Source organism: Burkholderia sp. JP2-270 (assembly GCF_003233675.1).
Lineage (GTDB): Bacteria > Pseudomonadota > Gammaproteobacteria > Burkholderiales > Burkholderiaceae > Burkholderia > Burkholderia pyrrocinia_C.
The window spans coordinates 807,389-865,059 of sequence record NZ_CP029826.1; the positions used below are offsets into that span (position 1 = coordinate 807,389).

Consider the following 57,671-nt stretch of genomic DNA (forward strand, 5'->3'; position numbering starts at 1 on the left):
GCGGCGCAACCGCGCGCCGCGTCCCGCGCTGCAGGCGATCGACTCCGATGCCGGTAAACCGGCGTCGGCGCACGACGGGATGCACAAGGCCGCGCGAAGGCTGCAACTCGGTTCCGGCATCCTGCTGTGGCTCTATATTTCCATTCATATGGTCAATCACGCGCTCGGCATCTGGTCGATCGATATCGCTGAGCACGCGCTGCACCTGGCAATCGGGCTGTGGCAAAGCGCGCCCGGCACGATCCTGCTGTATGGCGCGGCCGGCCTGCATTTCGCGCTGGCGATCCGCACCATCTACGGCCGCCGACACTGGGCGCTGCCGCCCGCCGAATGGCTTCGTCTGTGGGCGGGACTCAGCCTGCCCATGCTGTTGATACGCCACGTCGTCGGGACACGGGTTGCGACATCGTTCTACGGCTTCGAACCGAACTACGAACGTGTCATCGTATCGCTCCTGACGAGCGGCACGCAGGGCTTGCAGATCGCGCTGCTCGCACCGGGTTGGGTGCACGGCAGTCTCGGGCTGTGGTTTCATTTGCGCCGCCATGCATTTTTTCGGCATGCGAAGTTCGTGCTGCTGGCGATGCTCGTCCTGCTGCCGGTGCTGTCGGCGGCGGGATTCGTGCAGATGACGCGTGCGATCGTGCCGGGAAGTCTCGCCGTGCCGGCGCCCGACGCGGCGCTGGTTGCGCACCGCGCCGCGCTCGACGGCTGGCGACATCTCCTCGTTGCCGGGTATCTGTCGTTGATTGCGGGTGCGTTCGTCGGCGGTCAGTTGCGAAACAGGCTCTTCAGCGGCGATTCGCACGATCCATCCCGCGAGCAGCGGCGAACGGACGCATGAACGCCGCACGCCGGCTCGCGGTTCGCGTTCCGCGCACGTCGATTGCGTCCCGCACGGGTGCGCCGGCCGGGCAAAGACTGCTGACAGGAATTGACAGGGGCTTCGGCGATACTGTGTGCTTTCGCAATCATCGATCTGCGGCGCACGTCGGATCTCCTCACAATGACCACCACTCAAGCTCCAGTCCCGCTGAAGGAATCGCTGGGAGAGCGGCAGTTCCACACGCTGTCCGACGTGCTGCATTCGATCGAGCCCGCCTTCGACCGGGCCGCATTTCTTGCGACGGCGCTCGACGGCCTTGACGGCTTGACGCTGATGGAGCGCGTCAGGCGCGCCAGTGTGGCGATCGACACGGGGGCGCGGTCGCTGCCCGGCGGATACGATGCCGTGCTGGCGTTGTTGCAGGAGGCGGCACCTCGATTGGGCCGGGGTTTCGTCTCGCTGATCGCCCCCGATTATGTCGGGCAGTACGGTCGGCACGCATTCGACCGCTCGATGGACGCGCTGAAATATTTCACGCCGTTCGGCTCGTCGGAATTCGCGGTGCGCGAATTCCTGCGCATCGACAGCGCTCGCGCGCTCGCAGTGATGGAAACCTGGTCGTACGACGCGGACGACGCAGTGCGCCGCCTGGCAAGCGAGGGAAGCCGCCCGCGCCTGCCATGGTCGTTCCGGCTGCGCGAGATCGAGGCCGACCCGGCGCTGGCCGCGCGGATACTCGACAATCTTCGCGCCGACTCGAGCGCTTATGTACGCCGCTCGGTCGCGAATCACCTGAACGATGTGGCGAAGACGCATCCTGCATGGGTGCTCGATCGAGCCGAAAGATGGGGCGGCGACCATCCGCATACGCGCTGGATCGTTCGTCATGCGCTTCGCACCCTCGTGAAGCAGTGCGATGCGCGAGCGCTCGCGATACTGGGTGCCGAAAGCGCGCCTCTCGTGGAAGCCGGTCCGTTTGGCGTGACGCCTGCGCAGGTGGTGCTCGGCGAGTCGATCACGCTCGCCTGCGAGCTGCATTCGACGGCCGGCACGGCGCAGCGGCTCGTCGTCGATTATCGTATCGCCTACGTGAAGCAAAATGGCGATGCGTCGCCGAAGGTGTTCAAGCTGAAGGTACTGATGCTCGAACCCGGCCAGCGCATCACGCTGCGGCACAGTCGGCCGATCCGCGATTTCACTACACGCCGGCATTATGCGGGCCGGCATGAGGTCGAGCTGATCGTCAACGGCCGGGTCGTGGCGCGATCCTTCTTCGAACTCGCCGTGTGAGCGGCCGTTGGCCGGTGCGAAGGAGGGAGTACGAAACGACGGACGTGGTGTCGGCCGCCGGCCTTCGGAGATCGTGACCGGTGGCCAGCCGCGGGCCACAAGCGGTCATTCGACATCGCTGCCCGGATCGTTACAATCCGCTGCATACACCGCACCCACTGGCGCAAAGCCACCCGACAGGGAGTCCTCAATGACCGGAATATCCATCAGGTCCGCAAACATCGACGACGCACAGGCAATCGCCGATTTCCACGTCAAGGTCTGGCGGCACACCTATCGGGATCTCGCACCGGCGCAAGCGCATGCCGTGCTCGACGAGCGCTATCGCGGCAGGAAATGGCAGGAAAAGCTGGCGTCGAACGACGGCGACCAGCTCGTGCTGATTGCGGAGACCGACGGCAGGATCGTCGGAATCGGCGCGGCCGGCGCGCCGTCGGAACCGATATTCGACGGCCGTGGCGAGATCAAATTCCTGTATGTCGATCCCGAATTCAAGCGTCGCGGCATCGGCCGCAAGCTGCTTGCCCAACTCGCAACGCATTTGAGAAGGCTGCGGTATCGGGGTGCCGCGTTGAGTGTCGTCAACGGAAACGCATCCGCGATTGCCTTTTACGAGGCGCTGAATGCGCGGTTTGCCGGCGAGTACGTCGATGCGGGGCCGATCTGGCGGTCGCACAACATCGTCATGGTGTGGGACGACCTGGCGAATCTCATTTCCTGATCAAAGCCCGGCTGTAACGACGCGCATCACGCGAGGCACGCTCGCAGCCACGACGTGAACGCGGTCACGAGCGGCGTCCCGGTCAGCTCATGACGCGTGACGAGATAGTACGCATGACGTGACGGCACCGTTGCGTTGAACGGCCGCACGAGCGTGCCGTCGATCAGGTCGTCGCGCACCGACAGGCTGTCGCCGAGTGCGACGCCTTGCCCGTGCACCGCGGCTTCGACGCCGATGTGCGCGTTGCCGATTTCGAGGATGCGGATGCCCGGCAGCTTGTCGGCGTTCGCTTCCGCCAGCCAGCGCATCCACGAGCCCGCATGCTCGCAGAACAGCGTGCGTCCGGCGAGATCCTGCACCTTGCGGATCGCATCGGGCCCGTTCATCAACGCCGGGCTCACGACCGGGAACAGCGCCGGATGATCGAGCAGCTCGACGTGCCGGTTGCGCCAGGTGCCTTCCCCGTAGCGGATGCAGACGTCGACGTCCGTCGAATAGATCTCGCGCTCGTCGTTCGACGGAATCACCTTCAGGTGGATACCCGGATAGCGCTCGAGAAAATCGCCGATGTGCCGGGCGAGCCAGCGCGACGTCAGCGACAGCGGCGTCGACACGACGAGGTCGCCGACGGCGGCCGGCGAATCGAGCCTGACGGTGGCGTTCGCGATCAGGTCGAACGCGGCGCCGACCGGTTCCAGCAGCGCCTCGCCTTCTGGCGTGAGCTTCACGCGTGCCTTTGATCGGACGAATAGCGCGACGCCGAGCGTGCTTTCGAGAATACGGATCTGGTGGCTGACCGCGCTCGCGGTCACGTGCAGTTCGTCGGCGGCGGCCGACACGCTGCCGCGCCGGGCGGCGGCCTCGAATGCGCGAAGCGGGTTCAGCGGGGGCAGGCGGTTGCGCATCGGCGGGCGCGTCGAAGGCGACGGTGCTGAGAAAAACTTCATTTAAGCGGAGCCAATTTCTCGCTACAACAAAAAAAATTGAATGCCTACAGTGGGGGCAATCCAACCGAGTCGAGGTCGACCGCAATGAGCCTTACCGAACCGATCGAACGCCTGTGGGGCGGCCGCTTCCAGTCGGAGCCGTCCGACGCGCTGCAGAACCTGTCCCGCTCCGATCCGAGTTTCTACCGTCTCGTGCCGTACGATCTGGCGGGCTCCCGTGCGCATGCGCGCGAGTTGAACCGCGCCGGCATCGTGAATGACGACGACCTCGCGCAGCTGCTGGCTGCGATGGACGGCATCGCGCGCGACTACGCGGCCGGCGCGATCGCGCCGTCGCTTGCCGACGAAGACGTGCATACGTTCCTCGAGCGCGTGCTCACGCAGCGGCTGCCGGCGCTCGGCGGCAAGCTGCGCGCCGGGCGTTCGCGCAACGACCAGGCGGCGAACGACCTGCGCCTGTACCTGCGCGACAAGGCGCGCCAGCTCGTGCGCGGCGTGCTCGACCTGCAGCAGGCGCTGGTCGGCCAGGCGAGCCGGCACGTCGACACGGTGACCGCGGGCTTCACCCATCTGCAGCCCGCGCAGCCGATCGTGTTCGGCCATCAGTTGCTGGCGCATGCGCAGTCGCTGTATCGCGACGCCGACCGCCTGGTCGACTGGGACCGCCGCACCGCGCGTTCGCCGCTCGGCGCGGCCGCGCTGGCGGGCTCGGCGATCTGCGTGCGGCCCGAGCTGTCCGCGCAGGAGCTCGGCTACGACGCGCCGTGCGAGAACTCGATCGACGCCGTGGCCGCACGCGATCACGTCGCCGAATTCGCGTTCGTCGCGAGCATGCTGGCCGTGAACCTGTCCCGCCTGTCGGAAGAAGTGATCCTGTGGACGTCGCGACAGTTCCGCTGGGTGGAACTCGACGACGGTTATGCGACGGGCAGCTCGATCATGCCGCAGAAGAAGAACCCGGACATCGCGGAACTGACGCGCGGCAAGGCCGGGCGCCTGATCGGCAACCTGACCGGCCTGCTCGCGACGCTGAAGTCGCTGCCGCTCGCGTACAACCGCGATCTCGCGGAAGACAAGATCGCCGCGTTCGATTCGATCGACACGCTCGAACTCGTGCTGCCGGCGATGGCGGGGATGATCCGCACGATGCGCGTGAACGTCGACGAGATGCGCCGCCAGGCGCCGCTCGGCTTCACGCTCGCGACCGAGGTCGCGGACTGGCTCGCGCTGACGGGCGTGCCGTTCAGCGAAGCGCACGAGATCACCGGCGCGCTCGTGCGGGCGTGCGAACGCGACGGCATCGAGCTCGCGGACGCAAGCGCGGAACAGCTGCAGGCCGTCGACCCGCGCCTCGCGCCGGCGGTGCGCGCGCATCTGACGCTCGACGCGGCCGTCGCCGCGCGCGGCGGCGCGGGCGGCACGTCGCCCGCGCGCGTGCGCGAGCAGATCGGCCGCCTGAGCGGTGCGATCGAACGCCAGGCCGCCTGGGCGGCCGACTACCGGGGGCCGTCATGCTGAGCGCATCCGATTCGAGCCGTCTCGACGGCGCACCCGGGCCGGCCGGCGCCGCGGCGGACGATACCGCAGGCCTCGTGCGCGTGCGCCGGCGCTACTGGGGCCGTTATGTCGCGTCGATCGCGATCGTTGCCGCGCTCGCCTACGTGGCCGCCGCGTTCGCGCGCGGACAGATCGAGTGGCGCGTCGTCGGCCAGTTCCTGACCGCACGCTCGATCCTGACGGGGCTCGGCAACACGATCGTGATGACCGTTCTCGCGATGACGCTCGGCGTCGTGCTGGGCGTGGTCACCGCGGTGATGCGGCTGTCGTCGAACCCGGTGCTCGGCGCGATCGCGCAGGGCTACATCTGGCTGTTCCGCGGCACGCCGGTGATCCTGCAACTGCTGCTGTGGTTCAACCTCGCGCTGGTGTTCCCGACGCTCGGCATTCCGGGCATCGCCGAATTCCGGACCGTCGACGTGATGACGCCGTTCCTCGCGGCGGTGCTCGGGCTCGGCATCAACCAGGGCGCGTATACGTCGGAAGTCGTGCGCGCGGGGCTGCTGTCGGTCGACACCGGCCAGTACGAGGCCGCGAAATCGATCGGCATGCCGCGCCTGCACGCGCTGCGCCGGATCATCCTGCCGCAGGCGATGCGCGTGATCGTGCCGCCGATCGGAAACGAGCTGATCGGCATGGTCAAGCTGACGTCGCTCGCGAGCGTCGTGCAATACGCGGAGATGCTGCACAACGCGCAGAACATCTACTACGCGAACGCCCGCGTGATCGAGTTGCTGATCGTCGCGGGCATCTGGTATCTCGCGGTCGTCACCGTGCTGTCGCTCGCGCAGGCGCGCGTCGAACGGCGCTTCGCGCGCGGCGCGGGTCGCGCGGCGGGCCGCACATGAACGACACGACCCTCAACCATCGGGAGAACGTCATGACGAACGCGGTCGTTCGCGCGATCGACGTGCGCAAGTCGTACGGCGATTTCCAGGCGCTGCACGGCATCACGCTCGACGTCGCGCAGGGCGAAGTGCTGTGCATCATCGGGCCGTCGGGCTCGGGCAAGAGCACGTTCCTGCGCTGTATCAACCAGCTCGAGACGATCAGCGCGGGCGCGCTGTGGGTCAACGGCGAACTGGCCGGCTACCGGCGCGCCGGCAACCGGCTCCACGAGCTGTCGGAGCGCCAGGTCGCGCGCCAGCGGCTGGCGACGAGCATGGTGTTCCAGCGCTTCAACCTGTTCCCGCACAAGACCGCGCTCGAGAACGTGACCGAGGGCCCCGTGCAGGTGCTCAAGCGCCGCCGCGGGCAAGCGGAGGAGGAAGCGCGTGCGCTGCTCGCGCGCGTCGGGCTCGCGCACAAATGCGACGCGTTTCCGGTCGAGCTGTCCGGCGGCCAGCAGCAGCGCGTCGCGATCGCGCGGGCGCTCGCGATGCATCCGCAACTGATCCTGTTCGACGAGCCGACGTCGGCGCTCGATCCCGAGCTCGTCGGCGAAGTGCTGGCCGTGATGCGCGATCTCGCGAAGAGCGGGATGACGATGATCGTCGTCACGCACGAGCTCGGCTTCGCGCGCGAGGTGGCCGACCGCGTCGTGTTCATGGACGGCGGCCGGATCGTCGAGAGCGGGCCGCCCGACCAGGTGCTGTCCGCGCCGACGCACGCGCGTACGCGCGATTTCATCTCGGCCGTGATTGCATGAGCGGGCCGGGCGCCCCGTACCGAAGCGCCCGAACGATTCCACCGTCAACGATACAAGCCCACCACGACAAGGCGATACTCCCCATGAAAGCATCCGTCCTGACCCGCACGCTGGCCGCCGTCGCATTCGGCGCGCTCGCGCTGCATGCCTCCTTCGCAGTCGCGCAGGCCGCGAGCGCGAAGCGCACGCTGAACGTCGCGATCGTGCCGAACTATCCGCCGTTCGAATACAAGGATCCGGCGACCGACAAGCTCGCGGGCTTCGACGTCGATCTCGGCGAAGCGCTCGCCGCGAAGATGGGCGCGAAGCTGAACTGGGTCGAGACGAGCTTCGACCAGATGATGAGCGCGGTCGCGACGCAGCGCGTCGACATGATCCTGTCCGGCATGACCGACCTGCCGACGCGCCGCGACGCGGTGACGTTCGTCGACTACATCGAGACGGGGCCGCAGTTCTACACGCTGAAAGCGCGCGCCAGCGAGTTCGCGCAGATGAGCGCGCTGTGCGGCAAGCGCGTCGGCTCGAGCCGGCGCACGTCGTTCCCGGACAACACGACCGCGTGGAGCGCTGAGAACTGCGTGAAGGCCGGCAAGCCGGCGATCGTCGTGGTCGGCACCGACGGCTCGTCGGACGCGCGCATGCAGTTGCGCCAGAACCGTATCGACGCGGCCGTGCAGGGCGGCGAGACGCTGCCGTACCAGAACGGCCTCGAGCAGAATGCATACGCGCCGGTCGGCAAGCCGTTCCTGTCGCAATACACGGGTATCGGCGTCGCGAAGAGCAACACCGCGCTGAGCAGCGCGCTGACGACGACGCTCAACCAGCTGATCGCTGACGGTTCCTACCAGAAGATCCTGGCGAAGTGGGGGCTGCAGGAGCACGCGGTGACGAAGGCGATGATCAACGGCACTCACTGAGCGTGCGATGACGGCCCTGGCTCCCCGCTGGCCGGACGCGAAGCGCGCGTGCGTCGCGCTCGCGTTCGATCTCGACGGCCCGACCGGCGACGCGATGCTGAACGGGTCGATCTGGCGCAACCCCGCGTATTTCACGCTCGGCAGCTACGGGCCGTGGCGCGCGCTCGGCCGCTTGCTCGACATGCTCGCGGCGTTCGACCTGCCCGCGACGTTCTTCGTGCCCGCGTGGGTCGCGCGGACCTGGCCCGCGCAATGCGCGGCGATCGTCGAGCGCGGCCACGAGATCGGCTACCACGGCTATCGGCACGAAGCGTTCTGGACGCTCGAGCCCGAGCGGCAGCGCGAGATCATGACGCAGTCGGCCGACGTCTTCGCGCGTACGCTCGGCGTGCGGCCGGTCGGGTTCCGCACGCCGTCCGGCGACTGGAGCGCGGCGACGGTGGCCGTGCTGCGCGAAGCTGGCGTGCGCTATTCGAGCTCGATGCGCGGCGACGACCGGCCGTACCTGCTGCACGGTGACGACGGCGAGGCGCCGCTCGTCGAGATACCCGGTCGCTGGGAGACCGACGACTACGCGTCGCTTGCGTATCACCGCAACCCCGATTATCCGGCCGGGCTCGACCGGATCGCCGGCTACGGCGCGACGCTCGACAACTGGACGCGCGAATTCGACGGCGTATACCGCGAAGGACTGTGCCTGACGACGCTGCTGCATCCGAAGGTGTGCGGCAAGCCCGGCCGCATCGCGCTGCTCGAGGCGTGGCTCGGCCACATGCGCGCGCAGGATGGCGTATGGTTCGCGCGCTGCCGCGAAGTGGCCGACTGGTGGCTTGCGCAGCACGCGCGAGACGTGCAACCCACGCAACGGAGCGGCCTGTGACGACACTCCCTTCATGGCCGGGCGGCGCGCGATGCGCGGTCGCGATCACGGTCGACTTCAACGACATTCACGGCATCCAGACACGCGAGCCGCGCATCGTCGGCCGCGAGAAATCGCTGTCGGTCTGGCGTTACGGCGCGACGCGCGGCGTCGACCGGCTGCTCGATGCGTTCGATGCGTTTCACGTGCCCGCGAGCTGGTTCGTCCCGGGCATCGTCGCCGAAACGCATGCGGAAGCGGTGCGCGCGATCGCCGCGGCCGGCCACGAGCTCGGCGTCAGCGGCTATCGCTGCGAGGATTTCGATGCGCTGCCGCTCGCCGCGCAGATCGACGCGTGCCGCGCCGGGCGGGCGGCACTCGCCGACACGATCGGCTGCGACGTGCAGGGCTTTCGCTCGTTCACCGGCAACTGGGCCGACGGTTTTGCGGATTTCCTCGTCGCGGAAGGCTTCACGTGGTCGTCGTCGTGGCGCGGCGACGATCTGCCGTACGTGCATCCGCGCGGCGACGGCGGCGCGGACGGTGCGCGGCTCGTCGAGCTGCCGCTGCACTACGAACTCGAGGACGAGCCGTACTTCGAGTTCAACCTGTCGCCGCCCGTGCCGGCCGGTCAGCCGCGCATCGCGGCGTACCGCGACGTGCTCGACAACTGGCGGCGCGACGTCGACGGGTTTCGGCGCTTCGGGCTGTGCTGCGTGCTGCGCCTGCATCCCGAGATCATCGGCACGGCCGGGCGGATCGACCTGCTGCGCGCATTGCTCGCGCATCTGCGCGACGCGGGCGACGTCTGGTTCGCGACGGGGCGCGACGTCGCGCGCTGGTGGCGTGCCCAAGCGCCCGTCAATGCCCCGGGACATCCGGTCGACGTTTTCGCGCACTGCGTGGCGGAGGAGTCGGCGCGATGACGATGACAACCGATACGCGCGCCACGCGGCTCGCGGCGTTCGTCGCGCAGACGCCCGCCGACGCGTTGCCGGACGACGTCGTCGCGAAGGCCAAGCGTCATGTGCTCGACACGTTCGGTGCCGCGCTGGCGGGCACGTCCGCCGTCGAGACGCGCAGCGCCCGTGCGCTGACCGGCGCCGTCGCGCAGGGCGGCGCGTCGCTGTGGGGCACGCGGCGGACCGCTGGCGCGCGCGATGCGGCGTTCGTCAACGGGATTGCCGCGCACGCGCTCGAACTCGACGATTCCGGCGGCTGCGATCATTCGGGCGCGGTCGTGCTGCCGGCCGTGCTCGCCGCGCTGTCGTGCGCGGGGCGCCCGGTGACGGGCCGCGAATGCGTGGCGGCGATCGTGCTCGGCTACGACGTCGGCCGGCGCGTGCTCGAGGCGGCGGGCGGCTACTCGGCCCACAACGGGGCGGGCTGGCACTCGACGCTCAGTTGCGGCGTGTTCGGTGCGGCGGCCGCGAGCGCGCGCGTGCTCGGGCTCGACGCCGCGCGCACGCGCGACGCGCTCGGCCATGCGGCGAGTTTTGCGGGCGGCCTGTGGGGCTTCATCCACGACGGAGCGCAGACGAAGCGGCTGCATGCCGGGCGTGCGGCGGAGGGCGGCGTGCTCGCGGCGCTGCTCGCGCGCGAAGGCGTGAGCGGCCCCGCGCACGTGTTCGACGACGTGTGGGGCAGTTTTTTCAACACGTTCGCCGCACAGTCGCATGTGCCCGACGCATTGACCGACGGCCTCGGCGCGCACTGGAAGCTGATGCGCTGCTCGATCAAGCCGCATGCATCGTGCCGCAGCGCGCATGCGGCCGTCGACGCGGCGCTGCAGCTCGCGGACGGCCGCCTCGTCGAGGTCGGCGAGATCGAGCGGGTGGTCGTGCGCACGAGCGCGTTCGTGGCCCGCATGTGCGGCGGTCGCGACCTGTCGACGCTGTCGTCCGCGCAGATGAGCCTGCCGTACGCGGTGGCGGCAGCGCTGGCATTCGGCGACACGGGGATCGGCGTGTATCGCGCGGACCGGCGCACCGATCCGCGCGTGACCGCGCTGCTCGCGCGCATCGCGGTCGACGTCGATCCGGCGCTCGGCGATCTCGACGAGCCGACGGTGATCCTGCATCGCACCGACGGACGGCGGGAATCGCGCCACGTGCCGATCGCGCTCGGCGACCCGCGCAATCCGCTGTCGGACGCGGCGCTGTTGGCGAAATATCGGGCGCTGGCGGGCATGGCGCTCGACCGCGCGCAGGTCGATGCACTGAGCGACGTGTGTCTGTCGCTGGACCGGCAGGCGGATGCGCGCGTGATGAACGACTGGCTCGCAGGCGATGCCGAAGCGGCGGGGGCGTTCGTCTGAATGTCGACGTCGTGTCGAATCGGTACGAGCGTACCCGTTCGGAGAGCGGGAATGAACGTGCGGCATTCGAAGCTGCAAGCCCGGGATGGGGTGTCCGCAGAGTTGGCCGCAGGTGAGCCGGAAATTATGCCCCTGTCGATATAAAAGGCACACGCATTAAAAAAATCGCCCGGAGGCGATGAAAGAAGCGCGCCATACGTCTCTCTTGCCGCATCGGCCATTTCCCGGGGGAAATCGGGAAAAACGCTCATGCCGTGTCAGAACTCGAATGTCTACCCCTATTTTCGATAGCTGATCGCTCGAAGTCCGATCATGCTTCGAGAAATGACTCGCCTCGATTCAGCCCTTATTCGCGAGCATCCGCATCCCTCTCCCGCATGTCGGCAACGAAATCGGTCCGTGGTCGTTGCGGCCCTGACCGGGCCCGGCCCCAGCCCCAGCCCCAGCCCCGGACTCGCACGGCCAAGCGCGCGCGGAAGAGACGTGCGCCTGTCGATGGCAATGCACATGACAGCGACCTGAGCCTCCCGAATGCCGTTCATGTCGGCCGCGTTACGGCGTGTCGTTACGTAACGTATGCGAACGCCGCAGTCGCGCAAACGTTACACAGGATTATTTTGATTTATTCATACCTTTCAAATTTGGGACATAGGTCATTGGTTTATCGAGGATTTTCCGAGCTGCAGCACGAGAGAACGTCTCGGTGGCACGGATCGTGCATCAAATGCCATGTGCAGAAGTAGTTAATACCATAACGCTAGACCAATCATGAATCAGATCAACACTCCTATATCCGGATGCGACGCGGGGGCGAAGCGGTCGATTCCGGACATTCAAATCGATAAATCGCGTCAATTCGCCAATCCAGTCAGGATGGTTCGGGCGCGGCATTTCCATTGCCATGCCGAATCGTGTTGACACGTCCTTGCGGCGGCCATGCATCGGCGCGGGGCGTGAGCCCGAGTAACCGGTAGTTCGTCCGCGGTCTGGATTCCCGGCGTGAATTGAACCGTCCGTTCGATAAAGGCGCATTCAATTTCATATAGGAATGCGAATTTCTTGATTAATTCATCGACGGGCCAATGACGCCCGGGATGAGTGTTGTCGATGCATCGGGATACCGAGGGCGGAGCATGTCCGGCGTCGCTCGGGAAATGTCCGTCGGCGTGGTGAGCGGCACGGACTCGTTTGACCGCAAATAAGGCGCCACCATGCGCCGCCTGGAGAATATCCATGTTCGGATTTCAGTCGATTATCGCGCGCCTGCTCGATGCGCTCGTGGTGGTGCTCGGAGCGGCGGCCGCGTCGCACGTGCGGTTCGATGACGATACGCTCGGCCGGCCGGACGCGATGGTCGTCCCGTTTGTCGCGATGCTGACGCTCGCCGTCTTTCCGGCATGTCAGGTGTACCAGTCGTGGCGCGGGCGGTCGTGGATCGCGATGATCAGCCGCATCAGTGCCGCATGGGTCGCCGTGCAGGCATGCAACCTCGTGCTGCTGTTCGCGATGCATCGCGCCGATCAGGTGTCGCGGCTGTGGTTCGTCTACTGGACGGCGATCGCGGGATGCGGATTCATCGTCATTCGCCTGGCTGCCTATACGATGCTCGCGCGCGTCAGGCATGCGGGCCTGAATCTTCGCAAGGTGGCGATCGTCGGTAACGGCGCGCATGCCGTGCGTGTGATCGAAACGCTTGCGCTGTCGCCGGCAAGCGGGTTTCGCCCCGTCGTGCTCCACGATCCCGCGGGATCGTCCAACGGCATCATCCCGGCGATCGCGGATTTCACCGAATTCGCCGCGGCAGTGCGTGCCGAAGCCGCGACGGAAATCTGGCTCGCGTTGCCGATCTCCGAGGAACGGACGATCCGGCGCGTGCTGAAGACGTTCGGCGACGATCTGATCAATATCCGCTTCATGCCGGACATGTGCAGCATCGCGTTGCTCGGTGGAACGATGATGGATCTCGTCGGCATGCCGGCGATCAACCTCGTCGCATCGCCGATGTCGCATCACGCGTTGATGCAGAAGGCGCTGTTCGACCGGGTATTCGCGGCGGCAGTGCTCGTCGCGCTGGCGCCGCTGCTCGGCCTGATCGCGCTGGCGGTCAAGCTGTCGTCCCCGGGCCCGGTGCTGTTTACGCAGTACCGGAAAGGCGCCGATGGCCGGGTGTTCAGGATCTACAAGTTCCGCACGATGCGCGTGCACGCCGAACCGGCCGGCATCGTACGCCAGGCGACCCGGGGCGATGCGCGCATCACGCGCGTCGGCGCGTTCCTGCGTCGCACCAGCCTCGACGAGCTGCCGCAGTTCTTCAACGTGCTGCGCGGCGACATGTCGGTCGTCGGGCCGAGACCGCACGCGATCGAGCACGACGACCTGTACCGGCCGCTCGTCGAGGGATACATCCATCGCTACCGGATCAAGCCGGGCATCACCGGATGGGCGCAGGTCAACGGCTATCGCGGCGAGACGGATCACCTCGACAAGATGGTCGGCCGTGTCCAGCACGACCTCTATTACCTGCGCAACTGGTCCTTCGGGCTCGACATGAAGATTGTCGCCGCCACGGTGCTGAAGGGCTTCGTCCATCCGAACGCGTACTGAGCCCGGCCATGATCGAACGCATTCTGGTCGTCTGCGACGGCAACGCATGCCGCAGCCCGATGGCGAGCGCGATGCTGGCACGCGCGCTGCCGTCCGTGCAGGTGCGTTGCGCAGGACTGATCGCGCTGGCGGGCCGGCCGGCCGCACAGGCCGCGATCGACGTGATGCGCGAACGCGGCTTCGACATCACGTCCCATATCGCGCAACCGGTGCATCTCGGCCACGTGCGCGCATCGCAGCTGATCCTCGCGATGACGCTCGTGCAGTGTCGCGAGATCGAGCGCCGTTACCCGTTCGCGCGCGGTCGCGTCTTCCAGCTCGACCATGCCGCGAAATGCGATATCGCGGATCCGGTCGGCAAGTCGGCGCAAGTGTTCGATGCCGTGGCGCGCCACATCGAGCGCGCGGTGGCGCACTGGATCGCGCGGATTCCCGCAGCTGCCGCACGGGGGCACGGCTGATGCGACGCCACCTCGGTCGACTCGCGATGCTCATCGGCCTGTCGTGTGCATCGGCTGCGCACGGCAGTGCGCCGGCGGCGCGCCCTTCGACGAATGCGCCGCGGTGGATCGCGGGGCTCGCGGATAGCGCTTCCCAGACCTCGAATCCGTGGCGCGGATCGATCGCAAAGCCGGCGGTCGCGTCGGGCGTCGCGGCGCCGGCGGTCGGCAACAACTACGCGCCGCTGCCGATCGAGCGGCAGATGCGGGCGTTGTCGATCGACGCGCTGGGCATGCCGGCGGCACATCGCACGCGCGGCGCGGCACGCGTCCCGATTCGGCCGCGCGGCGGGAACGACAACGCGACAGACGACTGGCCGGGCATGGCGCCGCCCTGGTCCCGTTCGTCATGGTGATCGACCGGGCGGTGCGGCATGAGGGCGAAGCAGGCCAAACCCTCACGCGACGAAATGAACACATCCGCGAGCACGGCGCCACGGACGGAATTGACGACAGCGCGACATACGAGGCAGCAATGGGCAAATCATTCGACGGTATATCGACAGGAAGCAGACGGGGCCGCGCGCTCGCCCCGCTCGTGCTGTCCGTGTTCCTGACGGCATGCGCCGTTGCGCCCGGCATGCGGATGACCGGCTCGCAGGAATTGCCGGTGGCCAGCGCGCGAAACGGCGAACCGGCGCAGTCGCTCGATGTGCCGATCCGGGAAATCGACGTCAACCTGCTGCAATCGATGCGCGACGACAGCGACGCGATCGGGCACGTCGACGCGCTGTTGCGCGAGCGCGCGAAGGGCGGCTATCGGATCGGCGCCGGCGACGTGTTGCAGATCACGGTGTGGGACCACCCCGAACTTTCCGCGGCGGCGCCGACGAATCAGTCGTCGTCGACACAACGGCAGAGCGATCCCGTCGGCGGCTTCGTCGTCGATGAAACCGGCAGCGTGCAGTTTCCTTATGTCGGCACGCTCGCGGTTGCCGGCAGGACGACGACCGAGGTTCGCGATGCGTTCCGCGTCGCGTTGACGAAAACCTTCCGCGACCCGCAAGTCACCGTGCGCGTCACGTCGTACCGCAGCCAGCAGGTCTACGTCGAAGGCGAGGTGCGCAATCCGGGCGTCCAGCCGATCAACGACGTGCCGATGACGCTGATCGAGGCCATCGATCGCGCGGGCGGGCTTCAGCCGACGGCCGATCGGAGCCGCATCGAGCTGATGCGCGGCGACGAGCATTACGTGCTGAACCTGTCCCGGCTCGTCGCACGACGCATCGACCCGGCCAGCATCCTGTTGCGCAACCGGGACGTGCTGCGCGTGCAGTCGCGCGAGGACAACGGCGCGTTCGTGATGGGCGAGGTCGCGAAGCCGACGCTCGCGCTACCGCTGCGCGACGGCTCGTTGACGCTCGGCGATGCGTTGCAGCAAGCCGGCAGCTTCAACAGCGGCACCGCCGACACGGCGCAGGTCTACGTGATTCGCGGGCGCGGCTCGAGTACCCCCGACGTGTTTCATCTCGACGCGAAGTCGCCGGTCGCCATGGTGCTCGCGAACGACTTCAAGCTGGCGCCGAAGGATGTCGTTTATGTCGACGGCAACGGCCTCGTCCGACTCAGCCGCGTGCTGTCGCTGCTGTTGCCCGCCATCAATGCCGGCATGACCGGCGCGCTGGTCGCGAAATGAACCACCGGAACCCGATCGACACTGGATTTGCCATGACAGACCTTTCCGATGCACGGCTGTACGACGCGGCGTTGTACGACGATGCGCCCCTTTCGTCCTACGTCGACATCGTGCTGGCCCGGTGGCGCATGGTGCTGGGCATCGCGGCCGGCGTGTTCCTGCTCGGGCTGCTGTATGTCGTATTCGCGACGCCGGTCTATCGGGTCGACGCGACGATCCAGGTCAACGAATCGACCACGGCGGGCAATTCGCCGTTGCACGACATCGCGGCGTTGCTCGACAACGGGAGCACGACCGCGGCCGAACTCGAACTCGTGCGCGCGCGCATGGTGATCGACTCGGTCGTCACGAAGCAGCATCTGAACATCATCGCCGAACCGCGCTATTTCCCGTTGATCGGCCGCTGGGTCGCCCGTCGCTATCGGGACGACGGCGTCGCGCAGCCGCTTTGGGGATTGTCGAGGTTTGCCTGGGGTGGCGAGCGATTCGACGTCGTCACGTTCGAGACGGCCGGCAAGAAAAGCCACGACGGCATCGACGCGCTGGACGGGCTCTGGTTCGACGTGACCGCCGAAGGCGGTGGACGCTACGTGGTCAGGGACGAGGACGGCGACGTCGTGCTGAAAGGCGAGGTCGGCGTGCCGGCGCACGGGCAGTACAAGGCACAACCGCTGACGCTGCTGGTCGCGGCCCTCGACGCCCGGCCGGGCACGGCGTTTCGGCTCAGGCGTATCCCGCAGCTCGAAGCGGTCTCCCAGCTCCAGGACGATCTGACCGTCGAGGAAAAGGCCAAGCAATCCGGCATCCTGACCGTCACGCTCGAGGGCGACGACCGGACGCGCATCCGGGACATCCTGCGGGCCGTGGTCGACGGCTACGTCCAGCAGAACAAGGAGTACCGGAGCGAGGAGGCCGCCGCGACGCTGGCATCGCTGAAGAGCAGCATGCCGACCGTCATGAAGGCGCTGAAGGATGCCGAGGACAAATACGCGGCGTTTCGCGCGCGCACGGGGACGGTGGATCTCGACGAACAGGGCAAGCTGCTGCTCGGCCAGGAAGTGGACATCGAGACGCGCACGCTCGAACTCAAGCAAAAGCGCGTCGACCTGATCGCGCGGTTCGCCGACGGCCATCCGGCCGTGCAGGCGCTCGACGCCAACCTGGCGGAACTGGCGGGCAAGGCGAAGGAACTGAAGGCGCTCGAAGCCAGGTTGCCCGATACGGAGCGGGAGGGCCTCGGCGTGTTGCGTGACGTGCGCGTCAATACCGAGCTGTATACGAACCTGCTGAACACCGGACAACAGCTCGAGATCGCCAGGCGCAGCGAGATCGGCAATGTTCGCGCCGTCGACCAGCCAGTCCTGCCGGTGAAACCCGTCAAGCCCAAGCGCCTGCTGCTGGTCGCGCTGTCGTTGTGTGTCGGGATTGCCCTTGGCATCGCCGCTCCGTTCGCACAGCGGGCGGTATGGGGCCGCGTCGAACATTCCGAGCACCTCGAGCAGGTGCTGGGCGTACCTGTCTATGCGGTGGTGCCGCATAGTCGGGAGCAGCGGCGTCTCGTGCGAAACCAGCAGCATGCGGGACAGGGCGCGCATGTTCTCGCATCGGAAATTCCGGAGGATGTGACCGTCGACGCGATCCGCAGCCTGCGCACGACGCTGCAGTTCACGATGTCGGAGTCGGGGCACAACGTGATCATGATCACGAGCCCGCAGCCCAGTGCGGGCAAATCGTTTCTCTGCGCGAACCTGGCTTCGCTGTTCGCGTCGGGCGGCAAGCGCGTGCTGCTGATCGATGCCGATATTCGCCGCGGTCAGTCGCATCGTCACTTCGGGCTGCCGGCGGCGCCCGGCCTGCCCGACGCGATCGCGAGCGGCGCGCTCGAGCGCGGCGTTCAGAAATCGGCGGTTGCCGGCGTCGACGTGCTCGCGCGCGGTGCCGTCGCCCGCACGTCGGAGCTGTTCAACGACGGCCGCTTCAAGATGCTGCTCGACACGGCGGCGCGTGTCTACGACATCGTCATCGTCGATACGGCCCCGATCCTCGCGCTGCACGATGCGGCGACCATCGGCCGCCACGGCGCGACGACGCTGCTGTGCGTCCGGCATGGCCGCAGTTCGATACCGGAGATTCGCGAGGCGGAGCGTCGGCTGCGCAACGCCGGCATCGCAATCAGCGGCGTCGTGCTGAACGACGTGCCGCGGCGTCAGGCCGTCTACGGCGCGTATGGCGAAGGGAAATACGCGTATGAAACCGAGCACTGAGCCCGGGATTCGCGACATCGCGCTGCTCGCCGCAAGCGACCGCGCGTCACCCGCCGGCGAGCGGCTCGGTGCGCGCACGGTGCGAAGCCTCGCGTGGGCGCTGGTGCAGGCGTGGGGCGGCAAGCTCGTCACGCTCGTCACCTATTTGCTGGTCGCGCGCTGGCTTGGCCCGGCAGACGTCGGGCTTGCGGCCGCTGTCACGCTGTCGTTGTCGCTGGTCCTGATGATCGCCGAAGGCGGCCTGGGCGACGCGCTGGTTCAGCGCGCATCGCTCGACGACGACGATCTCGAATGGCCGTTCGCGTGCTCGATCGGCATGGCGGTCGTGCTCGCGGCCGCGCTGTTCGTCCTCGCCGGGCGCGTCGAAACGTGGCTGGGCGTACCGGGCCTGGCGCCGTACCTGCGGGTGGCATGCGCGTTCGTGCCGATCGGCTCGGCGAGTTCGTTCCAGGAGGGGCTGTACAAGCGGCGGCTGGATTTCCGTACGCTGGCGATGCGCCAACTCGGCTCGGTGAGCGTCGCGGGTGCCGTGGCGGTCGCGCTGGCGATCGCGGGCGCCGGTGCGTGGAGCCTGCTTGCGCAGGCGGCGACCTTCATGACGATGTCCGCGCTCTGGCTCTGGCGCAGACCGGTCTGGCGTCCGCGCGGCCGCCGGAACGCGTCGACGTTCTGGCCCATTGCGCGCTTCGGCGGTCACGTCGTCGCGTCGAGGCTGATCGACTGGTGCGCGACGCGCACCGTGGACCTGATCGTCGTCGCGCTGTACGGCGCGGCCGGGCTGGGCATCTATGCGATCGGGGCGCGGCTGTACCAGACGGCGCTGGAACTGCTGTGCCGCGCCGCGACCGACGTCGCGCTCGCGGTGCTGTCACGTGTCGCGCACGACGCCGGGAAAATGGCGGCCACCTATCTCGACGTCACGGGGCTTGCCGCAATGGTCGCGGCGCCGCTGTTCGTGCTGATGGCCGTGTCGAGCCACGACATCACGATCGTATTGTTCGGCGCGCGCTGGGCCGACAGTGCCGCGATCATGACGCCGCTGATGGGGCTCGGCGCGATTCAGACGGTCCAGTTCGTCAACGGTGCATTCCTGTCGGCACGCGGGCGGCCGAACGTCACGATGTGGCTGACGGTCGTGAAGCTCGTCCTGGTGCTGGGCGCGATGGTCTGCCTGCCGTCGCACGATGTCGCCGGGCTGGCGTGGCTGTATGTCGGCGCGGTGCTGTTCATCACGCCGCTCAGCTTCGGTGCCGTCGTGGTCGAGCTGTCGATCGATCCCGGCCGCTTGCTGGGTCGGCTGGTGCCGCCGTATCTGATTGCGTTCGGCTGCGCGCTGATCGTATCGCGGCTTGGCGCGCACCTCGGCGGTGTGCCGGCTCTGGTCAGGTTGCCGCTGCTGATCGTCGCCTTCGGCGCCGCTTATGTCGGCGCAACCTGGACGTTGCTTCGTCAGGCCGCCCGGCAAACCGTGGCGATGCTGATCGCATTGCGCGATGCGAGGCAACGGACATGAGCCGCCTCGCGCTGCAGGTGCCGCGGCAACGTGTGTCGTCGTCCGGTGCGTCGACGATCGGGCCGCAGGTGCGCTTCGATCTCGCGGACGCGGTCCTGCTCGTACTGCTGCTGCTGAGTTCGATCCAGTTCCTGAAGATCGGCGGCGCGCAACTCGGTCAGATGTTCGCGGTGCTCGTGCTGCCGGTGCTGCTGGTGCGGCGCCGGATTCCCGTCGGCGCGTGGGAAATCTGGGCCTTTGCGTTGTTCGTCGGCGTCGCGTTGTCGACGACGTTCCTGTCCGGCTATCCGCGCTTCAAGGCGACCGAGCAGATCGTGAAATTCGGGTTCGTGATGCCCGCGTTCTATTTGATCGGCCGCTATTACGGCGCGCGGGCACGCGTGCGGCCGTTGCCGTTCGGTTATGTCGCGATCGCGGGGTTCCTGGCGTTTCAGTACGCGCTGCAGTATTTCGACGTCCCGGTGCTGTACGAAAAAGTCGACTTCATGCAGAACGCGATTCACGGTTCGTTCAAGGAGCGCAACTGGTTTGCGGCGTTTTTCTTCCTGACCGCCTACGCCTGTTTCCTGCAGTCGCCGCGCCGCATTCCCGACGTCGTGAAGTTCGTTGCGCTCGCACTCGTCGTGACGCTGCTGAGCGAATCGAAGACGGTGTTGATCGCATGCGCGATCGTGATCCTGCTGCAGGTGCGCGGCCATTTTTTCGCGAAAGTGCTGACGATGGCCGCCGGGGCCGGGTTCTATCTGTACATGTTCACGCGCGAACTGACCGGCGACCAGCTTCAGGTCCGGCTGCAACAGGAGCGCGGGCTTGCCTTTACGGAATCGATCAAGCTGGTCGGCCGCGACTGGACCGGTCACGGCTTCGGCTTCGTCGAGCATTACTTCTCGCACTCGGCCGTCGCCGTCCGTGGGCTCGGCGAGGGCACGAGCGCCGTCTTTTGCGCGCCGCTGGATCTGATGCTGGTCGCCGGCCCGATCGGGCTGCTCGCGTGGGCGGTGTTCTTCGCCGGTCTCGGCCAGGGCCGGCGCGCGATGGTGTTGCTCGCGCCGATCGCGGCATGGTCGCTGATCAATCCGATGCACCAGAGCGAAACGTCATACCTGTTCGTCGGTTATCTCGCGTCGTTCGCGTTCGCTTCCCGTGCGGCACGCCGGAAAGCGCACGCTGCGCCGCGCGTGTTGCGGCCCCGATCCATTTTCCCGTCCGGACCTACGCGATGAAATTCTCTCTCATCATGGCGACGCTCGGCCGTAGCGACGAGATCGAGCGCATGTTCGATTCGCTGCTGCGGCAAGCCTATGCCGACCTCGAAGTGATCGTCGTCGACCAGAACCCGGACGACCGGGTCGAGCGGATCGTCGACCGGTATCGCGATCGGCTGACGATCGTCCATCTGAGATCCGACAAGGGCAAGTCACGGGCGACGAACGTCGGCCTGAAGGCCGTGACGGGCGACGTGGTCGGGTTCCCCGACGACGATTGCTGGTATCGGCCCGGGATGCTCCATGCGGTCGCGGCGCGCTTGTCCGCCGACCGGATGCTCGACGGCGTGACGGGCATGAGCGTCGACGCCGCGGGCCGGCCGTCTCAAGGACGGTGGGCGACCTCGGCGCAGACCGTCAACCGCTTCAACGTGTGGGTGTGCGCGACGTCGTACACGATCTTCCTGCGCCGGTCCGCCGTGCATGCGGCGGGGCAGTTCGACGTGGACCTCGGCGTGGGCGCGACCACGCGCTGGGGAGCGGGGGAAGAAGTCGACTTTCTGGTGCGCGCGTTGCAAGCGGGGTGCCGGATCGACTACGACCCGCATCTGCGGGTCCATCATCCCGAACCGCTCGCCGTGCTCGACGAGCATGCGTATGCGCGCGGGCGGCGCTACAACCGCGGGTTCGGGCACGTGCTGCGCATCAATCGTTATCCGCTCGCCTACGTCCTTTACATGATCGCGCGGCCTGTCGCCGGCTGCCTGCTGTCCTGCGTGCGCCGCAATCCCGGGCGTGCGAAGTACTACTGGATCGCCGCGTCGCATCGACTGCTTGGCTGGATGGATTGAACGATGAGCACGATCCTCACCGCTTCGACCGAATGCACTGACCGTGCCGAGCGCGCGCCCCTCACGGTCTATGCCGACACGCGCTGGCCGGTTGGAACCGGCATCCACAACGTGATGGCGGCCTATGCCGAGCGCGCGCCTTCGACCGTCCGCATCGATCCGTTGGCGGTCGGCGGCGGTGTCGCGCACCCGCTGTCGCCGCTCGCGTTGAGCCGCGCGCTGAGGCGGCTGCCGGCCCGCAACGCCGTGTTCTGGAATCCCGGGTTCGTCCCGGCCGCGTTGCCCGATTTCCCGTCGGTCGTCGTGGTGCACGACCTCACGCATCGCCACTTCTACACGCGCGCGCACCGCTTCTACTACGACACGGTTCTCCGTCCGCTGTACCGGCGTTGCACCGCGATCGTCTGCGTGTCCGAGTTCACGCGCGACGAATTCCTCCGCTGGTCGGGCATGCCGCCGGATCGCGTTCACGTGATCCACAACGGGACCGACGCTGCATACCGGCGCAATCGCGACACGCTCGGCTATCCGTTTCCGTACGTGCTTTATCCGGGCAACCGGCGCAACTACAAGAACCTGCACCGGCTGATCGCGGCATTCGGCGCGAGCGGGCTGTTGCCGCTCGGCGTGCGTCTGATGCTGACCGGCGACCCCGACCCGTCGCTGCTTGCGCACGCCGCGCGGCACCGATGCGCGGACAGCCTCGTATTCACTGGCGTATTGCCGAACGATGCGATGCCGAAACTGTACCGGGGCGCGCTGTTCGTCGCATTCGTGTCGCAGTACGAAGGTTTCGGCCTGCCGATCCTCGAGGCGATGGCATCCGACGTACCGGTGCTGACCTCGAACGTATCGGCGATGCCGGAAGTGGCGGGTGACTCCGCGATGCTCGTCGACCCGTTATCGGTCGCCGACATCGCGGTCGCGATGCGCCGGCTCGGCACCGAGGCCGCATGGCGGGACGCGCTCGTCGCGCGAGGCCGGGAGCAGATCCGCCGGTTCGACTGGGACACGTCGGCGCGTAAGTTCTGGCAACTCGTCGAGCAGGTCGGCGCGTCGGCATGACGCGCATGTCAACGAACAGAGCCGGGCAAACCGGCCGACACAATCCACCACGGCGCGGGGTATCACGATGGAAACCGAAGGAAGAATCAGCGTCATCGTCGTCAATTACGGCACGCCCGACCTGACGATACGATGCGTGGCGTCATTGACGTCGTTACGCGTCGCACTCGCCGACGACATCGTCGTCGTCGAGAATGCGTCGCCGGACGACTCGTACACGCGGTTGCGGCACGCATTGCCGCACGGCGTCAGGCTGCTGCGCGCGGCATGCAATCGCGGCTTCGGCTCCGGCGTGAACTTCGGCATGGCCGCCTGTCGACGCGACTACGTGCTGGTGGTCAATCCCGATACGCGTTTCAGCGAGAACGGGCTGGCGAAAGTGCTGGAGCTGTTCGAGACACGACCGGAGGCGGGGCTCGTCGGGCTAGACCTGCAGTATCCCGACGGCCGGCGCCAGTACTCGGCGCGACGGTTCTACAGCTGGCTCGACATCGTCGCGCGACGCACCGCGCTCGGCCGCTCGGGCCGCTTTCGCGCGCGGATGAACCAGCACCTGATGATCGATGCATGGTCGTGCGGCAACCCGTTCGATGCGGAATGGGTGATGGGAACGGGGTTCGTGGTGCGGCGCGACCTGTTCGAGTCGCTCGGCGGCATGGACGAATCGTATTTCCTGTACATGGAGGATGTCGATCTGTGCGCGCGGACCTGGCTGGCCGGCTATCGGGTGCTCGGCATGCCGGGCGTCACGCTCGTGCACGATCATCAACGACAGTCGGCGGCGAGCCCCGTGTCGCGAGCGGGGCGGCATCATCTGCGCAGCCTGTGGCGGTTCTACCGCAAGTTCCACGTGCCGCTGTCGTTGCCGCCCGGCGTCTCGCGGATCGCACGGCAATGAAGCCTGCTGCGCCGGTTCGTGTCGTCGTGCGTGCCGCGGCTGTCGCGTTGTGCGCGATGGTCGCGCGCGGCGGCGATTGCGCGCAGCCGGTGCGGCCGCCGCACGACGCGAATGTCGTGAATGTCGTCGCCGGAAAACCGCCGGTGTCGGCGCCGCGCGTGCTGCTCGCGCGGAATGGCGTTGCGCGCTACCTCGTTCGCGCCGGTGCGACGGATGCCGTGACGCGACATGCGGCGGACGAGATTGCCGACTATCTGTCGCGGATCAGCGGCGCGTCGTTCGCCGTGTCGGACGACGGGCACGACCGGACGCCGGCCATTGTCGTCGGCGGCGAGCATGCGGCGGAACGATGCCGTTCGGCACACGCGACGCCGCTCGGCAGCGACGGCTTCGTCGTCTGCCGCAGCGGCGACGACCTCGTCGTGGCCGGCGACACCCCGCGCGGTACGCTGTTCGGCGCGTACTGGTGGCTCGACCGCAAGCTCGGCGTGAAGTGGCTCGCGCCCGATGCGACCGAGGTGCCGCAACAGGCCGAGCTGCGCGTCGACACGGCGCCCGTCCGGCAGGTTCCGCGCTTCGCGTATCGGGAGGTGTTGAGCGCGGAAGGGGAGGACAAGCCGTTCCGCGCGCACAACCTGCTGAACGGCGAGTCGCACGGCACGTCGTATCGCGCTTCCCCGCCCGATATCGACATGTGGGATCGCAGCTGGCTTGCGCGGGACGGTGACGCCGATTTCTGGACGCTCGTGCCGCGCGACCGGTATGCGGCCGCACATCCCGCCTGGTATGCCGGCGGGCAACTCGCGATGATGTCGGCCGACGTCCGCGCCGCGATGGCGGCCGGGATCGTGAAGCGCCTGAAGCGGCAACCCGACCCGGCCCGCATCTGGTTCGGCATCCGCGATATGGACTGGGGCTGGGACCTGGACGCAGCCAGCCGCGCGTTTGCCGACGCGCACGGCGGTGCCCCGTCGGCGGCGTTTCTCGATATGGTGCGGGACGTGGCGGCGCGGGTCCGGCAGGAGGTTCCCGGCGCGCGTTTCGCGATGCCGGCCTATCACTGGGGCTTCACGCCGCCGGACGGCATGCAGGTTCCGGATCACGTTCGCGTGTATCCGATGACGATCCAGGTCGACTACGGCGCCGCGCTGAACGAGGACCGCAACGCGTCGCTGCGCGACGGCCTGCGCAAATGGAGCGACATCGCGCGGCACGTCACCGTGTGGGATCACGTCGTGAACTTTGGTGGCTATATCCAGCCGACGCCGAATTTCTATCCGATCGGCCGCAGCATCGCGTGGCTCGCCACGTTGCCGAGCGTCGACGGCTACTTCGCGGAAGGCGACTGGCAGTCGCGCGGCGGCGAATTCGCGAGCCTGCGCGTGTGGTTGATCGCTCGGCTGCTCTGGACCCCGAGCGCGAACCCGCGCACGCTCGTCCGCGAATATTGCGACGCCTATTACGGCGCGGCTGCTCCGGCCGTCGTGCGCTACATCGATCGCATGCATGCCGCGCTGCGTGCGAGCGGCGACGTGCTGGCCGAACAGACACCGGTCGGCATGTCGATGTACACGTACGACTTCGTCCGCCAGTCGGAGCGGGATTTCGATGCCGCCGCCCGTGCGGTCGACGGCGATGCCGTGCGTAGCGCGCGCGTTCGCCAGGCGCGCATGCCGCTCGATTTCGTGATCCTGGCGCTGCGCGACCGCTATGCGGCGCGTGCCGCGCAGGAAGGCTGGGACCTCGATATCCGCGGGCGGCGCGCTAGTTTCGACGCGGCGATCTCGGCCGCGGGCGTTCGTCAGTATCGGCAAAGCGGCAATCTCGCGGCACTCGGCGCATTGCTCGATATCGACCGGCATCCCGTCGTTGCGCCGCCGCTCGTGGCGGGCCTCGCGGACAGTGACTGGCGCGCGATCGATGTTTCGCGCGTGAATCTCTACGACAGCGCGCGCATGGTGGCCGACCCCGCTGCGCTCGACGGCGCCGCGATAGCGATACGCGGCTATTCCGGCGTCTGGGCAATCCAGCTCAAGCTCGACAAGCTGCCGCGCGATGGGCGCTGGGATCTCTACGCGTCGGTGCGTGTGCCGGAAGGCGGCGCTGCGGGCGGTGCTGGCGATGCGGCCGTGCGGGTGGGCGCCTACCCGCCGATGACGCTGCGTATCGACACGCCGGCGCGCACGCTCGACGACGCGCGATTCGGATGGCTGCCTGTCCCGGGCGGCCCGTTTGCGTATGACACCGATCACGAGAAAGGCATTTATGTCCACGGAGTCGGATTCGCGCGAGGCCAGTCCGTGCGCGTCGGCGCCTTCATCGCCATTCGGCACGGTGCGCCGGGCGGCGCGCTGCCGTCGGTTCCGCTCAAGGGAAACGCTTCATGAAAGTTGCCATCGTTTCGCCCATTCCGCTGTTTCCCGTCAATGCCGGCAATCGCAGTCGCGTGCTGAATCTCGCGCGGGCGGTCAAATCGCTCGGCTGCGACGTGCACTTCGTCTATCTGGAATCGCGCCAGACGGGCGGCATGGATCTTGAAGCGCATCGCCGTGAGTTTGGTGCCGACCGCGTGTCGATATTGCGCCGCGCGGGCCTGGCGCTGGCACTATATCGCGTCAAGCGGGTGGCCTGGCTGGTGCGTCGTCTCGCCGCGAAAGCGGCCGGCAGCCGACATGCGTACTACACGGGGCTCGACGAATTGTTCAGCGAGCGCTTTACCGCGCAATTGCGCGCGCTGCAGCAGCACCACGCATTCGATGCCGTGTTCGTCGAATACGTGTTTTATTCGCGCGCGCTGGATGCGTTTCCCGATACGGTGGTCAAGGTCATCGATACGCACGACATCTTTGCGGACCGGCATGTGCCGTTCATCGGCCGCCCCGGCGCGAAGCGCTACATGTTTTCGATTCCGCCGCAACGGGAGTGCGACGGACTGCGCCGCGCGCATGTCGCGCTGGCCATCCAGGCCGACGAGGGCGACCTGCTGGCGGCGCGCCTCGGCAGCGGCGATACCCCGGCGGTCGCGGTGCTGAGTCACCTGCTGGCGTTTCCGCCGCAGGTGGACTGTGCCGCGCATGCCGACGCGACCTTCCTCGGCAGCGACAACCAGCCGAATCGCGACGCCGTCAGATACTTCGTCGACGAGATCCTGCCGCATATCGTGGCCCGGCTGCCGGCGTTTCGCGTGCATCTCGCCGGCACGATTGCGTCGGCCGTCCCTGACGGGCCGCACATCGTCAAGCGCGGCCCCGTCGCCGAGCTGGGCGACGCATTCGCCATCGCACCGATCTCGATCAATCCGATGCTGCTCGGCACCGGCATCAACATCAAGCTGCTCGAAAGCATGGCGCTCGGCGTGCCGATCGTCAGTACCCGGACGGGCGCGCGCGGCCTCGGCGAGCATGACCTGCGCGGGGTGACTGTCGTGCGCGACGGCGATCCGCAGGGCTTTTCGGATGCGGTAGTCCGGCTCGCGACGGATCGCGCGCATCGGATTGCCCAGGGTGCGGCGGCGCGCGATTCCGCGCGAGCGTGGCACGACGCGCAGCTTCGCGTTCTTCGCGAGACGCTCCAGCGGCGGCCGCCGGTCGCCGCACCGGCCTGACGGATGCCTCCATCGAAACCATCGAATCATTCAGGGGAATCGAACATGTCTAAACTGGCCGGTCTGAAGCAGCGGCTTCGCGTGTGGTTGTATGTGAAGCGATTGACCATGCAATGGCGTCGTGAGGCCATGCGAGGCATCACGGGCGACGACGGCGCATCCGGCGCCCATCTGCTGATCTTGCCGTGCGATCCGTGGACGCTGGTCGGCTCGAAAGGCGATGAAGCGATGCTGCGCGCGGTCGTCGAGCGGTTGCGACAGGCGAACGGCGAGTTGAAGGTGTCGGTCGTCACGGCCACGCCCGCGGCAGCAGACGCGGCGACCCAGCTCGGTTTGCATGCTGTCGACGCGTGGAACGAGCCATGGCGCCTGACGGACACGGTCGAACGGCTTGCCGCGCTGCGACCCAGCGCGGTGGTCGTCATCGGCGCCGACGTGATGGACGGCTACTATTCGCCCATTACGTCGCTGAGGTTGCTGGCAACGGCGGATCTGCTGGTCAGGCGCGGCGTGCCGGGCACGATTCTCGGCTTCAGCTTCAACCGCTTGCCGTACATGCAGTTGCGGCATGCATTCGATCGGATCGACGCGCGGCTGCTGGTCAACGTCCGCGACGGCGTCTCGCTCGATCGATTCAGGCGTTTCAGTTCGGCGAGCGCGGAGCTCGTGGCGGATTCAGCCTTCATGCTCGAACCGGACGATTCGTCCGATTGCGTCAGGGGCACGGCCGCGTGGGTCGAAGCGCGCCGCGCGGCCGGCGACATCGTGATCGCATTCAACCTTCACCCGATGCTGATCCGCCGGGCCAGCGACGACGATATCGCTGCGCTGGTCGCGTCGGCACAGGCAGCCATTCGCGAACTCGCGAAGCTTCATCGGATCAGCATCGTGCTGCTGTCCCACGACTATCGCGGCCGGGACGGCGACGATACCTGTCTCGAGCCGTTGCATCACGCATTGGCCGCGACGATGGGCGAGCGGCTTTGCTACCCGCGCACCAGGATGTCGGCGGCGGAACTGAAGGCCATTTCAGGGCAGGTGGACGGTGTGGTCACCGGGCGCATGCATCTGGCGATCGCCAGTCTTGGCATGGGTGTGCCCGTCGCGGCGCTGACCTACCAGGACAAGTTCCAGGGGCTCTTCAGTCATTTCGGTCTGTCGGACAGCTTCTTGCTGAAGCCCGAGGACGCGATGCGCGCCACGCATCTGGCGGCGGTACTGGACCGGTTCGTGTCGGCGCTTCCGCAACTGCGCAACCAGGTGCATGCCGCACTGCCGCGCGTAAAGGAGGCGTCATCCGGAAACCTGCGCGGCGTGATCCATGCGATTCGGCCTTCGTGAGCGGTTTCCACGATATTTTTGCTGCATTCGCAGCAGCGCCGCATGACGCGCGCTCAAATGAGATGAATTCCAGAGGTATCGTTTCACATGCGGAATCCAAACGAAGATCCGGTTGATCCCGACGGTTCAGGGCTCAGGAAAAAAGCGCATTATCGTGCGCCGGCGCTCGAGAAGGGCCTCGATATTCTCGAGTTGCTCATCGGTCGCGAGTACGGAATGGCGCAGGCGGACATCTGTCGCGCGTTGAAGCGCAGCCGGAGCGAACTGTATCGGATGATGCAGGTGCTCGAGGAGCGGGGGTACATCTACAGGGTGGATCGTTACGACCGTTACGCGCTGACCATGAAGCTTTATTTCCTCGGACAGCATCATGCGCCGACACGATCGCTCGGCGCACTTGTCACGCCGCTGCTGCAGCAGTTCGCATTGCAGACCGTCCAGTCGTGCTACCTGACGGTATTCGATGGCGACATGATGGTTGTCATCGCAACCGCCAGCGCTGAAACGGAATGGAACCTGGCAGTCCGGGTCGGCACGCGCGTTCCGCTGCACGGCAGCGCCGCGGGCGAGATGTACCTGGCTTTTCAGAACGAAGACGTGCGAACCCGATTGCTTCGGACAATCGGGCACGACGTCGAGTCATGGAATCGGCCGCGCAGTGACGAAGCATTGCCGACCCATCAGGTAGACGGCTATATCTGCCGCCCGAATGAGCGCATTCCCGGCATCACGGATATCGCAACGTCGATCGTCGACAAGTCGGGCTCGGCAATCGCCATCCTCGCTTGCCCATACCTGGCGCTCTCGGGAGAAGCCGGGGCGATGTCGATCAGGCAGATCGGCGTCGCGCTGTGCGATACCGCACGACGCATTTCCGCGACGGTCGATCAGCGGTTCATGCAATCTGCGGTCGAGACGCCGTCGCGTGAGCCGGTGCGGAGTGCGCGTCGGACGGGTTGAGGGCATCCCGGCGATTCGTATGGCACGGCACCCGCGCGTGCGATGACGCGCGATGCGGCCCGGGCAACCCGGCCGTGGATGGTCGGCGTGCTCGGACCAAACTCCTTGGCCAGTCGATTCCGCTATGAAAATGCGTGAAATGGCCTGTTCGCTTTTTGCGCCGGCGCATTGGCGGCCGGGCATTTCGTGCGCAAGCGCCGATGGTCGGCAGGTTGTACGAATATCGATAATGACACTACACTGATTATCAGCCGGCGCCGGGACACGCGGTTATCCATTCAATACGCATCGCAAAGTACTAATTAAACGCGTGCCGACAATCGCCATCGAGGATGGTTGTCTTGTTCCTCAATATCCAGCGGGGGGAAAGTGGCGATGAAAATCGGGGCTGCGCATAACCCGTCAGCGGTTTGCTAGCCGAGCGGCGCGCGCATGAGCACGACCGGAAGCATTCAGGCGACGTCACTCGGGCTGCATGGCTCGAGCCCGGCGATGACCGACCTGCGCCGCTATCTGGCGAAGGTCGCGCAGACCGATACGACGGTGCTCGTGACCGGCGAAACCGGCACCGGCAAGGAGCGCGTCGCCGCCGCCGTCCATCGCCTCAGCGCCCGCACCGGCAAGCCATTCATCGCGGTCAACTGTGCCGCCGTGCCCGACAGCCTGTTCGAATCCGAGATGTTCGGCCACGAGCGCGGCGCTTTCACCAGCGCGCAGAACGCGTTTCCCGGCCGCTTCGTCGAGGCCGACGGCGGCACGCTGTTCCTCGACGAAATCAGCGAGATGCCGCCCGCCGTCCAGGCCAAGCTGCTGCGCCTGCTCGAAGACCGCACGGTGATGCCGGTCGGCTCGCTGCGCCGACGCGCGGTCGACGTCCGGATCGTGGCCGCCAGCAACGAAAGACTGGAGGATCTGGTCGCCGAACGCCGTTTCCGCCCGGATCTGTTCTATCGCCTGAACGTCGCGCGCATCGAGATACCGCCGCTGCGGGAACGGCCGGAAGACATCGCGTCGATCGTCGATCACTTCGTCGCCGAACACAACCAGCGGCGTGCGATGCGGGTGGGGCGGCCCGATCCGGCGTTGCTCGAATGCATGCGGCACTACCGGTGGCCGGGCAACGTGCGCGAGCTGCGCAACCTGGTCGAGGCGTTGTTCATCGATGCGCCGGAAGGGCGCCCGTTCGGGCTGGGCGACCTGCCGCCTGCGTTTCGCCGCCTGTTCGTGCAGGACTTTTCCGCCGGCGAACACGAGCGCGAGCGGCTGGTCTCGGTACTGCGCCAGACCAACTGGAACAAGATGGAAGCGGCGCGCCAGATGAACTGGTCGCGCATGACGCTGTACCGCAAGCTGGCCAAGTACAACCTGGACGGCGGCAACACTGCATCAGTGTGACAGCGCGGCTGTCACATGGTACAGCCCGGCAGCCTTCACGCATTCCGGTCCGACCGGGAAATTCCACGGCAAATCATGCGCTTGCGTCAGCGCCCGCGGGTTGGCCCGCTCCTTGCGAAGATCGACGGACAGACCGCCCGTCGCCATGCAAGGAGGCCGTCGTGCACGTCATCGAGCCACTCCAGGACGCCCCGCCGGACCCGGCGCAGCCGGCCGGCCAGCCACGGCCGCTGCTGGCCAGTTATGCGAATTATTTCGAGGTCGGGCATAACGCGTTCGAGTTCCTGATCGATGCCGGCCAGGTCGAGCCGCAGTCCGGCAGCGTCCAATTGATGAGCCGCATCGCGGTCAGCCCGGTTCACGCCAAGCTGCTGGCGCAGTTGCTCGCGCGCTCGATCGCCCAGTTCGAAGCGACGCATCACGACATCCCCGACATTGCCGACATCGCCGAACCGGAACCGGATCTGGCGATTCTTCCCCCGCAGGAATTCGAACAGCGCGCGATCGATGCGCGCAGCAAGCCTATGCTCGGCGGCCGTCGCGACGAGCCCGATCAAAACCAGAGCTGAGGACACGACATGGCAGCGCAACTCCATCCCAACCGCATGGTCGTGACCGACCGCTTCCCGATGCTGGGCTTCACGATTCGCGTCGGCCACGCGCCGTGCGTCGCCGAACTGGTGATCGCCTCGGATCCCGCGCTGTTCGTGCGCAAGGAAGGCCGCACGTCGTCGACGTTCTACACCAGCCGCGAGGACGGCCTGCTGGCGATCCCGCGCGGCGAAGCGGTGTTCATGGTGCCGCCGGCGGTGCTGGCGCGTTTCGCGGGCGCGGGCCGGCTGTGGTTCGGTCTCGCCACCGCCGCGTCGCCCGATGCCGACGCATGGACGGTGGACGTCCTGCCGAACGCCGACAGCCCCTACGTGTCGCTGTCGGGGCTCAGCGACCGGGGGTTGCGCAGGGTCCTCATGTTCCCGACGCGCGGGGGGGCCGGCGTCAGGAGCCCGCTGTTGAACTGGGCGGGCGACGGCACCCGGCCGGGCGCCACCGCCGTGCCGGCGCCAGCCGCGCCGGCAGCCGTTCCCGCCGCGCCGCAGCCGGGCGTCGAAGCTGCCGCGCCACACCACGACGTCCACTACGACGACGGGTTCGGCCCGCTGCCGCCGCTGCACGCCGCAGCGCCGGTCGCAGCGACGCCCCCTGCGCCGGCACCGGCGCCTGCCGCCGCGCCGGCGCCCGTCTCGCAGGGGATGGGCGACGATGCCGACTTCCGCATTGCCGGCGAGCGCCGCAGCTTTACCTGGCCGCGGCCGCGCAAGCTCTCGACCGTCGAGCGGGCCGCGCTGCGCGCGATGCTGAGCGCGAATCCGGCCACCGCGTCGCTGCTGCTGCTGCTGCCGGTCGCGATGCGCAACGGCCTGTCGGTCTCGATCGGCGCGGGCGCGGGCGCCGGGCTGGAGGCCGGGGGCTCGGGCTCGGTCGGCCTCATCTTCGACGCCAATGGCGACGACATCGGCGCTTTCGCGGCGGGCGAGCTCGACTTCGGCTTCATCGTGTCGGCGAGCGTCACCGGCCAGGTCAGCCTGCTGCGCGGGCATATCGACGATTTCGCGGGCGCCGGCACGTCGGTGGGCGTGATGATCGGCGAAGCCCCGGCGGGCGGCATCTCGGCGCTGTTCAACGCCCGCAACGAATTCGTCGGCGTCACGCTGTCGGCCGGCGTCAGCGTCGGCAGCCCGGTGAGCATCTTCGTCGGCGTCTCGCGCGCCGCGTCGGGCACGCTCGCCACCTCGTCGTCGCTCGCGTGGTCGCGCAGCCTGAGCGACGACCCGGAGGCGTACGGTATCGATACGCCGCCGTACAGCGACGACGACGCGGCCGCCGAGCCGTCCGCAACGGCCAGTGCGCTGGCGCTGGGGGCGCGCGAGAACAGTCTCGTCACGCGCACCGCGGCCAGCCCGAATTTCGACGAGGGGCGCGGCAGCAGGACGATCGACCGCATCGTCATCCACATCGCCGACGTGCCCACCGTGCAGCACGTGGTGAATACCTTCACCAATGCCGCGTCCAAGGTGAGTTCGCATTACCTGGTCGGGCAGGCGGGCGAAGTCGTCCAGTTCGTCTCCGAGGCCGACACGGCGTGGCACTGCAAGGGCTCGAACCAGCGCAGCATCGGCATCGAGCATATCGCGGTGAAGCGCGGCGGCGCCGACTACCCGCGCCGCAACGGCACCGTCCAGCATTTCGACGCGCTGGCGCCGACCCCGCTCCAGTACGAAACCTCGGCGGCGCTGGTCGCGTCGCTGTGCGACAAGTATCAGCTGCCGATCAATCGCACCACGATCATGGGCCATCGCGAGGCCGACACGTCGACCGGCCATACCGCGTGCCCCGACGGCAACTGGGACTGGGACTACTTCATGCGGCTGGTCAACAGCCGCACCTGCCAGCCGCAGTCGGCCGGCCAGGCGCTGGGGCTCGCCGCCCGCGGCCTCGGCGACGACATTCCGCTCGATCCGGGCGTCGGCGGCCTGTCGATCGGCACCGATGCGCTGGAGATCGGCGACATCATTCTCAGCACCACCGGCAATCCCGGCTCCGGCGTCATTCGTGCCGGCTCCGGCGCCGAGGTCAGCCATGCGATGCTCTATGTCGGGCAAGGCGGGCAGGTAATCGAGGCGATTCCCGGCGGGGTCCAGCTGCGCCCGCTCGCGGATGCGCTGGCCGACGCGCGCCTCGCGGTCGCGTTCCGGGTGCCGGGCCTGACCGATGCGCAGAAGCGGCAGGTCGCCGATGCCGCCGCGCGCTACCTCGATCGCGGCTTCAACTATGTCGGGCTGGTCCGCTGCGGCGGCTACCTGATCGATCGCCACGCGTGCGAACTGCTGTCGGGCGACGCGGCGGAGCGCTGCCGCCGTTTCGTCGGCCGCATCGAGCTCGGCGAAGGCGCCGACACCGACAACTTCTTCTGCTCGCAACTGGTCGCCCAGTCCTTCCAGGACGCGGGCAGGCCGATCGTCAGCGTGCCGCCGCACTGGGTGCCGCCGGGCGATCTCGCCAGCCTGTCGACCGGCACGATGGCCCCGGGAACGCTCGCGTATGTCGGCCACCTGAAGGCGCCGATCCCGAGCCGCAGCTTCTTCGGCATCGGCCAGGCGCTGTCGGTCGCGCCGGGCACCGCGCGCGCGCTGGGCGCCGACGACTGGACGGTGAACTGGGACGAGGTGCAGCTGACCCCGCAGCCTACCGACATGGGGTGCTGGGCGACGGCCGCGTCGATGGTGATCGGCTGGCGCGACAACCAGAGCGTCGACCCGGCGCTGCTCGCGCGCTGCATCAGCCTCGAGCGCCAGATGCAGGATGGCCTGAAGCCGGCCGAGGTGGCGGTCTTCGCCGGGGCGTCGAGCCTCACGGTCGAACCCAATGCGTGCTTCGCGCCCGAAGGCTTTCGGCGGTTGCTCGAGGCCAACGGGCCGATCTGGGTCGCCGAAGTCGTGCGCGCGCCGGTCAACTTCTTCCATGCGGTGGTGGTGACGGGCATGTATCGCAGCGGCGACGCGTATTTCGTGCGCATCACCGATCCGCTGGACCGCGTGGTCGGCACGCCGGGCCATCCCGGCGCGCGGACCCTGCCGCCGACCCACGCGACCGGCAGCCGCTACATCATGACTTACGAGGATTTCGTGTCGGAATACGAGGCCGCGGCCGGCATCGGCGTGATCCAGCTCATGCATGCGGGCGGCACGTTCGGCCACCTGATCAATCGCGGCAGCGCGGCGGGCGCCGGCTACGCGCTCGGCGTCGAACCGCCGGCCGCGGGCGGCGAATTCGGCTTCGGCGTGACCCTGACCCGGCGCACCGAGAGCCGTGACGGGCGCAGCTACGATCTTGCGCAGCTGGCCGGGCTGGTCCAGCCCGCCAATGCGCTGGCGGGCGGCGCCGGCCAGCCGCGCATGACCGGTCAGCGCATCGCCCTCGACGACTGGCCGTACATCGACGGACCGAGCGGCCGCACGTCGGCGCCGGTGACGATCGACTGGGCGTGGCAGGGCGGCGCGGTCGGCGACGTCGCGATTTCGCCGGGCGACGGGCAGATGCTCGACGGCTGGAGCGCGCTGGTGCGCGCCGATATCGGGCGCGGTTCCGGCACCCCCGAGCGAGCGGGCGTCAAGCTGCGCATCACCACCACGTTCCGGCATGCCGGCGAGGAGGATCAGATCGGCGTGACCGAGGTGGTGCTGAACGGCGACGGCCGCTTCCAGACCGTGCACGGCGCCGACGGCGCGGCGCCGCTCCCGGCAAGGGGCACGCAACCCGCGGCGCGCGAATTGCAGCCCGCCTGACCCCTGAGGGACACGCGCGATGGCCCGCCACATTCCCCCTCCGCCGCCCCGCGGTGCGGCAGCGCCCGCGACGGCGCTCGCTCGCGACGCGTTCGGCCGCGAGATCGTCGACGGCTCCGGATCGAGCGACCCGGGCAGGCAGGACGGCGCGTTGCCGCAAGCGACGCCGGCCGGCGGTCCGGGCGCGTCGGCGCCCCCCAAGGAGAAGGCGACCGACGCCATCGGCCGGCGTGCGGCGGCACTGGCCGACGCGATCGATTTTCCGACCTTCGTCGCGAGCCTCGTGCATGGCACGTACGACGCGATCGTCGACAGCTCGATCAAGCAGGTCGAGAGTTTCGCCGACCTGGTCGGCGCGGTGGCCAAGCCGCTGGACCAGTTCGCGCAGGAGAACGTGACCGACGGACAGGCGCGCGCATGGCTGGTCGAGCAGTATCCGCACGACGTGACGCTGGTGCAGGACGGCGGCGAATACCGTCTCGCGCCGGTGGTCCGGCCCGGCGACGACGACGCGGCGCCCGCGCCCGCGTGGCTCGCCGATTTCGGCGCCGCCGACGGCGCGTTCGATGCCCAGACGCTCGAATCGGTGGTGCTGCCCCGCGCCCGCGAGCGCGTCGCGCAACATCGGCTGTCGACGTTGTCGACGATGGTGCTGCTGGGCATGCAGCGCGTCGTGGTCAAGGACGGGACGATCGCCGCCAGCCTCAATTTCCAGGCCAAGGCGCGCGATCGGGCCGCCGTGCAGTATGCGACGTCGAACGACCCGTCGTCCGGACAGACGACCTGGGGCGGACGGGGGACGTCGGGCGACGTCGTGACCACGGTCTCGACCGTTGCGGTCAATGCGCAAACCGATACCGATCTCAAGGCGACGCTGACCGGGAAGGTGAGCATCAATTTCGCGTCGGAGACACTGCCGCTCGACCGTTTCGTCGACGAGGCGTCGCGCAATCTGCTGGAGCGGCACAGTCGGCCCGCGGCGCGGATCGCGCCGCCGGCGCCGTCGGCCGCGACGGTCGCCCAGCCCGCCGCGCCGGTTGCGGCGCCCGCGCCCGCGGCGACGCCTGCGTTGCCGGCCGCACCTGCCGCGCCCGCTGCTCCGGCCGCTCCGGCTGCGCCCGCATCCACTCGAGGAGAACCGGCATGATTTCGCAGCGGCCGCTGGGCGAGACGCTGGGCGCGTTTGCCGACGTTGCCGAACTGCTGACCGCGGGTGCGGCGCAGGGGCTGCAGGTGCGCTCGCTGGCCATGGAGCTGCCGCTCGACCTGCGCGTCGCGCGCGGCGCCGGCGGCATCGAGCTGGTCGGCGACCTGCCGCAGTTCCTGACCCGCACGGCCTTCGATCCGGAGCCGGCGCGGCTCGTGATCGTCCTTGAAGCCGTGCCGGCTGGCGGAGCGGGGCAATGAACAGCAACGCCAGCCTGCGCCTCGAGGATTTCATCCAGGCCGTGCAGAGCCAGCTCGACAACGCGCAGGCGGCGATGGCGATCAAGGCGCGCAACCTGAACCTGCCGCTGACCTTCGCGATCAAGGACGTCAACCTCGATTTGCGCGCCCATGTCGAATTTGTCGAAAGCGAGGTCTGGATTCGCCCCGCCGGCCCGGGCGACACCGACAGCAGCACCTTCCATCTCGTCTTCACGACCATCACGCGGCCGGCGATCGAGGAGAATGCGATCGCGCTGTCCGAGGACAGCAAGGACCAGCCGCTGGACGCGCTGGGCGACGAACTCTCGGCCGAGGACCGCAAGCGGCTGGAATGGGCCGGCGTGCGCACGGTCAGGCAATTTCGGCAGGCCGAGCAGCGCGACATGGTGCATGCGATCGGCCGCGTCACCAACCTGTCCGTGGACCGGCTGCGCCGGGCGCTCGATCGGGCGTCCGCGCCGAGCGTCGAGCGGGTCGAGCCCGTGGCGCCCGCCATCGACGCGCTGCCCGATGCGTCGCCGCTGCTGCGCGTGGTCGGGCGCAATCTCGTCAATGGCGGGCACGCGCCGCTGGTGCGGATCGGCAATCGCCCGGTCGCCGTGCTGCAATCGGCGGACGACGAGCTGCTGCTCGCACCCGGTCACGACCAGTGGGCCGGCGAACTCGCGGTCTCGCCGACGAGCCGGCATGCCGCCGCCATGGCGTTCGACCTGAGCGCCTTCGCGCCGCCGCCGGCGCCCGCCGCCAGGCCCATGACCCTGGCCGCCGTTCCCGGTCAGGAGGAGACGCGGCCATGACGATCCATGCACTCGGCACGCCGTGGGCGTCGCCCGGCGAGCGGCAGTTCAGCCTGCCGACCAGCCTGCTCCTGAAGCTGGCGCTCGGCGAAGCGCCCGAGCATGTGCCGTCGATCCGCGACGTGACGCGCGGCGCGCTGGCCGCCGCGCAATGCATCGACGGCGGCCCGGTCGACCGCATCGTGGTCGCGTTCGCCGGCCGCTTCCTCGCGGTGCGCCCGTTCAGCGCGGTGGCCGGGCGCTGGCTGTCCGGGCAGGCGCACCACGGATACGACGCGGTCGAGCAGGCGACGGGCATGGCCCGCACGCTGCTGCTGCGCGTGCCGGCCGGCACGCCGATCGGCGCGCTGTGCGACTCGCTCGCGCAGCTCGCGAGCGTGGAAAGCGTGACGCCCAACTACGTGGCGATGGTGCCGATGGACGCGCCCGGCCGGCTGGCGCCCGTGCCGCCGGCCGCGCGGTTCGCGCAGGATGCCCGCGCGCTGGTGCGCATGGCCGACGCGCATGCGATCGAGCGGGGCGACAGCAGTGTCACGGTCGGCCTCATCGACAGCGGCATCGCCCGCCAGCATCCCGAATTCGCCCACGCGTTCCGCGCGGGCGCCGACACGGTGCGGCTGGAGCCCGGCGATCTGTCGCCGGGCGTGCAGCTGCTGAGCGGCCACGGCCATCGCGGCGATTTTCCCGAGGACCGCTTCGTCGGCCACGGCATGGGCTGCGCGGGCATCATCGCCGCCGAGGGCGTGGCGATGCCGCGCGGACTCGGCGGCGATTGCCGCATCCTGCCGATGCGCGCGCTGGCGGCCGCCCGCCTGCCGGGCAACGCGCACGCGGTCGGGCTCGGCGCGATCGCCGACCTCGACCGCGCGCTCAAGCTGGCGGTCGACCTTGGCGCCAAGGTCATCAACATGAGTTTCGGCACCGACGATGCGACGATCGCCGCCAACCGCCCGAAACCGCATGCCGACACGATTGCGTATGCCGCCGCGCGCGGCTGCATCCTCGTTGCCGCGAGCGGCAACAACGGCAGCGTCACCCGCTACTGGCCCGCCGCCTACCCGCAGGTGATCGCGGTCGGTGCGGTGGGCGACGACGGACGGCCCACCCCGTTCTCGACGCGCGGCCCGCACGTCGCGCTGTGCGCACCGGGCGAACGGGTGCTGACGAGCGCGATCGAGGCCTATCAGCTTGCAACCGGCACCAGCTTCGCCGCGCCGTTCGTCGCGGGCGCCGCGGCGCTGCTCGTCGCGTATGCGCAGCGCCGCGCCTATCCGCTCGACGGCGCGACGGCGCGCGATCTGCTCGTCGCCACCGCCCGCCCGTTCGCGCCCGGCGCGGCGGACGGCTGCGGCGCCGGCATTCTCGACGCGGCGGCGGCGCTGCAGGCGCTGTCCGGCCGCATCGACGCGTACGAAGCGGCGGGCGACGACGGTTGCGCGGGCAAGGAAGGCAGTGCCGACGACGGCTGACTTGTGCGCCGGATCCCGTTCATTCCCTCGAACCGACCGGATTTCAAGGAGAAGTTAAATGTTTCATGTCAATGATCAAGTCCGCTTCCTCGACTTCGTCGACCTCGAGACCCGGGCACGCGACGGGCTGGTCGATATCGTCAACCGGCTCGAGTCGCTGAAGCGGCCGCCGGTCGCTGCCGAACGCGAGCAGCTCGCGCTATGCAAGGCCATCCTCGACGTCGTCTACGGCAAGACGTCGTCCGACGGTGTGGCGGAGGTCTGCGACCCGCTGTTCGTCGCGACCCGCGAACTGCTCGCCAGCAAGTCGCTGGTCAACCCGCCGCTGCTTTCCGAGGAAAACGGCCAGCTGATCTTCGGCGCGGACGGCGCGAGTGGCGCCAATGGCGCGAACGGTGCGGACCCCGCACCCGCGGCGATCACGCTGGTCGCGCTGGTGCTGGGCATCCTCGCGGTGGACGGGGCCACGCCGCCGCCCGTGAAGGTCGCGGACGGCCGGACCGTGCCGGACGGCGGCAGCGGGCTGATGAACGCGTTTACCCGCCAGTTCTTCGCGGCGGTGGGCGAAGCCAATTCGTACGGGGCGCTCGCGCAGCGGGTGCTGGCGCTGCTGTGCATCGAGGGCGATCCCGACGGCCGCGGCGGCGAGAAGCCGGGCGTGGTCGCCACCGAATTCGCGCGGGTGATGCGCGGCCTGCAGGCCCGCAAGATCCAGGCCGACGAGCCGCAGTTGCGCCGCCGCATCAACGAGGAGCTGAACACCGTCCAGAACATCGGCGGCGAGGACGCGATCGCCGATCTCGGCATCGACCTGCCGAACCTCGAGGATCTGGAGGACGCGAACATCGTCGCCGACAATGTGCGCGTGATGGGCCCGATGATCGTCGCCGCGATGTTCGACGAGCTCAAGGTGTTCCAGGTCGTCGACCGCATCGTCGAGCAGTTCCAGCACGGCACGCTGCCGATCGGCCCGGGCAATGCCGGCAAGCTGCTCTATCGCTACTGGCGCGAAACGCCGAACCGCATCTCCGAGCAGGAGCGCAAGAACTTCGCGGCGATCACGCTCGGCGTCCCGGGCGGCGATCCGAATACCGCGGGCAACCGCGAATTCAACGACCTGTGGATCCGCTTCGTGTCGTCGGTGTCGTCGTTCGTGCGCCAGACCGAGGTCGACTCGTTGCTGCGCGCGAGCGTGCCGAATCCGATCAACCACCAGCAGGTGCGCAAGGCCGCCCGGGATCTCGCCGGCAACCTTTCGCTGCACGGCTACGGCATGGCGCATTACGCCGCGCGCGAGATCCAGTCGCAGGTGAAGTTCATGATCGACCTGCTGCAGGACCCCGAGATCCGCGGCTGCTACGGCGCGAAGGACATGTGGCAGGTGATCGACCAGGTCGCGACCTACGATCTGGGCGGCGCGCGTACCAGCTCGCGCTATCGCACGCTGGCGACCTGCGGCACGATCATCACCGCGTGGCTGGCCAACAACGTCGATCGCGTCAACAAGGCGACCGGCCCGCTGCTCAGCATCGACCAGATCGCCAATCCCGACGTCTCGTCGAACCACAAGTCGACCGTCGATCCCACCGACTACGACCTCGTCAACGCGTGCGAGCTATGGCTGGCCGATACCGCGACCACCGATACGCAGATCGAGCAGTTCTCGCAGCCGCGCGAGGCGCCGCAGATGACGTCGAAGCCGGTGCCGATCCCGGCGATGGCGCGCGAGATGCTGGACGGCGTCGGCAATATCGGCGCCGGCATCGGCCTCGGCACGGGCGTGCCGGTGAAGGCGGGCTACGACGTCGGCACGCACAACGGCGCGAGCTACTACTCGAACCGCCCGCACTGAACCGGCGTTGCGTGCGCTGCGCCATCCCCGAACCCTGCCGGAGCCGAGCCATGCCCCTGACCTCAATCCGCGAGCCGGTCGTCGCCCGGGTCGAACGCCGCCTGAAGAGCGCCGCGCGAAGCCTCGGCACCGCCGATCCTTTCGCGCCGTCGCGCGACCTGTTCCTGCGCACGTTCGGCGACGGCGCCGACGATCTGCGGTTCCGCGACAACGCGCTGATGCCGATGGCGGTGCCGTTCGAACCCAGCTTCTCGGAAAGCCAGCCGGGCAAGCTGCGTTTCACGATCGAGCCGCTGCCGCCGGAGGCGTCCGCGATTGACCGGCGCGACGCGTCGACGCGCGAAATGCGCAAGCTGATCCGCGACTTCATCGGCCGCGAAGCGCTGCACTGGTTCGACCAGGCGAGCGAACCGTTCCGGGGCTTCGCGCGACCGGGCGGCAACCTCGACTACGGCGCGTTCTTCGGCTCCAGCTATGACCGTGACGGGCTCTACGCGTCCAAGGTGTACTACGAGCTGCCCGGCGACGCCGGCACGATCGAGAACCTGCCGCGCGACCTGGCCGGCATCGTCCAGGCCGCGCTGCAGATGGTGCCCGGGCTCAAGCCGCTGTTCACCACGATGGCGGCCCAGCGCGACCTCGGCGGCCAGCGGCTCACGTTCGCGTGCACCCGGGCGCTGCGGCTCGCCGATCTCCAGCCGGTCATGGAGGCGCTCGGCATCGGCCATCGCCTGCCCGGCATCATGCAGCTCCTGGGGCTGGTGCTCGGCGGGCGGTTCGACCTGCCGCCGCACGGCGCGCTGCTCGCGTTCGGGCTGGGACCGGACGGGCCGGATTTCGAGATCTACGTGCTGCTCTCGGCGATCCCCGACGTGCCGCCCGCGTTCCTCAGCCTGCTGACGATGGGGCTCGCCGAGCGTCCGCGCGGGCTGCAGGCGCTGGAGCAATGGATGGGCGCGTTTACGCCGGAGGACGCGCATTGGCCGGGCCGCTTCTCGATCGTCAGCCTGCGCACGGACGCGGCTTGCCCGGCGCGGGTGAGCCTCTACCTGCGCCCCATCGAGTTCGAGTTGCCGGTCGACGCGTTCGCCCAGGCCAGTTGAATCCGAATCGCTTCGTCACGCGTTTCCCGCGAGGTCGCCATGTTCCAGCAAGCTGCCCGTCCCACGCCGATCGCGCCGCCCCCGCGCGCCGCCGCGGCCGCCCCGCGCCACACGCCGCCGGTGCCGGCCGACGAAGTGCGCCACGGCGTCGCGCAGATGCTGACCCGATCGCAGGCCTTCAACGCGATGCCCGACGCCGATCGCCGCGACATCGCCCGCAACACCGCGTTGATCGCCGATTACCTGGCGCGGCCCGAGGGGTTCGCCGGCCACGAGATTCCGGGCGGTCTGGGCATCGCCCCGGCGCGCGCGCTGGACGACAACACGGATCATTCGGCGCACGAGGCGGATTTCCAGACGCATAACCAGGCGGTGGAGGGCATCGGCAAGTCCAAGTTCACCGCGTCGGCCGCGCGCGAGGGCGCCGCGGTGGCGGGCGAGCTGCTGAACCAGGTCAAGTTTCCGACCTTCGTCGCCAGCCTGATCAGCGGCGTGTTCCAGTCGATCACCCACAGCTCGATCGAGCAGATGAAGGCGTATCAGGAAATGATCGCGCAGGTGGCGAAATCGCTCGGCCAGTTCGCCGACGAGCACGTGACCGAGAACCAGGCGCGCGATCACATGGTCGGCCAGTTTCCCGACCTGTTCGAGATCGGCATGGACGACAGCGGCGATACACCGAGCCCGCGCGTGCAGGTGCGCGACGGGGTCGACCCCGACGAAGCGTCGAAGACCGTGCGCGCCCGCCTGCAGATGGGCGACGGCGACACCTTCGACCTGTCCGACGAGGCCTCGGAGCTGGCCATCGTCAACCGCTTCAAGATGCAGCTCGCCAAGCAGCGCCAGCAGATGCTGGCGTCGATCGTGCTGATGGGCATCAACCGCATCGTCGTTACCGACGGCAAGATTTCCGCGAAGATCATCTACGACGTGCGCGCGCAGGACACGCTCTCCAAGCAGCGCAGCGCCACCGCGGTCGACCTCGCCCGCGACAAGGACGGCAACGTGCAGACGACCTATGCCGGCAAGGGCACCTACGACCGCGGCGGCAAGTACGACTCCAGCAACGACAAGGACAACGGCCGCCAGTACAGTGCCGACTACTACGCGAAGGGCGATTACGAATACGAGAACAAGCCGATCATCACCGCGTCGACCGCTGCATCCGAAACCAGCAATGCGGCGATGCAGACCAAGATCCAGCTGTCCGGCGCGGTCGACGTCAATTTCAAGAGCGACTACCTGCCGCTCGACAAGATGGCGACGCCGCAGATGATCGCCACCATCACCGGCAACGCGACGCCGGCCGACCCCAACGTGCTGCCCAGCCCGAAAACGCCGCCGGCCGCCGCCGCCGCGCCTGCTGCGGCTCCCGTTGCCGCACCGGCCGCCGCACCGGCTCCGGCCAGGGGAAACTGAGCCATGCGCCTGTCCGCTCCCCCCGACGCGCTTCACCCGGTGCGGCCGCCCACGAGCGCCGCCGCGTTCGATGCGACGCGGCCCGAGGTGCGCCGCCTGCTGACCGCGATTCCATCGTTCCTCGACCTGCCCGACGACGAGCGCCGCCGCATCGCCGCCGATACGGTGCGGGTGCTCGCGTACCTGGCCGATCCCAACGGCGTGCATGCGGAGATCGCCGCGCGCGAGGCGAACGGCGAACTGCCGCGTACCGGCCTCGCGCGCCCCGTCGCCGCACCGCGTCCGGTGCCGGCCGCCGCCGCGCTGGCCGACGATCCCGTCACCGCGACCAAGCGCCAGCTGTCGCAGGATCCCGGCTTCGCCGGCAAGGACTTCCAGGCCGGCGCGGTCAAGCAGGGCGTCGAGCAGTTCGGCCAGATGGTGCAGAAGGTCGATTTCCCGAAATTCGTCGGCGGCCTCATCAAGAACGTGTTCCAGGCGATCGTCGAAAGCTCGATCGAGCAGATGCGCGCCTATGGCGAGCTGATCGCCAACGTCGCCAAGACCACCGCCCAGTTCATGAGCGACAACATCAGCGAGGGGGCCGGCCGCGACTATCTCGCCGATTCGTTCCCGGACGTGCTGTCGGTGCAGGCGCAGGACGGCGCCGACGCGTTCGACGCCGACAGCGCCGGCGCGGCGGCCGCCGCGGCCCCGTCGCGGCTGGTCGCGCAGGGTGACAACGCGCCGCAGCGGCTCGCCGAGATCAGCCGCAACTACAACCTCGATCCGCCCGTGACCGACCTGTCCGACGACAAGTCCGAACTGCGCCTCGTCACCGCGGCGCGCCTGCAGATGGCGAAGCAGCGCCAGCAGCTGCTGTCGTCGATGGTGATGCTCGGCATCAATCGCATCGTCGTCACCGACGGGTCGATCAACGCCAAGGTGGTGTTCGACATGCGCGCCAGCGACACCGCGAAACGCACCTATACCGCGTCGATGCACGACCGCGAGAGCCAGAAATACAAGGAATCGCTCAGCGCCCACTACGGCAGCTGGTACACGCCTTATTCGGCCGACGCCGCGTTCGAGGGGCAGCAGGAACACGTGGCCACCGTCGGGTCGGCGCTCGACGACACCAGCGAATCCAAAGCCGAGGTGAAAGCGAAGCTCTCGGGCGAGGTTCGCGTCAACTTCAAGAGCGACTACCTGCCGCTCGACAAGATGGCGACGCCCGAGATGATGTCGGTGATCCAGGGCAACTCGACGCCGTACAACCCCAACAAGCCGGGCCCCGCCGTCGGCTTGCCGGCCGGGCAGCACTGAATCATGGCGCGCATGCTCATCGCCCCGCTGGCGGATGCCGGGCTCGCGGTCGCCATCCGGTCGGGGGAGCGGCTCGTCGAGCGCGCGACCGCGCACGGCCTGGCCTTCGCGCTCGACGAGCTCGGCGACATCGCGATCCCCGATCCCGTCGCCGCGCGCGTCGACAAGGCGCAGCTGCGGGCGCTCGCGTCGCTCTATCTGGCGGCCGATCTCGAGCCTGCGGGCGTGATTCCCGCGGTCGAGGCGCTCGCCGGCTTGTCCGCGAGCGGCGCCGTCGGCGTCGATCTCGGCGGCGCGGGGCCGCTGGTCGCCAACTGGTGGCGCCGCCGCGCCGAGAAGCTGGCGGCCGGCGAGCGCGCGGCGTTCTATTCGCGGTTGTTCGGCACCTCGTACGGCCCGGCGGCGGCGGATGCCGAGCGCAACGTCCAGTTCGAGGAGTGCATGCTCGCGCTTTGCGAGGCGCTCTACAAGCTCGACGAGACGCCCGGCGCCGACCCGCGCGGAGATCTTGGGCACCAGGCGCGGGTCCGCAACGCCGCCCGCTCGCTCGCGCGGAACCTCGGCGCCGCGTGTACCGGCGTGACCGCGTTCATGGCCGGCGAGATCGTCGGCATGCTCAGGGACGCGTTTGCGATCCTCGGCCATGCCGATATGCGCCAAGGTTTCGGTGCGCACGACATCTGGGGCGTGGTCGCCGGCATCGGCCGGCTCTCGCGCCAGCCGCCGCGCCAGCCCGCCGCCCATGTCCGGCGCGGCAAAGCCGGGATGACCGTGATCGCGTGGCTGGCGGACGTCGCGGATGCGCTGGGCGGCGCGTCGCCGCTGGTGACCACCGACAACCCGGTGATCGCCGCCGCCGCCGAATGGATCGAGGCAACGCTCGGCCTCGGCGAGAAACCCGACGGCCAGGCGCCTTCCGCCCCGGACGCCGGCCGTGCCGTGCCGCCGGCCTTGGGCCCGGCCGCGCCGGAGAACCCGTGGGCGGCACTCGGACGCTGACATGAAAGCTCGTCGCTCAGGCCGTCGCGATGCGGACGGCACAACCGGGGTAGCGAGGGCGACGGACGCGCCGTCGCGATCCCGGCCGCGCGCCACGCGTCGCGGGACGCGCGATGCACGGCGGAGCCGCTGAGATGGCGGCGGCCGCGCGCCTTGCGCGTTCGCCGGTGCTGCGGCCCGACGTTCGCCACCGCGTCCGCGAACTGCTGTCCGCGCAGCAGGGCTTCGGCGCCCTCGATCCGGCCACGCGCCGCGATCTCGCGTCCGGACTGGTGCGGATCGGCTCGATCGCGCTCGACCACGACGCACTCGCGGCGGGTCCCGGCGCGGCGCTGGCCGTTGCGCAGAACGCCGGCTCGGACTATTCGGGCACCGCCATCGACCGGATGGCCGGCACCACCCGGGCGGTGCTCAACGCGGTTTCGTTCCCGCGCTTCGTGACCGAGCTGATCACGGGGGTCTTCAAGGCGATGAACGATTCGAACCAGCAGCAGCTGACCGCGTTCGTCGACCTGATCCGCAACGTCGCGCAGACCACCGAAGGCTTCGCGGACAGCAACGTCGGCATCGCCGGCGCGCGGCAGTGGCTGGCCGAGCATTTCCCCGCCGCCTACCAGGTCACCGGCGACGACGAGGCCGCGGACGATGCCGACGAATTGGCGGGCCTGCCGCCGGACGAGCGCCGCCAGCGCCAGCAGGAACTGCAGGCCGAGCGCGATGCCGCGACCCGGCTGACGTTGCGCCCGGGCGCGTCCCCGCCGGCCGAAGCGGCGCTGCGCAGCGCACTGGGAATGGGGCCGGGCGACGCGGTCCCGGCTTCCGATCCCGAGCGCCTGGTGCCGCTCGCGCAGCAGGTGCTGGCCCGCAACCGCCAGCAGTTGCTCGCGACGATGGTGCAGATGGGCCTGCAACGCATCATCATCGAAAGCGGGCGGCTCAACGCCGCGATGAATTTCCATATCGACGCGAGCAGCGCCGCCGCCAACGACCGCGGCTCGCAATTCGACACGCGCAACACGGTGGGCGTGAGCGGGGGTGCACGCTTCGGGCCCTGGGGCGCGGAGGCCAATGTGCAGAGCACGATCGGCTACGTGTCGACCGACCGGACCCAGACGACCGAGAGTTCGCACGCCGACGTCAACCTGAGCAGCGGCGTCGAACTGGTGTTTCGTACGGACTACGTGCCGTTGAACCGGCTGGCGGGCGTGGGCGACGTCGAGCGCATCCGCGTCAACACGATCAATCCGGATGCCGAAGCGGCGCGCCTGTCCTCCGATCGCGCCGCCCAGCGCGGCGCCGAACAGGCCGACATGGCAGCCCGCCGGACCTCGCTCGACGGCGGGCTGCGCCCGCCGCCCGGCGCCGCGCCTGCGGCTTCGGGTTCCGCCGCGTCAGGCTCGGCAGGGGGAACCGGTGCCGGCCAACCGTCCTCGTCGCCACCGGCCGCGGCGCACACGTCCGCGCCGCAGCCGCCTTCCGGGCCTGGCGCCGCAGCGTCCGCGTCGCCCGCGCACCCCGCGGCGGCGTCACCTCGATCGCCTGCCGGCGCAACGGCAGCGGGGCACCGCGCAGCGTCCTGAGCGCGCGCATTGGCAGCCGTTCCCGAAGCGTCAGCATTTAAGTGTTTATTTATTGTTCCTGCCCGGATGGTGGAAACCGCATTTCAAGGGCTGGAGCGAAAAGCCTTGCGGCTATTGGCTCGCCGTGTCCGAGACGGAAAACGGGCGGCCTCGCCTGAATCCTCGTCGAGGTCGAGTGGCGCTACCGGGCGATGATTGATAACCAAACAACATCAATTCTTCCAAAATTCGCACTTATCGTTTCTCTGCCGCCGGGCGAACATTACCGAAACGACAATCGACCGCACCCCCCGCGCATTGTCTGAATTATCTGGAGACACCCTGATGCACCCGTCACCCAACCTTCCGACCGGACGTTCGAAGGCCGCCGCGGTATTCCGCGTCACGGCCGGCAACTTCCTCGAGCAGTTCGACTTCTTCCTGTTCGGCTTCTATGCGACGCAGATCGCCGCCGTGTTCTTTCCCGCCGCCAGCGAGTTCGCTTCGTTGATGATGACGTTCGCCGTGTTCGGCGCCGGCTTCCTGATGCGGCCGCTGGGCGCGATCGTGCTGGGCGCGTACATCGACGACGTCGGCCGCCGCAAGGGCCTCATCGTCACGCTGGCCATCATGGCAAGCGGCACGATCCTGATCGCGTTCGTACCGGGCTACGCGACGATCGGCCTGCTGGCGCCCGCGCTCGTGCTGATCGGGCGGCTTCTGCAGGGCTTTTCGGCAGGTGCCGAGCTGGGCGGCGTATCGGTCTATCTTGCCGAGATGGCCACGCCCGGCCGCAAGGGCTTCTACACGAGCTGGCAGTCCGCCAGCCAGCAGGTCGCGATCGTCGTCGCAGCGGGCCTCGGCTTCGCGCTCAATCAATGGCTCAGCGCATCGGCCATCGCCGCGTGGGGATGGCGCGTGCCGTTCTTCGTCGGCTGTACGATCGTGCCGTTCATTTTCATGCTGCGTCGCAACCTGGAGGAAACGCAGGAGTTCAAGGCGCGCCGGCATCGTCCCGGCATGAAGGAAGTGTTCGGTACGCTGGTCCAGAACTGGGGCGTCGTTCTCGCAGGCATGATGCTGGTCGCGATGACGACCACGAGCTTCTACTTGATCACGGTCTACGCGCCGACTTTCGGCAAGACGGTTCTGCATCTGAGCACCGCGGACAGCCTGCTCGTGACGCTGTGCGTCGGCGTGTCGAATTTCGTCTGGCTGCCGATCGGCGGTGCGCTGTCGGACAGGATCGGCCGCCGGCCGCTGCTCGTCGGCATGACGGTGCTCGCGATCGCGACCGCCTATCCTGCGCTGTCGCTGCTCGCTCATGCGCCGTCGTTCGTCAACATGCTGCTCGTCCTTCTGTGGCTGTCGTTCATGTACGGGATCTATAACGGCGCGATGATCGTCGCGCTGACGGAAGTGATGCCGGTGGAGGTGCGCGTGGCAGGCTTCTCGCTCGCCTACAGTCTCGCGACGGCCGTATTCGGCGGCTTCACGCCCGCCATCTCGACGGCGCTGATTCACATGACCGGTGACAAGGCTGCACCGGGCTACTGGATGAGCCTCGCCGCGGTGTGCGCGCTGCTCGCGACGTTCGCCCTCTATCGCCGCCAGACGCCGACGCTGACACCCGCGCACTGACGCCCCATGCCGAGCAACCTACCCCGACTCCGCACGTCGACAACCATGAAAAACCTGCTCCTGAAACTGTGCGCGACCGCGCTCGTTGCCACCACCGCAGTCACCGCGAACGTACAGGCCGCCGACCTGCACGTGATGAGCTCGGGCGGCTTCACCGCGGCCTACAAGCTCCTTGGCCCGCAGTTCGCGTCCCGCACGGGCAACACGCTCGACACCGCGCTCGGCCCGTCGATGGGCAAGTCGCCCGAAGCGATTCCGAACCGGCTTGCGCGCGGCGAGCCTGCCGACGCGGTGATCATGGTCGGCTACGCGCTCGACGATCTGATCAAGCAAGGCAAGGTGATCCCCGGGTCGCGCGTCGAGCTGGCCGATTCCCGCATCGGCGTGGTCGTGCGCGACGGCGCGGCGAAACCCGACATCAGCTCGGCCGAAGGCCTGAAGCAGGCGCTGCTGCATGCAAAGTCGGTCGCCTACTCGGATAGCGCGAGCGGCGTCTACATCGAGCGGGAATTGTTCAGGAAGCTCGGCATCGACGACCAGATGAAATCGAAGGCGAAGATGATCCCGCGGATTCCGGTCGCGTCCGTGGTCGCGAACGGCGACTACGAAATCGGCTTCCAGCAGGTGAGCGAACTGCTGCCCGTCCAGGGCGCGACCTTCGTCGGCAAGATTCCAGAATCGCTGCAGTCCGTCACGCGCTTCGCCGCCGGCATCCCCGTCGGCGCGCAACATCCAAAGGAAGCGAAGGCACTCCTCGACTATCTCGCGTCGCCCGACGTGCAGGCGGAAGTGAAGTCGACCGGACTGGATTCCGTCTCCGCGCATTGAGCACGAACCACGGGAACGCGTGCGTCAGACCGCCTTCCCGTCGCGCCCGGCGTTGTCCGCAGCATCGTCGGCGCAGTTCAGGTTCGCCGGCTCGGCCGCGGTCAGCATCTGTGCGAGACGCACACGATCGCACGCGCCTTCCCACAACGAAACGAAGATCACCGCGCACGCATTGCTGATCACGCTCGTCAGCGCGCGTGCCTCCGACATGAAGCGATCGATGCCGACCAAAAGCGCCACCCCGGCGACGGGCAGGTTCGGCATGACGGCGAGCGTAGCGACAAGCGCAACCAGTCCGCTACCGGAAACGCCTGCGGCGCCCTTGGACGTAAGCAGCATGATGGCGAGCATCATCGCGATCTGCGACGCGGAAAGGGGCACGTCGCACGCCTGCGCGATGAACAATGCCGCGAGCGTCAGATAGATCGCGGTGCCGTCCAGGTTGAACGAGTAGCCGGCCGGCAGCACGAGCCCGACGATGCCCTTGTCGCAACCCAACGACTCCAGCTTGACGATCAGCCGCGGCAACACCGGCTCCGTGGACGAGGTCGCGAGGACGATGAGCAATTCCTCGCGCAGGTAGCGCAGCAGCCGCCACAACGCGAAACCGTGCAATCGTGCGAGCGGCGCAAGCACCAGCGCGACGAACAGCACGCAGGCCACGTAGAACGACACCATCAGCTTCGCGAGCGAGCCGACCGAGCCGATGCCGAAGCGGCCCACCGTGAAGGCCATCGCGCCGAATGCGCCGAGCGGGGCGAGCCGCATGATCATCGCGAGCACGCGAAAGACGATCTGCGCGACGCCGTCGATCAGCACCAGCACGGGCCGACCGGCCTGCGGATTCGCATTCAACGAAAAACCGAACAGCAGCGACAGCAGTAGCACCGGCAGCACCTCGCCCTTCTGGAACGCGCCGAGTATCGTGTCAGGGATCACGCTCAGCGCGAACTCGACGAGCCCGTGCGGTTGCGCATGCCGGGAATATTGCGCAAGGATGGTCGAATCGAGATGGTGCAGGTCGACGTGCATGCCGGCGCCGGGCCGCAGCACGAACGCGGTGACGAGCCCGAATGCGAGCGCGGCAGCGGTCAGCAGATAGAAAAGCGCCAGCGCACGGACGATCGTGCGCCCGATGGCATTTCTGTTCGCCATCGACGTGATGCCGGAAACGATCGTGCAAAACACAATCGGCGCGATCATCATCCGCACGAGGCCGACGAATGCATCGCTGAGCGGCTTAAGCATTGCGCCTGCCGACGGCCAGAAGTGGCCGACGGTTACGCCGAGCACCATCGCCATCAGCACCTGCACGTAGAGTGAATGAAGCGATCTTGCCGGCCTCACGATGCGGTCTTCCTCGATGTCCTGGTTGTGTTCTTTATCTTGGTCACTTCGACGCATCGCTGCTTGCGGCGCCATCGCGCTTCGCATCGACGATCGCCCGGCGAAACTCCTCCGCGGCCGGCGTGAGCGGGCGGCCGCGCCGCTTCACGATGCCCACCCGGCGCTTGACGACCGGTTCGATGAGCGGCACGCTCGTGAGCACGGGATGGTCATGTCCGGGCATCGCCATCGACGGTACCGCGGCGACGCCGAGCCCGGCTTCGATCAACCCGAGCATGGTCGTCACGTGGCGTGTCTCGCACACGCTCGGCGCACGCGGCGCAACGGTCGTCAGGGCCTGGTCGAGCAACAGACGGTTGCCGGAGGTCTTGTCCACCGACACATATTCATACTCGTAAAGCTCGTTCCAGGTCACGCGCTTCTTGCGCGCGAGCGGATGGTCGCGCCGGCACGCGGCAACAAACCGTTCCTGCAGCAGCAGTTTGAACTCGACCTCGGGCTCCTGGCTGCCCATGAAACTCACGCCGAAGTCGGCCTCCCCGCTGATAACGGCGCTCAGCACCTCGTTCGCGCTCGCATCCAGCAGCTTGACCCTGATACGCGGAAAGCGGCGATGATAGCTCGCGATCACGTTCGGCAGAAAGTAGTAGGCCACCGACGGCACGCATGCAATGGTCACATGGCCAAGGCGGCTCGATGATACATCGCGGATGCCAAGCAGTGCGACGTCGAGATCGTCCAGCAGTTGTTCGGCACTCTGCGCGAACACACGGCCGACGATGGTTAGTGTGACGCTGCGCGTGGTGCGCTCAAAGAGACGCACGCCCAGCGCTGCCTCGAGTTTGTCGATCCGACGACTTAAAGCAGGCTGGGAAATGCTGACGGCTTCGGCTGCTTTTCGGAAACTTCCCGTTTCCACCACCGCGCGAAACGCCTGCAAGTCAGTCAAGTCGAAGTTGATCCCCACAGGGTAAACCTCCGCATTTCAGATACGGAGTATTTTGCACGATTCTGCCTATGCTACCGTGCTGCGACGGCGCGTGTCCGCGCAACCGTGGGCCCATACCGCTGGAGTGAAGGTCGAGGGGCCGGTTTTGCACTGCGGATTCAACCTGTCGATGCAACACGCTTGACGCTGCATGGCAGCGAGGAGTGTTGCAGTGAAACAAATGCCGATTCGAGTTCGAATGCCATCGAATCCGGATCGGCTGCTACATCGCCGCGCTGTAAAGATGATGTGCGTCGGTCAGTGCATCCGCAACGAGCTGCAAGCCATCCCGGCACTGCTCCCGGTCCTGCGGCCCGCCAAGGCAGATGCGGATCGCGGCGGGCGGGTTACCGTCCGTCGAGAATGCAGAGCTTGCCACGGCAGCGACGCTGCGACTCCGCAAATGCTGGGCCAGATCGGATGCACCCCACGAGCTCTCGCGCGGAATCGGCAACCAGAGATGGAAACCGTCGGGATGCGTATCGAAAGGCCAGGCGCCGAGAACCCGGCAGGCGATCGCCTGCCGGGCATGGGCCTCCGATCGGATTGCTGTCAGCATATCGTTCGCCGTTCCATCGTTGATCCATTCGGTGGATAGCAGCATGGTGAACGGACTCGGCATCACCGTGGTGGCGCGCAGCGCACCGGCGATACGCTGCGCCTCGCGCGCCGTCGGTGCCAGCAGGTAGGCGATACGCAGTCCGGCACCGAGGTTCTTGGACATGCCCGTCACGTAGTAAGTCAGTTCAGGTGCCAGCAACGCCAGTGGGGGCGGTGCGCTTTGCGGCAGCATCGCATAGGCGTCGTCCTCGATGATGGGCACGTTGTAGCGCATCGCGACATCGGCGAGCGCTTCGCGGCGTCTGAACGGTATCGTGACGGTGCTTGGGTTCTGAAGGGTCGGGTTGCAGTAGAGCGCGGCAGGTTGTCCGGCTCTGCAGAGTGATTCGAATGCATGCGGCAACGGCCCGTCGTCATCCCGGGGAAGCGGCTGCAACTGCACACCCAATTGCGACGCGATAGCCTTGATGCCTGGGTAAGCGAGAGAGTCAACGCAGATCGAATCGCCGCGGCGCGCAAGTCGAGAGACGAGCGCGACGAGGGCGCTGTGGATGCCCGGGCAGACCAGCACGGCATCGCCGCTGCAGCCGGGAAGGCGATTGGCCAGCCACGTGCGGCCGGCGGCGCGATCTGCCGGTGTGCCCCCGAAGTCCTGATATCGCAACAACTGATAAGGGTCGGCCGCTTTGAACAATGCGGCCGCCGATTCCTGTAGTCGCCTGGCCATCTCGGGCGGCTCCGGCGGCATGTTCATGGACATCTCGACGCTGCTTCCACCCGACAGCGGGACCGTCCGGGTCGGACCGCGCACAAACGTACCGCTTCCTGCCCGTGTATCGAGCAAGCCGCGTCTGCGGGCTTCCGCGTAGGCGCGGGCCACCGTCGTGTAATTCAGGTTCAGCGCGCTCGCGAGATCGCGCAGCCCGGGCAGGCGGTCGCGCGGTTTCAGCCGGCCCGCCGCCAGATCTTCCTCGACGAGATCGGGGATCAGCAGATACGCCGGTTTCCTGCTTTCCAATAGTCGCTTCGACCAATGGTCGATTGCGTAATCCATATCTGTTTTCCATTTGAGGATTCATCAAAACGTTAGCACGGCGCATTAATCGAAAAATATATATATCGCCACTTTGAAGTCGGATGATTGCATTGATCGCATCGTGTATCGGATTGATGCATCGATGCACGCTCGATGCGCACGAGCCCGCTCCTGCTGCATCAGTCAGGTGCGCGCTCTGGCCCGGTCCGGCCGGTTCAGGCCGGATCCGGATTCGGTCAGGCAAGGATCGGGCCGACGGCAGCGGCATTTATCGACTGAATGATTGGAGAGTGATCGCATCAGGTCTGCGCCTGGTTGGCATATGCGTTGCGTTAATGAGTTCGCCCGGATTCGAAAGCGTTCGGGAACATCACTCAACTCATTTTCAAACGGAGCGTGTCATGCCCGCAGTGAATCAGCCTCTGCACAAGAAAGGAGATTTCCTCGTCGACTACGAGGAAAAAGTATTCGAAGACGTCAAGGCAGAACCGGGCGAGAAGGCGCTCGTGACGTTCCACACGGTTGCGTTCGAGGGATCGATCGGCTTCGTGAACCTCCTGCAAGCGACGCGCCTGCAACGCAAAGGGTTCGAGACGTCGGTGCTGCTCTATGGCCCCGGCGTGACGCTTGGCCTGCAACGCGGGTTTCCGACGCTCGGTGATGAGGCGTTTCCCGGTCACCTGAACTTCAACAAGCAACTCGTCAAGTTCATGGAAGAGGGCGGGAAAGTCTACGCGTGCCGTTTTGCGCTGCAAGCACTTTACGGGCACGGCGAAGCGTCGCTGATCGAGGGCATTCGACCGATCAATCCGCTCGACGTGCTGGATATCCAGCTGCTTCACCGCAAGGAGAACGCGCTGGTCATCCACACCTGGACCGTTTGAGCGGATGACGGGTGCCATCATGTCCGACAAACGCATCGTCCGGGCGGCAGCCGTCCAGATCGCCCCCGATCTGGAACGCGCCGGCGGTACGCTCGACAAGGTCTGCGCGGCGATCGACGAGGCCGCCGGCAAAGGTGTTCAGCTGATCGTCTTCCCCGAAACATTCGTGCCGTACTACCCGTACTTCTCGTTTGTGCGGGCGCCGGTCGCATCCGGCGCCGATCACATGCGGCTCTACGAGCAGGCCGTGGCGGTGCCGGGCCCCGTGACGCATGCGGTTGCCGAGCGTGCGCGCCTGCACGGGATGGTGGTCGTGCTCGGCGTGAACGAGCGCGACCACGGCAGCCTGTACAACACGCAGCTGATCTTCGACGTCGACGGACGCCTCGCGGTGAAGCGCCGCAAGATCACGCCGACGTTTCACGAGCGGATGATCTGGGGACAGGGAGACGCGACCGGACTCAAGGTTGCGCAGACCGGTGTCGGGCGGGTCGGTGCGCTCGCGTGCTGGGAGCACTACAACCCGCTCGCCCGTTACGCGCTGATGACGCAGCACGAGGAAATTCATTGCAGCCAGTTCCCCGGTTCGCTGGTCGGCCCGATCTTCGCGGAACAGATCGAAGTCACGATCCGCCACCACGCGCTGGAGTCCGGGTGCTTTGTCGTCAATGCGACCGGCTGGTTGACGGACGCGCAGATCGAGTCGGTCACGAGCGATCCGGCGCTGCAAAAGGCGCTGCGGGGCGGGTGCAATACCGCGATCGTGTCCCCGGAGGGCCAGCATCTGGCCGAGCCGTTGCGATCGGGTGAAGGGATGGTGATCGCCGATCTGGACATGTCGCTGATCACCAAGCGCAAGCGAATGATGGATTCGGTCGGCCACTATGCGCGGCCGGAACTGCTGAGTCTTGCCATCAACGATCGGCCGGCGACAACGGTGACTCCGATGGGAATCAGCGGGTCGGCCGCACGCGACTTCGAAGGAAATTGCCATGAGCGCGAACGCGAAACCGTCGGTGCAGAGCCGGCAATTGATGACTGAATTGCAGTCGGTCGGGCTGCGCCTCGCGGATCCAAGGGTGGGCGCCGCGAGCCGTCGCGGCGGCGCCGGGCCGTCCGATCACAAGGCCGTGACGGTCGACGGCGTGACCATCATGGTGCCCGTGCACACGAGCACCGCGTGGGATTCGCCGTTCGTCGCGGCGGAGCCTGATGCGGCGGGCGTCAGCCTGCTCTCGCGCGGCACCATCCCGATCGCGAGCATCAGCTTTCCGTCGAGCCCGCGCTTCTACGCGTTGCAGACCCTGGAGGGCGTGCCGTACTCGCACATCGCGACGCTGCATGGTGCCGATGTGCTTGCGACCACGGTGTTGCAGACCTGCATTCGCTACGAGAGCCGGCGCAAGACCTGCCAGTTCTGCTCGATCGGCCAGTCGCTTGCGGCCGGCCGGACGATCGCCCGCAAGACGCCTGAACAACTCGCCGAGGTTGCGCGCGCGGCGGTCCTGCTCGACGGTGTCAAGCACATGGTGTTGACGACCGGCACACCGTCGACGCCGGATCGCGGTGCGCGCGTGCTGTGCGAAAGCGCATTCGCGATCAGGGCGGCCGTCGATCTCCCGATCCAGGTGCAATGCGAACCGCCCGACGACGACGGCTGGTTCGACCGGATGAAGGCAAGCGGGATCGATACGCTGGGCATGCATCTGGAAGCCGTGACGCCGGCCGTGCGCGAACGGATCATGCCGGGCAAGGCTAGCGTCCCGCTGTCCCGGTATATGGCGGCATTCCGCGCAGCCGTCGGCGTGTTCGGCCGCGGACAGGTCAGCACCTATATTCTCGCCGGGCTCGGCGACAGCGCGGCTGCGATTCTCGACATGTCGCGCGAACTGATCGGGTTGGGCGTGTATCCGTTTGTCGTGCCGTTCGTTCCGATCAGCGGCACGCCGCTGGAGAGTCATCCTGCACCGTCGCCGGACTTCATGCGGGCGGTGCTCGAGCCGCTCGGTGCGATGCTGCGCGACGCCGGAATGCGCTCTGCCGATATCAAGGCAGGCTGCGGAAAATGCGGCGCCTGCTCGTCGCTGTCGACCTACGAGGTGTGACCATGTACTGCGCAGAGATGGGCCTGGCCGACAGCAGCAGTACGTACCGGCCTTCGGAATACCGGATCAAATGGGCGGAGCTTCCGTGGGAAATCGACGAGGCGTACAAGCTGCGCCGGGCCGTATTCTGCGTCGAGCAGGGGATCTTCGTCGGCGACGATCGCGACGATATCGATCGTCACGCGCAACTGCTGGTCGCGGTCAGTTGCTGCGCAGGGCTGTCGGAGCAGGTGGTCGGCACGGTGCGGATTCATGAAACCGTGCCAGGAACCTGGATGGGTTCGCGGCTGGCGGTGCATCCGGCGTTTCGCCGTCAGGGCCGGATCGGCTCGATGCTGATCGCGCTGGCCGTCAGCAGCGCGCATGCCGAAGGTTGCCGTACATTCGTCGCGCACGTGCAATCGCAGAACGTGCCGTTGTTTCGTCGGCTTCACTGGGATGCGCTCGGCGAGGAAACGTTGTTTGGCCGCCCCCACCAACTGATGCAGGCGCAGCTTGCGCACTATCCGCCGTGCGGCACGCCTTACGCGGGTTTCGTCCTGCGCTCGGAGGGCCGGCAATGAGTGTCGGTGATCGTGTCGCAAGACTTCGCAAGAGTCGCGGCTTCCAGCACAAGCGCGATATTTCCGGCGTGGTCGCATCGCTGGCGGCGGCTTTGCCGAACGGCGAACGGGATCTCGCGCAGGCGGTTGCACTCGGCGACGACTGCGCGGCGATCGCGGACGCGGACGGCTACCTGTTGTTTGCGATCGAGGGCATGGTCGGCGATTTCGTCGAGTCGATGCCGTGGTTCGCCGGATATAGCGGCGTGATGGCTAACGTCAGCGACATCTACGCGATGGGCGGGCGGCCGATCGCCGTCGTCGACGCGCTGTGGAGCAATGGGATCGACGCAGCGCAGCCGGTGCTCACCGGGATGGCCGCGGCTGCGTCTACGTATGGCGTGCCGATCGTCGGCGGCCACAGCAACACGCGCAGTGCGCAGGGGCAACTGGCGGTATCGATCCTGGGCCGGGCGCGCGTTCTGTTATCGAGCTTCGGCGCGCGGCCGGGCGATCGCCTGATGATGGCGGTCGACCTGCGTGGCGC

Annotated in this window: 48 protein-coding genes (2 of these 48 running past the window's edge); 44 read left to right on the forward strand and 4 right to left on the reverse strand. The window is 67.7% G+C overall.

Going from position 1 to position 57,671, the window contains the following annotated elements; all coding sequences use genetic code 11:
• The 3 genes from DM992_RS36440 to DM992_RS36450 form a co-directional block, all read left to right on the forward strand.
• Positions 1 to 844: the 3' portion of a hypothetical protein gene (locus DM992_RS36440; RefSeq protein WP_343212478.1), read on the forward strand. Its footprint begins 128 nt before the window's first position; 844 of the gene's 972 nt are visible here — the last part of the coding sequence; the start codon falls outside the window, past its left edge; its stop codon occupies positions 842 to 844.
• Between the two features lie 162 nt (positions 845 to 1,006).
• Positions 1,007 to 2,116 (forward strand): DNA alkylation repair protein, encoded by a 1,110-nt coding sequence (locus tag DM992_RS36445; protein WP_111021028.1) that lies wholly within the window; start codon positions 1,007 to 1,009, stop codon positions 2,114 to 2,116.
• Between the two features lie 73 nt (positions 2,117 to 2,189).
• Positions 2,190 to 2,837, forward strand: coding sequence for a GNAT family N-acetyltransferase (locus DM992_RS36450; RefSeq protein ID WP_239511470.1), 648 nt, complete (start codon positions 2,190 to 2,192; stop codon positions 2,835 to 2,837).
• Between the two features lie 26 nt (positions 2,838 to 2,863).
• Here DM992_RS36450 and DM992_RS36455 read toward each other — a convergent pair whose 3' ends face one another.
• Positions 2,864 to 3,742 (reverse strand): LysR substrate-binding domain-containing protein, encoded by an 879-nt coding sequence (locus tag DM992_RS36455; protein WP_111021624.1) that lies wholly within the window; start codon positions 3,740 to 3,742, stop codon positions 2,864 to 2,866.
• Between the two features lie 126 nt (positions 3,743 to 3,868).
• Between DM992_RS36455 and argH the strand changes: the two genes are divergently transcribed.
• The 36 genes from argH to DM992_RS36630 all read left to right on the forward strand — a co-directional run bounded on the left by argH (position 3,869) and on the right by DM992_RS36630 (position 49,661).
• A complete protein-coding gene (gene argH, locus DM992_RS36460; protein ID WP_111021030.1) occupies positions 3,869 to 5,302 on the forward strand; it encodes an argininosuccinate lyase in 1,434 nt (477 codons plus the stop codon).
• On the forward strand, positions 5,296 to 6,189 hold the full coding sequence (locus DM992_RS36465) for an amino acid ABC transporter permease (RefSeq protein WP_111021031.1): 894 nt from the start codon (positions 5,296 to 5,298) through the stop codon (positions 6,187 to 6,189). The genes argH and DM992_RS36465 overlap by 7 nt, the downstream gene beginning before the upstream one ends.
• On the forward strand, positions 6,186 to 6,989 hold the full coding sequence (locus DM992_RS36470) for an amino acid ABC transporter ATP-binding protein (protein WP_111021032.1): 804 nt from the start codon (positions 6,186 to 6,188) through the stop codon (positions 6,987 to 6,989). The genes DM992_RS36465 and DM992_RS36470 overlap by 4 nt, the downstream gene beginning before the upstream one ends.
• An 83-nt stretch (positions 6,990 to 7,072) precedes the next feature.
• Positions 7,073 to 7,906, forward strand: a complete 834-nt coding sequence (locus DM992_RS36475; protein ID WP_111021033.1) for an ABC transporter substrate-binding protein — start codon at positions 7,073 to 7,075, stop codon at positions 7,904 to 7,906.
• Between the two features lie 7 nt (positions 7,907 to 7,913).
• Positions 7,914 to 8,786, forward strand: a complete 873-nt coding sequence (locus DM992_RS36480; protein ID WP_111021034.1) for a polysaccharide deacetylase — start codon at positions 7,914 to 7,916, stop codon at positions 8,784 to 8,786.
• A complete protein-coding gene (locus DM992_RS36485; protein ID WP_111021035.1) occupies positions 8,783 to 9,691 on the forward strand; it encodes a polysaccharide deacetylase in 909 nt (302 codons plus the stop codon). Before DM992_RS36480 ends, DM992_RS36485 begins: the two co-directional genes overlap by 4 nt.
• Positions 9,688 to 11,082 carry an MmgE/PrpD family protein gene (locus DM992_RS36490; protein ID WP_111021036.1) on the forward strand — a complete coding sequence of 465 codons (1,395 nt, stop codon included), beginning with the start codon at positions 9,688 to 9,690 and terminating at the stop codon, positions 11,080 to 11,082. Before DM992_RS36485 ends, DM992_RS36490 begins: the two co-directional genes overlap by 4 nt.
• Positions 11,083 to 12,315: 1,233 nt before the next feature.
• Positions 12,316 to 13,686 carry an undecaprenyl-phosphate glucose phosphotransferase gene (locus DM992_RS36495; protein ID WP_111021037.1) on the forward strand — a complete coding sequence of 457 codons (1,371 nt, stop codon included), beginning with the start codon at positions 12,316 to 12,318 and terminating at the stop codon, positions 13,684 to 13,686.
• An 8-nt stretch (positions 13,687 to 13,694) separates the two neighbouring features.
• The gene (locus DM992_RS36500) at positions 13,695 to 14,147 is read left to right on the forward strand and encodes a protein-tyrosine-phosphatase (RefSeq protein WP_034185017.1); all 453 of its coding nucleotides are present in this window, start codon (positions 13,695 to 13,697) and stop codon (positions 14,145 to 14,147) included.
• Positions 14,147 to 14,542, forward strand: a complete 396-nt coding sequence (locus tag DM992_RS36505) for a hypothetical protein (protein ID WP_111021038.1) — start codon at positions 14,147 to 14,149, stop codon at positions 14,540 to 14,542. The genes DM992_RS36500 and DM992_RS36505 overlap by 1 nt, the downstream gene beginning before the upstream one ends.
• A 119-nt stretch (positions 14,543 to 14,661) precedes the next feature.
• A complete protein-coding gene (locus DM992_RS36510) occupies positions 14,662 to 15,822 on the forward strand; it encodes a polysaccharide biosynthesis/export family protein (RefSeq protein WP_111021039.1) in 1,161 nt (386 codons plus the stop codon).
• Between the two features lie 32 nt (positions 15,823 to 15,854).
• On the forward strand, positions 15,855 to 18,086 hold the full coding sequence (locus tag DM992_RS36515; RefSeq protein WP_111021040.1) for a polysaccharide biosynthesis tyrosine autokinase: 2,232 nt from the start codon (positions 15,855 to 15,857) through the stop codon (positions 18,084 to 18,086).
• Entirely contained in the window at positions 18,070 to 19,599 is a 1,530-nt protein-coding gene (locus DM992_RS36520; RefSeq protein ID WP_111021041.1) for an oligosaccharide flippase family protein, read from the forward strand. The genes DM992_RS36515 and DM992_RS36520 overlap by 17 nt, the downstream gene beginning before the upstream one ends.
• Complete coding sequence (locus DM992_RS36525) at positions 19,596 to 20,822, forward strand: hypothetical protein (RefSeq protein WP_239511471.1); 1,227 nt, start codon at positions 19,596 to 19,598, stop codon at positions 20,820 to 20,822. Before DM992_RS36520 ends, DM992_RS36525 begins: the two co-directional genes overlap by 4 nt.
• On the forward strand, positions 20,819 to 21,655 hold the full coding sequence (locus tag DM992_RS36530; protein WP_111021042.1) for a glycosyltransferase family 2 protein: 837 nt from the start codon (positions 20,819 to 20,821) through the stop codon (positions 21,653 to 21,655). The genes DM992_RS36525 and DM992_RS36530 overlap by 4 nt, the downstream gene beginning before the upstream one ends.
• 3 nt (positions 21,656 to 21,658) lie before the next feature.
• On the forward strand, positions 21,659 to 22,720 hold the full coding sequence (locus DM992_RS36535; protein WP_111021043.1) for a glycosyltransferase family 1 protein: 1,062 nt from the start codon (positions 21,659 to 21,661) through the stop codon (positions 22,718 to 22,720).
• 67 nt (positions 22,721 to 22,787) lie between these two features.
• Entirely contained in the window at positions 22,788 to 23,618 is an 831-nt protein-coding gene (locus tag DM992_RS36540) for a glycosyltransferase family 2 protein (protein ID WP_111021044.1), read from the forward strand.
• Positions 23,615 to 26,005 (forward strand): DUF4838 domain-containing protein, encoded by a 2,391-nt coding sequence (locus DM992_RS36545; protein WP_239511472.1) that lies wholly within the window; start codon positions 23,615 to 23,617, stop codon positions 26,003 to 26,005. Before DM992_RS36540 ends, DM992_RS36545 begins: the two co-directional genes overlap by 4 nt.
• A complete protein-coding gene (locus tag DM992_RS43160) occupies positions 26,002 to 27,222 on the forward strand; it encodes a glycosyltransferase family 4 protein (RefSeq protein ID WP_239511473.1) in 1,221 nt (406 codons plus the stop codon). The genes DM992_RS36545 and DM992_RS43160 overlap by 4 nt, the downstream gene beginning before the upstream one ends.
• Positions 27,223 to 27,267: 45 nt before the next feature.
• The gene (locus DM992_RS43165) at positions 27,268 to 28,563 is read left to right on the forward strand and encodes a polysaccharide pyruvyl transferase family protein (RefSeq protein ID WP_239511474.1); all 1,296 of its coding nucleotides are present in this window, start codon (positions 27,268 to 27,270) and stop codon (positions 28,561 to 28,563) included.
• Positions 28,564 to 28,650: 87 nt separating this feature from the next.
• Entirely contained in the window at positions 28,651 to 29,523 is an 873-nt protein-coding gene (locus tag DM992_RS36555; RefSeq protein WP_111021045.1) for an IclR family transcriptional regulator, read from the forward strand.
• 432 nt (positions 29,524 to 29,955) lie between these two features.
• Complete coding sequence (locus DM992_RS36560) at positions 29,956 to 30,918, forward strand: sigma-54 dependent transcriptional regulator (RefSeq protein WP_111021046.1); 963 nt, start codon at positions 29,956 to 29,958, stop codon at positions 30,916 to 30,918.
• Positions 30,919 to 31,079: 161 nt separating this feature from the next.
• Entirely contained in the window at positions 31,080 to 31,487 is a 408-nt protein-coding gene (locus DM992_RS36565) for a DUF3467 domain-containing protein (RefSeq protein WP_111021047.1), read from the forward strand.
• Between the two features lie 9 nt (positions 31,488 to 31,496).
• Positions 31,497 to 35,261, forward strand: a complete 3,765-nt coding sequence (locus DM992_RS36570) for an N-acetylmuramoyl-L-alanine amidase (protein ID WP_239511475.1) — start codon at positions 31,497 to 31,499, stop codon at positions 35,259 to 35,261.
• 19 nt (positions 35,262 to 35,280) lie between these two features.
• Complete coding sequence (locus DM992_RS36575) at positions 35,281 to 36,408, forward strand: hypothetical protein (protein ID WP_111021048.1); 1,128 nt, start codon at positions 35,281 to 35,283, stop codon at positions 36,406 to 36,408.
• Positions 36,405 to 36,668 carry a hypothetical protein gene (locus DM992_RS36580; protein ID WP_072443952.1) on the forward strand — a complete coding sequence of 88 codons (264 nt, stop codon included), beginning with the start codon at positions 36,405 to 36,407 and terminating at the stop codon, positions 36,666 to 36,668. The genes DM992_RS36575 and DM992_RS36580 overlap by 4 nt, the downstream gene beginning before the upstream one ends.
• Positions 36,665 to 37,486 carry a hypothetical protein gene (locus tag DM992_RS36585; protein WP_111021049.1) on the forward strand — a complete coding sequence of 274 codons (822 nt, stop codon included), beginning with the start codon at positions 36,665 to 36,667 and terminating at the stop codon, positions 37,484 to 37,486. The genes DM992_RS36580 and DM992_RS36585 overlap by 4 nt, the downstream gene beginning before the upstream one ends.
• On the forward strand, positions 37,483 to 38,955 hold the full coding sequence (locus DM992_RS36590) for a S8 family serine peptidase (protein ID WP_111021050.1): 1,473 nt from the start codon (positions 37,483 to 37,485) through the stop codon (positions 38,953 to 38,955). The genes DM992_RS36585 and DM992_RS36590 overlap by 4 nt, the downstream gene beginning before the upstream one ends.
• Positions 38,956 to 39,013: 58 nt before the next feature.
• The gene (locus tag DM992_RS36595; protein ID WP_111021051.1) at positions 39,014 to 40,807 is read left to right on the forward strand and encodes a hypothetical protein; all 1,794 of its coding nucleotides are present in this window, start codon (positions 39,014 to 39,016) and stop codon (positions 40,805 to 40,807) included.
• A gap of 50 nt (positions 40,808 to 40,857) precedes the next feature.
• The gene (locus DM992_RS36600; protein WP_111021052.1) at positions 40,858 to 41,910 is read left to right on the forward strand and encodes a hypothetical protein; all 1,053 of its coding nucleotides are present in this window, start codon (positions 40,858 to 40,860) and stop codon (positions 41,908 to 41,910) included.
• Between the two features lie 39 nt (positions 41,911 to 41,949).
• Positions 41,950 to 43,329: a hypothetical protein gene (locus tag DM992_RS36605; RefSeq protein ID WP_111021053.1), complete on the forward strand. Its 1,380-nt coding sequence runs from the start codon at positions 41,950 to 41,952 to the stop codon at positions 43,327 to 43,329.
• Positions 43,330 to 43,332: 3 nt separating this feature from the next.
• Positions 43,333 to 44,634, forward strand: a complete 1,302-nt coding sequence (locus tag DM992_RS36610) for a hypothetical protein (RefSeq protein ID WP_162631825.1) — start codon at positions 43,333 to 43,335, stop codon at positions 44,632 to 44,634.
• 3 nt (positions 44,635 to 44,637) lie between these two features.
• Positions 44,638 to 45,633: a hypothetical protein gene (locus DM992_RS36615; RefSeq protein WP_111021055.1), complete on the forward strand. Its 996-nt coding sequence runs from the start codon at positions 44,638 to 44,640 to the stop codon at positions 45,631 to 45,633.
• A 134-nt stretch (positions 45,634 to 45,767) separates the two neighbouring features.
• The gene (locus DM992_RS36620) at positions 45,768 to 47,213 is read left to right on the forward strand and encodes a hypothetical protein (RefSeq protein WP_111021056.1); all 1,446 of its coding nucleotides are present in this window, start codon (positions 45,768 to 45,770) and stop codon (positions 47,211 to 47,213) included.
• A gap of 324 nt (positions 47,214 to 47,537) precedes the next feature.
• Positions 47,538 to 48,833 (forward strand): MFS transporter, encoded by a 1,296-nt coding sequence (locus DM992_RS36625; protein WP_111021057.1) that lies wholly within the window; start codon positions 47,538 to 47,540, stop codon positions 48,831 to 48,833.
• A gap of 45 nt (positions 48,834 to 48,878) precedes the next feature.
• Positions 48,879 to 49,661 (forward strand): substrate-binding domain-containing protein, encoded by a 783-nt coding sequence (locus DM992_RS36630; protein WP_111021058.1) that lies wholly within the window; start codon positions 48,879 to 48,881, stop codon positions 49,659 to 49,661.
• A gap of 24 nt (positions 49,662 to 49,685) precedes the next feature.
• On the opposite strand, the gene dctA is transcribed toward DM992_RS36630, so the two are convergent.
• The 3 genes from dctA to DM992_RS36645 form a co-directional block, all read right to left on the reverse strand.
• Positions 49,686 to 51,008 carry a C4-dicarboxylate transporter DctA gene (dctA, locus tag DM992_RS36635; protein ID WP_111021628.1) on the reverse strand — a complete coding sequence of 441 codons (1,323 nt, stop codon included), beginning with the start codon at positions 51,006 to 51,008 and terminating at the stop codon, positions 49,686 to 49,688.
• Positions 51,009 to 51,051: 43 nt separating this feature from the next.
• Complete coding sequence (locus tag DM992_RS36640; RefSeq protein WP_111021059.1) at positions 51,052 to 51,975, reverse strand: LysR family transcriptional regulator; 924 nt, start codon at positions 51,973 to 51,975, stop codon at positions 51,052 to 51,054.
• A 244-nt stretch (positions 51,976 to 52,219) separates the two neighbouring features.
• Positions 52,220 to 53,611: a PLP-dependent aminotransferase family protein gene (locus DM992_RS36645; protein ID WP_111021060.1), complete on the reverse strand. Its 1,392-nt coding sequence runs from the start codon at positions 53,609 to 53,611 to the stop codon at positions 52,220 to 52,222.
• Positions 53,612 to 53,994: 383 nt separating this feature from the next.
• On the opposite strand from DM992_RS36645, the gene DM992_RS36655 reads away from it, so the two are divergent.
• The 5 genes in view from DM992_RS36655 to DM992_RS36675 are tightly spaced (at most 19 nt apart) and all read left to right on the forward strand, a layout consistent with a single transcriptional unit that may run on beyond the window.
• A complete protein-coding gene (locus DM992_RS36655) occupies positions 53,995 to 54,477 on the forward strand; it encodes an MSMEG_0572/Sll0783 family nitrogen starvation response protein (protein ID WP_006405208.1) in 483 nt (160 codons plus the stop codon).
• 19 nt (positions 54,478 to 54,496) lie between these two features.
• Entirely contained in the window at positions 54,497 to 55,519 is a 1,023-nt protein-coding gene (locus tag DM992_RS36660) for a Nit6803 family nitrilase (protein ID WP_111021630.1), read from the forward strand.
• Complete coding sequence (locus DM992_RS36665) at positions 55,512 to 56,582, forward strand: MSMEG_0568 family radical SAM protein (RefSeq protein ID WP_111021629.1); 1,071 nt, start codon at positions 55,512 to 55,514, stop codon at positions 56,580 to 56,582. Before DM992_RS36660 ends, DM992_RS36665 begins: the two co-directional genes overlap by 8 nt.
• 2 nt (positions 56,583 to 56,584) lie before the next feature.
• Positions 56,585 to 57,145: an MSMEG_0567/Sll0786 family nitrogen starvation N-acetyltransferase gene (locus tag DM992_RS36670; protein WP_111021062.1), complete on the forward strand. Its 561-nt coding sequence runs from the start codon at positions 56,585 to 56,587 to the stop codon at positions 57,143 to 57,145.
• A protein-coding gene (locus DM992_RS36675; RefSeq protein WP_111021063.1) for a sll0787 family AIR synthase-like protein crosses the window boundary here: on the forward strand, positions 57,142 to 57,671 show its 5' portion. 457 nt of this gene lie beyond the right edge of the window; 530 of the gene's 987 nt are visible here — the first part of the coding sequence; it begins with the start codon at positions 57,142 to 57,144; its stop codon lies off the right edge, out of view. Before DM992_RS36670 ends, DM992_RS36675 begins: the two co-directional genes overlap by 4 nt.

Coding starts and splice junctions, on each gene's coding strand:
- DM992_RS36445 (WP_111021028.1), top strand. CDS start 1,007: ATGACCACCACTCAAGCTCCAGTCCCGCTGAAGGAATCGCTGGGAGAG.
- DM992_RS36455 (WP_111021624.1), bottom strand. CDS start 3,742: ATGCGCAACCGCCTGCCCCCGCTGAACCCGCTTCGCGCATTCGAGGCC.
- argH (WP_111021030.1), top strand. CDS start 3,869: ATGAGCCTTACCGAACCGATCGAACGCCTGTGGGGCGGCCGCTTCCAG.
- DM992_RS36465 (WP_111021031.1), top strand. CDS start 5,296: ATGCTGAGCGCATCCGATTCGAGCCGTCTCGACGGCGCACCCGGGCCG.
- DM992_RS36470 (WP_111021032.1), top strand. CDS start 6,186: ATGAACGACACGACCCTCAACCATCGGGAGAACGTCATGACGAACGCG.
- DM992_RS36475 (WP_111021033.1), top strand. CDS start 7,073: ATGAAAGCATCCGTCCTGACCCGCACGCTGGCCGCCGTCGCATTCGGC.
- DM992_RS36480 (WP_111021034.1), top strand. CDS start 7,914: ATGACGGCCCTGGCTCCCCGCTGGCCGGACGCGAAGCGCGCGTGCGTC.
- DM992_RS36490 (WP_111021036.1), top strand. CDS start 9,688: ATGACGATGACAACCGATACGCGCGCCACGCGGCTCGCGGCGTTCGTC.
- DM992_RS36495 (WP_111021037.1), top strand. CDS start 12,316: ATGTTCGGATTTCAGTCGATTATCGCGCGCCTGCTCGATGCGCTCGTG.
- DM992_RS36500 (WP_034185017.1), top strand. CDS start 13,695: ATGATCGAACGCATTCTGGTCGTCTGCGACGGCAACGCATGCCGCAGC.
- DM992_RS36505 (WP_111021038.1), top strand. CDS start 14,147: ATGCGACGCCACCTCGGTCGACTCGCGATGCTCATCGGCCTGTCGTGT.
- DM992_RS36510 (WP_111021039.1), top strand. CDS start 14,662: ATGGGCAAATCATTCGACGGTATATCGACAGGAAGCAGACGGGGCCGC.
- DM992_RS36515 (WP_111021040.1), top strand. CDS start 15,855: ATGACAGACCTTTCCGATGCACGGCTGTACGACGCGGCGTTGTACGAC.
- DM992_RS36520 (WP_111021041.1), top strand. CDS start 18,070: ATGAAACCGAGCACTGAGCCCGGGATTCGCGACATCGCGCTGCTCGCC.
- DM992_RS36525 (WP_239511471.1), top strand. CDS start 19,596: ATGAGCCGCCTCGCGCTGCAGGTGCCGCGGCAACGTGTGTCGTCGTCC.
- DM992_RS36530 (WP_111021042.1), top strand. CDS start 20,819: ATGAAATTCTCTCTCATCATGGCGACGCTCGGCCGTAGCGACGAGATC.
- DM992_RS36535 (WP_111021043.1), top strand. CDS start 21,659: ATGAGCACGATCCTCACCGCTTCGACCGAATGCACTGACCGTGCCGAG.
- DM992_RS36540 (WP_111021044.1), top strand. CDS start 22,788: ATGGAAACCGAAGGAAGAATCAGCGTCATCGTCGTCAATTACGGCACG.
- DM992_RS36545 (WP_239511472.1), top strand. CDS start 23,615: ATGAAGCCTGCTGCGCCGGTTCGTGTCGTCGTGCGTGCCGCGGCTGTC.
- DM992_RS43160 (WP_239511473.1), top strand. CDS start 26,002: ATGAAAGTTGCCATCGTTTCGCCCATTCCGCTGTTTCCCGTCAATGCC.
- DM992_RS43165 (WP_239511474.1), top strand. CDS start 27,268: ATGTCTAAACTGGCCGGTCTGAAGCAGCGGCTTCGCGTGTGGTTGTAT.
- DM992_RS36555 (WP_111021045.1), top strand. CDS start 28,651: ATGCGGAATCCAAACGAAGATCCGGTTGATCCCGACGGTTCAGGGCTC.
- DM992_RS36560 (WP_111021046.1), top strand. CDS start 29,956: ATGAGCACGACCGGAAGCATTCAGGCGACGTCACTCGGGCTGCATGGC.
- DM992_RS36570 (WP_239511475.1), top strand. CDS start 31,497: ATGGCAGCGCAACTCCATCCCAACCGCATGGTCGTGACCGACCGCTTC.
- DM992_RS36575 (WP_111021048.1), top strand. CDS start 35,281: ATGGCCCGCCACATTCCCCCTCCGCCGCCCCGCGGTGCGGCAGCGCCC.
- DM992_RS36580 (WP_072443952.1), top strand. CDS start 36,405: ATGATTTCGCAGCGGCCGCTGGGCGAGACGCTGGGCGCGTTTGCCGAC.
- DM992_RS36585 (WP_111021049.1), top strand. CDS start 36,665: ATGAACAGCAACGCCAGCCTGCGCCTCGAGGATTTCATCCAGGCCGTG.
- DM992_RS36590 (WP_111021050.1), top strand. CDS start 37,483: ATGACGATCCATGCACTCGGCACGCCGTGGGCGTCGCCCGGCGAGCGG.
- DM992_RS36595 (WP_111021051.1), top strand. CDS start 39,014: ATGTTTCATGTCAATGATCAAGTCCGCTTCCTCGACTTCGTCGACCTC.
- DM992_RS36600 (WP_111021052.1), top strand. CDS start 40,858: ATGCCCCTGACCTCAATCCGCGAGCCGGTCGTCGCCCGGGTCGAACGC.
- DM992_RS36605 (WP_111021053.1), top strand. CDS start 41,950: ATGTTCCAGCAAGCTGCCCGTCCCACGCCGATCGCGCCGCCCCCGCGC.
- DM992_RS36610 (WP_162631825.1), top strand. CDS start 43,333: ATGCGCCTGTCCGCTCCCCCCGACGCGCTTCACCCGGTGCGGCCGCCC.
- DM992_RS36615 (WP_111021055.1), top strand. CDS start 44,638: ATGGCGCGCATGCTCATCGCCCCGCTGGCGGATGCCGGGCTCGCGGTC.
- DM992_RS36620 (WP_111021056.1), top strand. CDS start 45,768: ATGGCGGCGGCCGCGCGCCTTGCGCGTTCGCCGGTGCTGCGGCCCGAC.
- DM992_RS36625 (WP_111021057.1), top strand. CDS start 47,538: ATGCACCCGTCACCCAACCTTCCGACCGGACGTTCGAAGGCCGCCGCG.
- DM992_RS36630 (WP_111021058.1), top strand. CDS start 48,879: ATGAAAAACCTGCTCCTGAAACTGTGCGCGACCGCGCTCGTTGCCACC.
- DM992_RS36645 (WP_111021060.1), bottom strand. CDS start 53,611: ATGGATTACGCAATCGACCATTGGTCGAAGCGACTATTGGAAAGCAGG.
- DM992_RS36655 (WP_006405208.1), top strand. CDS start 53,995: ATGCCCGCAGTGAATCAGCCTCTGCACAAGAAAGGAGATTTCCTCGTC.
- DM992_RS36660 (WP_111021630.1), top strand. CDS start 54,497: ATGTCCGACAAACGCATCGTCCGGGCGGCAGCCGTCCAGATCGCCCCC.
- DM992_RS36665 (WP_111021629.1), top strand. CDS start 55,512: ATGACTGAATTGCAGTCGGTCGGGCTGCGCCTCGCGGATCCAAGGGTG.
- DM992_RS36670 (WP_111021062.1), top strand. CDS start 56,585: ATGTACTGCGCAGAGATGGGCCTGGCCGACAGCAGCAGTACGTACCGG.